This window comes from Tardiphaga sp. 37S4 (assembly GCF_021044645.1).
GTDB classification, from domain to species: domain Bacteria; phylum Pseudomonadota; class Alphaproteobacteria; order Rhizobiales; family Xanthobacteraceae; genus Tardiphaga; species Tardiphaga robiniae.
This window is the reverse complement of sequence record NZ_CP088008.1, coordinates 5,752,662-5,810,332: the sequence shown is the minus strand read 5'-3', so window position 1 is coordinate 5,810,332 and position 57,671 is coordinate 5,752,662. Positions and strand designations below refer to the sequence as shown.

At 60.2% G+C, this 57,671-nt stretch carries 55 protein-coding genes and 1 tRNA gene (2 of these 56 cut by a window edge); 16 read left to right on the top strand and 40 right to left on the bottom strand.

Features of this window, described 5'->3' with window-relative positions; all coding sequences use genetic code 11:
• Positions 1-479: the 5' portion of a hypothetical protein gene (locus LPB73_RS27605; RefSeq protein WP_210269244.1), read on the bottom strand. The gene continues 25 nt to the left of window position 1, outside the view; the window shows 479 of its 504 coding nt (coding positions 1-479); its start codon is at positions 477-479; its stop codon lies beyond the left edge, outside the window.
• Positions 480-1,518: 1,039 nt separating this feature from the next.
• Here LPB73_RS27605 and LPB73_RS27600 point away from each other — a divergent pair.
• Positions 1,519-1,716, top strand: a complete 198-nt coding sequence (locus tag LPB73_RS27600) for a hypothetical protein (protein ID WP_089263559.1) — start codon at positions 1,519-1,521, stop codon at positions 1,714-1,716.
• Between the two features lie 168 nt (positions 1,717-1,884).
• Positions 1,885-3,099, top strand: coding sequence for a serine hydrolase domain-containing protein (locus LPB73_RS27595; RefSeq protein WP_231081270.1), 1,215 nt, complete (start codon positions 1,885-1,887; stop codon positions 3,097-3,099).
• Between the two features lie 11 nt (positions 3,100-3,110).
• Here LPB73_RS27595 and LPB73_RS27590 read toward each other — a convergent pair whose 3' ends face one another.
• Positions 3,111-3,503: a nitrile hydratase accessory protein gene (locus LPB73_RS27590; RefSeq protein WP_231078847.1), complete on the bottom strand. Its 393-nt coding sequence runs from the start codon at positions 3,501-3,503 to the stop codon at positions 3,111-3,113.
• 244 nt (positions 3,504-3,747) lie between these two features.
• Between LPB73_RS27590 and LPB73_RS27585 the strand changes: the two genes are divergently transcribed.
• Complete coding sequence (locus tag LPB73_RS27585; RefSeq protein WP_231078846.1) at positions 3,748-5,394, top strand: amidohydrolase; 1,647 nt, start codon at positions 3,748-3,750, stop codon at positions 5,392-5,394.
• A 171-nt stretch (positions 5,395-5,565) separates the two neighbouring features.
• On the opposite strand, the gene LPB73_RS29260 is transcribed toward LPB73_RS27585, so the two are convergent.
• The gene (locus LPB73_RS29260) at positions 5,566-5,784 is read right to left on the bottom strand and encodes a DUF3551 domain-containing protein (protein ID WP_089263548.1); all 219 of its coding nucleotides are present in this window, start codon (positions 5,782-5,784) and stop codon (positions 5,566-5,568) included.
• A gap of 624 nt (positions 5,785-6,408) precedes the next feature.
• On the opposite strand from LPB73_RS29260, the gene LPB73_RS27580 reads away from it, so the two are divergent.
• Positions 6,409-6,612 (top strand): DUF6894 family protein, encoded by a 204-nt coding sequence (locus LPB73_RS27580; RefSeq protein ID WP_231078845.1) that lies wholly within the window; start codon positions 6,409-6,411, stop codon positions 6,610-6,612.
• Between the two features lie 207 nt (positions 6,613-6,819).
• Positions 6,820-8,262, top strand: coding sequence for an alpha/beta hydrolase (locus tag LPB73_RS27575; RefSeq protein ID WP_231078844.1), 1,443 nt, complete (start codon positions 6,820-6,822; stop codon positions 8,260-8,262).
• Between the two features lie 25 nt (positions 8,263-8,287).
• On the opposite strand, the gene LPB73_RS27570 is transcribed toward LPB73_RS27575, so the two are convergent.
• Positions 8,288-8,863, bottom strand: a complete 576-nt coding sequence (locus tag LPB73_RS27570; RefSeq protein WP_349768796.1) for a DUF992 domain-containing protein — start codon at positions 8,861-8,863, stop codon at positions 8,288-8,290.
• A gap of 244 nt (positions 8,864-9,107) precedes the next feature.
• Here LPB73_RS27570 and LPB73_RS27565 point away from each other — a divergent pair, with 244 nt between their 5' ends.
• Positions 9,108-9,641 (top strand): TerB family tellurite resistance protein, encoded by a 534-nt coding sequence (locus LPB73_RS27565; protein ID WP_231078843.1) that lies wholly within the window; start codon positions 9,108-9,110, stop codon positions 9,639-9,641.
• Positions 9,642-9,682: 41 nt separating this feature from the next.
• Here the strand turns inward: LPB73_RS27565 and LPB73_RS27560 are convergent, their stop codons facing one another.
• The 13 genes from LPB73_RS27560 to LPB73_RS27500 form a co-directional block, all read right to left on the bottom strand.
• Complete coding sequence (locus tag LPB73_RS27560) at positions 9,683-11,296, bottom strand: proton-conducting transporter membrane subunit (protein ID WP_231078842.1); 1,614 nt, start codon at positions 11,294-11,296, stop codon at positions 9,683-9,685.
• Positions 11,297-11,310: 14 nt separating this feature from the next.
• Positions 11,311-12,834, bottom strand: a complete 1,524-nt coding sequence (locus LPB73_RS27555; protein WP_231078841.1) for a complex I subunit 5 family protein — start codon at positions 12,832-12,834, stop codon at positions 11,311-11,313.
• A complete protein-coding gene (locus LPB73_RS27550) occupies positions 12,834-13,172 on the bottom strand; it encodes an NADH-quinone oxidoreductase subunit K (protein ID WP_231078840.1) in 339 nt (112 codons plus the stop codon). Before LPB73_RS27550 ends, LPB73_RS27555 begins: the two co-directional genes overlap by 1 nt.
• Positions 13,169-14,110 (bottom strand): MnhB domain-containing protein, encoded by a 942-nt coding sequence (locus LPB73_RS27545; protein WP_231078839.1) that lies wholly within the window; start codon positions 14,108-14,110, stop codon positions 13,169-13,171. The genes LPB73_RS27550 and LPB73_RS27545 overlap by 4 nt, the downstream gene beginning before the upstream one ends.
• Entirely contained in the window at positions 14,107-14,400 is a 294-nt protein-coding gene (locus LPB73_RS27540; protein WP_120287462.1) for a cation:proton antiporter, read from the bottom strand. Before LPB73_RS27540 ends, LPB73_RS27545 begins: the two co-directional genes overlap by 4 nt.
• 7 nt (positions 14,401-14,407) lie before the next feature.
• The gene (locus tag LPB73_RS27535; RefSeq protein WP_231078838.1) at positions 14,408-14,683 is read right to left on the bottom strand and encodes a monovalent cation/H+ antiporter complex subunit F; all 276 of its coding nucleotides are present in this window, start codon (positions 14,681-14,683) and stop codon (positions 14,408-14,410) included.
• Entirely contained in the window at positions 14,676-15,215 is a 540-nt protein-coding gene (locus tag LPB73_RS27530) for a Na+/H+ antiporter subunit E (protein ID WP_231078837.1), read from the bottom strand. The genes LPB73_RS27535 and LPB73_RS27530 overlap by 8 nt, the downstream gene beginning before the upstream one ends.
• Positions 15,216-15,225: 10 nt before the next feature.
• Positions 15,226-15,474 carry a hypothetical protein gene (locus LPB73_RS27525; protein ID WP_089263537.1) on the bottom strand — a complete coding sequence of 83 codons (249 nt, stop codon included), beginning with the start codon at positions 15,472-15,474 and terminating at the stop codon, positions 15,226-15,228.
• A gap of 23 nt (positions 15,475-15,497) precedes the next feature.
• Positions 15,498-16,310: an outer membrane beta-barrel protein gene (locus LPB73_RS27520; protein WP_120287465.1), complete on the bottom strand. Its 813-nt coding sequence runs from the start codon at positions 16,308-16,310 to the stop codon at positions 15,498-15,500.
• Between the two features lie 102 nt (positions 16,311-16,412).
• Complete coding sequence (gene arcA, locus LPB73_RS27515) at positions 16,413-17,666, bottom strand: arginine deiminase (RefSeq protein ID WP_068730411.1); 1,254 nt, start codon at positions 17,664-17,666, stop codon at positions 16,413-16,415.
• 20 nt (positions 17,667-17,686) lie between these two features.
• Entirely contained in the window at positions 17,687-19,117 is a 1,431-nt protein-coding gene (locus LPB73_RS27510; protein WP_231078836.1) for a basic amino acid/polyamine antiporter, read from the bottom strand.
• A gap of 362 nt (positions 19,118-19,479) precedes the next feature.
• Positions 19,480-22,545: an efflux RND transporter permease subunit gene (locus LPB73_RS27505; protein ID WP_231078835.1), complete on the bottom strand. Its 3,066-nt coding sequence runs from the start codon at positions 22,543-22,545 to the stop codon at positions 19,480-19,482.
• Positions 22,542-23,663, bottom strand: coding sequence for an efflux RND transporter periplasmic adaptor subunit (locus tag LPB73_RS27500; RefSeq protein ID WP_231078834.1), 1,122 nt, complete (start codon positions 23,661-23,663; stop codon positions 22,542-22,544). The genes LPB73_RS27505 and LPB73_RS27500 overlap by 4 nt, the downstream gene beginning before the upstream one ends.
• A 524-nt stretch (positions 23,664-24,187) precedes the next feature.
• On the opposite strand from LPB73_RS27500, the gene LPB73_RS27495 reads away from it, so the two are divergent.
• The 4 genes from LPB73_RS27495 (at position 24,188) to LPB73_RS27480 (ending at position 27,643) form a co-directional block, all read left to right on the top strand.
• A complete protein-coding gene (locus LPB73_RS27495; protein ID WP_231078833.1) occupies positions 24,188-24,985 on the top strand; it encodes a sensor histidine kinase in 798 nt (265 codons plus the stop codon).
• Between the two features lie 121 nt (positions 24,986-25,106).
• Positions 25,107-25,736, top strand: a complete 630-nt coding sequence (locus LPB73_RS27490; RefSeq protein ID WP_231078832.1) for a response regulator — start codon at positions 25,107-25,109, stop codon at positions 25,734-25,736.
• A gap of 131 nt (positions 25,737-25,867) precedes the next feature.
• Positions 25,868-26,503, top strand: a complete 636-nt coding sequence (locus LPB73_RS27485; RefSeq protein WP_231078831.1) for a response regulator transcription factor — start codon at positions 25,868-25,870, stop codon at positions 26,501-26,503.
• Between the two features lie 39 nt (positions 26,504-26,542).
• On the top strand, positions 26,543-27,643 hold the full coding sequence (locus LPB73_RS27480) for an AI-2E family transporter (RefSeq protein ID WP_231078830.1): 1,101 nt from the start codon (positions 26,543-26,545) through the stop codon (positions 27,641-27,643).
• A gap of 16 nt (positions 27,644-27,659) precedes the next feature.
• Here the strand turns inward: LPB73_RS27480 and LPB73_RS27475 are convergent, their stop codons facing one another.
• Both LPB73_RS27475 and LPB73_RS27470 read right to left on the bottom strand, forming a co-directional pair.
• Entirely contained in the window at positions 27,660-29,099 is a 1,440-nt protein-coding gene (locus LPB73_RS27475; RefSeq protein WP_231078829.1) for a basic amino acid/polyamine antiporter, read from the bottom strand.
• 107 nt (positions 29,100-29,206) lie between these two features.
• Positions 29,207-29,752: a hypothetical protein gene (locus LPB73_RS27470; protein WP_231078828.1), complete on the bottom strand. Its 546-nt coding sequence runs from the start codon at positions 29,750-29,752 to the stop codon at positions 29,207-29,209.
• Between the two features lie 412 nt (positions 29,753-30,164).
• Between LPB73_RS27470 and LPB73_RS27465 the strand changes: the two genes are divergently transcribed.
• On the top strand, positions 30,165-30,848 hold the full coding sequence (locus LPB73_RS27465) for a hypothetical protein (RefSeq protein WP_231078827.1): 684 nt from the start codon (positions 30,165-30,167) through the stop codon (positions 30,846-30,848).
• A 401-nt stretch (positions 30,849-31,249) separates the two neighbouring features.
• On the opposite strand, the gene LPB73_RS27460 is transcribed toward LPB73_RS27465, so the two are convergent.
• Both LPB73_RS27460 and LPB73_RS27455 read right to left on the bottom strand, forming a co-directional pair.
• On the bottom strand, positions 31,250-31,720 hold the full coding sequence (locus LPB73_RS27460) for a DUF992 domain-containing protein (RefSeq protein WP_231078826.1): 471 nt from the start codon (positions 31,718-31,720) through the stop codon (positions 31,250-31,252).
• Positions 31,721-31,895: 175 nt separating this feature from the next.
• Positions 31,896-33,722: a metallophosphoesterase family protein gene (locus tag LPB73_RS27455; protein WP_231078825.1), complete on the bottom strand. Its 1,827-nt coding sequence runs from the start codon at positions 33,720-33,722 to the stop codon at positions 31,896-31,898.
• A 1,022-nt stretch (positions 33,723-34,744) separates the two neighbouring features.
• Between LPB73_RS27455 and LPB73_RS27450 the strand changes: the two genes are divergently transcribed.
• Both LPB73_RS27450 and LPB73_RS27445 read left to right on the top strand, forming a co-directional pair.
• Positions 34,745-35,308, top strand: coding sequence for an HdeD family acid-resistance protein (locus tag LPB73_RS27450; RefSeq protein WP_231078824.1), 564 nt, complete (start codon positions 34,745-34,747; stop codon positions 35,306-35,308).
• A 70-nt stretch (positions 35,309-35,378) separates the two neighbouring features.
• Positions 35,379-35,930 (top strand): DUF1269 domain-containing protein, encoded by a 552-nt coding sequence (locus tag LPB73_RS27445; RefSeq protein WP_231078823.1) that lies wholly within the window; start codon positions 35,379-35,381, stop codon positions 35,928-35,930.
• 163 nt (positions 35,931-36,093) lie between these two features.
• Here LPB73_RS27445 and LPB73_RS27440 read toward each other — a convergent pair whose 3' ends face one another.
• Genes LPB73_RS27440 through LPB73_RS27415 form a run of 6 tightly spaced genes read right to left on the bottom strand, consistent with a single transcriptional unit; the run spans position 36,094 to position 41,071 of the window.
• On the bottom strand, positions 36,094-36,498 hold the full coding sequence (locus LPB73_RS27440) for a carboxymuconolactone decarboxylase family protein (protein WP_170849614.1): 405 nt from the start codon (positions 36,496-36,498) through the stop codon (positions 36,094-36,096).
• A gap of 59 nt (positions 36,499-36,557) precedes the next feature.
• Positions 36,558-37,280 (bottom strand): ABC transporter ATP-binding protein, encoded by a 723-nt coding sequence (locus LPB73_RS27435; RefSeq protein ID WP_231078822.1) that lies wholly within the window; start codon positions 37,278-37,280, stop codon positions 36,558-36,560.
• Positions 37,277-38,002: an ABC transporter ATP-binding protein gene (locus LPB73_RS27430; RefSeq protein ID WP_093757598.1), complete on the bottom strand. Its 726-nt coding sequence runs from the start codon at positions 38,000-38,002 to the stop codon at positions 37,277-37,279. Before LPB73_RS27430 ends, LPB73_RS27435 begins: the two co-directional genes overlap by 4 nt.
• Positions 37,999-38,970, bottom strand: a complete 972-nt coding sequence (locus LPB73_RS27425) for a branched-chain amino acid ABC transporter permease (RefSeq protein WP_231078821.1) — start codon at positions 38,968-38,970, stop codon at positions 37,999-38,001. The genes LPB73_RS27430 and LPB73_RS27425 overlap by 4 nt, the downstream gene beginning before the upstream one ends.
• Positions 38,967-39,827 carry a branched-chain amino acid ABC transporter permease gene (locus tag LPB73_RS27420; protein ID WP_089263519.1) on the bottom strand — a complete coding sequence of 287 codons (861 nt, stop codon included), beginning with the start codon at positions 39,825-39,827 and terminating at the stop codon, positions 38,967-38,969. Before LPB73_RS27420 ends, LPB73_RS27425 begins: the two co-directional genes overlap by 4 nt.
• 20 nt (positions 39,828-39,847) lie before the next feature.
• A complete protein-coding gene (locus LPB73_RS27415; protein ID WP_120287479.1) occupies positions 39,848-41,071 on the bottom strand; it encodes an ABC transporter substrate-binding protein in 1,224 nt (407 codons plus the stop codon).
• Positions 41,072-41,185: 114 nt separating this feature from the next.
• On the opposite strand from LPB73_RS27415, the gene LPB73_RS27410 reads away from it, so the two are divergent.
• The 3 genes from LPB73_RS27410 to LPB73_RS27400 all read left to right on the top strand — a co-directional run bounded on the left by LPB73_RS27410 (position 41,186) and on the right by LPB73_RS27400 (position 44,060).
• Positions 41,186-41,869 carry a GntR family transcriptional regulator gene (locus tag LPB73_RS27410; RefSeq protein ID WP_231078820.1) on the top strand — a complete coding sequence of 228 codons (684 nt, stop codon included), beginning with the start codon at positions 41,186-41,188 and terminating at the stop codon, positions 41,867-41,869.
• 61 nt (positions 41,870-41,930) lie between these two features.
• Positions 41,931-42,821: an NAD(P)-dependent oxidoreductase gene (locus tag LPB73_RS27405; RefSeq protein WP_231078819.1), complete on the top strand. Its 891-nt coding sequence runs from the start codon at positions 41,931-41,933 to the stop codon at positions 42,819-42,821.
• A gap of 12 nt (positions 42,822-42,833) precedes the next feature.
• Positions 42,834-44,060: an alpha/beta fold hydrolase gene (locus tag LPB73_RS27400; protein WP_231078818.1), complete on the top strand. Its 1,227-nt coding sequence runs from the start codon at positions 42,834-42,836 to the stop codon at positions 44,058-44,060.
• Between the two features lie 290 nt (positions 44,061-44,350).
• On the opposite strand, the gene LPB73_RS27395 is transcribed toward LPB73_RS27400, so the two are convergent.
• The 13 genes from LPB73_RS27395 to LPB73_RS27335 all read right to left on the bottom strand — a co-directional run.
• Positions 44,351-45,274, bottom strand: a complete 924-nt coding sequence (locus tag LPB73_RS27395) for a DUF2778 domain-containing protein (protein ID WP_231078817.1) — start codon at positions 45,272-45,274, stop codon at positions 44,351-44,353.
• A gap of 295 nt (positions 45,275-45,569) precedes the next feature.
• Positions 45,570-45,659: transfer RNA gene (locus tag LPB73_RS27390), tRNA-Ser, on the bottom strand.
• A gap of 221 nt (positions 45,660-45,880) precedes the next feature.
• Positions 45,881-47,353: a trehalose-6-phosphate synthase gene (locus LPB73_RS27385; protein WP_231078816.1), complete on the bottom strand. Its 1,473-nt coding sequence runs from the start codon at positions 47,351-47,353 to the stop codon at positions 45,881-45,883.
• Between the two features lie 142 nt (positions 47,354-47,495).
• Positions 47,496-48,311, bottom strand: a complete 816-nt coding sequence (otsB, locus tag LPB73_RS27380; RefSeq protein ID WP_093758174.1) for a trehalose-phosphatase — start codon at positions 48,309-48,311, stop codon at positions 47,496-47,498.
• Between the two features lie 10 nt (positions 48,312-48,321).
• Complete coding sequence (locus LPB73_RS27375) at positions 48,322-49,776, bottom strand: MFS transporter (protein WP_231081268.1); 1,455 nt, start codon at positions 49,774-49,776, stop codon at positions 48,322-48,324.
• 214 nt (positions 49,777-49,990) lie between these two features.
• The gene (locus LPB73_RS27370; RefSeq protein ID WP_414716919.1) at positions 49,991-50,716 is read right to left on the bottom strand and encodes a GntR family transcriptional regulator; all 726 of its coding nucleotides are present in this window, start codon (positions 50,714-50,716) and stop codon (positions 49,991-49,993) included.
• Between the two features lie 11 nt (positions 50,717-50,727).
• Entirely contained in the window at positions 50,728-51,126 is a 399-nt protein-coding gene (gene hpxZ, locus LPB73_RS27365; RefSeq protein ID WP_089263511.1) for an oxalurate catabolism protein HpxZ, read from the bottom strand.
• A gap of 1 nt (position 51,127) precedes the next feature.
• A complete protein-coding gene (locus tag LPB73_RS27360; RefSeq protein WP_231078814.1) occupies positions 51,128-52,543 on the bottom strand; it encodes an AtzE family amidohydrolase in 1,416 nt (471 codons plus the stop codon).
• Complete coding sequence (locus LPB73_RS27355) at positions 52,533-52,712, bottom strand: DUF4089 domain-containing protein (protein ID WP_231078813.1); 180 nt, start codon at positions 52,710-52,712, stop codon at positions 52,533-52,535. The genes LPB73_RS27360 and LPB73_RS27355 overlap by 11 nt, the downstream gene beginning before the upstream one ends.
• Positions 52,713-52,732: 20 nt before the next feature.
• Positions 52,733-54,547 carry a dipeptide ABC transporter ATP-binding protein gene (locus LPB73_RS27350; protein ID WP_231078812.1) on the bottom strand — a complete coding sequence of 605 codons (1,815 nt, stop codon included), beginning with the start codon at positions 54,545-54,547 and terminating at the stop codon, positions 52,733-52,735.
• 10 nt (positions 54,548-54,557) lie between these two features.
• Entirely contained in the window at positions 54,558-55,478 is a 921-nt protein-coding gene (locus tag LPB73_RS27345) for an ABC transporter permease (protein ID WP_120287487.1), read from the bottom strand.
• A 10-nt stretch (positions 55,479-55,488) separates the two neighbouring features.
• Positions 55,489-56,502 carry an ABC transporter permease gene (locus LPB73_RS27340; protein ID WP_120287488.1) on the bottom strand — a complete coding sequence of 338 codons (1,014 nt, stop codon included), beginning with the start codon at positions 56,500-56,502 and terminating at the stop codon, positions 55,489-55,491.
• Between the two features lie 6 nt (positions 56,503-56,508).
• Positions 56,509-57,671, bottom strand: the 3' portion of a protein-coding gene (locus LPB73_RS27335; protein WP_120287489.1) for an ABC transporter substrate-binding protein. It continues 457 nt past the right edge of the window; 1,163 of the gene's 1,620 nt are visible here — the last part of the coding sequence; the start codon falls outside the window, past its right edge; the stop codon is at positions 56,509-56,511.

Sequence of the window (57,671 nt, the reverse complement as noted above, 5' to 3'; positions counted from 1 at the left end):
GCCATTTTCACGGCACGGCCTAACTCTATTCGCGCGATGATACCGGCAGCGATCTGCATGGTGGCGCCGATTGCCCAGCTCAAACAGATGATGCCAGCCGTCCTGGGGCGCACGGTTTCACCCAGAATGATACTGGAGACTGACGTGATCGCCGTCACCGATGTGATGAAGGTACCGGCCGCAGTGAGCAGCTCCACCATATCCGCACTGTTGCCCAACCCGCGCCATAGCGGCAGATGCATGCGGTAATCGGCAGGAACCTGGGGCAGATCGATTCCGAGATAGAAGCCGGTAGCCCCGTAAATGATCATGGCGAACACGACTTCACCCGAGCCAATGACCTCGATGAAGCGGCCAACCTCGGCAACGAACAGCCCGCAGGCAGCCCCAACCAAAGCGAGTCCGGTCCGTTCGAGAATGTGCGCCAACCTGCTGAGGGTCGAGCGGGTGTGCCACGATGCGCTGGGCTTGATGATCATGTGATCCTCGTCTGCCCATGAGCCCTTCGAGGAGGAGTTTTGAAGGCCGCCCTCCGCAATAACAAGCAGGAGTGCTTACCTAAATCGAGTGGGGTGGCGGTAGCTGCTTCGGTGACGTGGAAACACACGCTCGCATTCTCGCGGCGCTTGCGCGTCCGAGTTTTGCGCATTCCTTCCCACCCTCAATCAAGAGGGCGTGCGGAACGCCGGGTGCCCGTTGCACCCTTGGGCCTGATGCGATGCGGTCTTCCGCAATTGAGAGTGCATCAGGACTTTCGGAGGCGTCAGGCAAGTGCCCGACGTTCCGCCTGCGGTGTTTTTTCGGTTGCTTGCACTTTGCCTCGACGAACGCTCCGATCGCGAATTAAAGTCCCAAGGCGATGGGAAGGGAGCCTCAAGCGACTAGGCCGAACACGTTTTGACTTGGTCGTCCGTCACACTGTCCAGGGAGTCTTTCCATCCCAAGATCGGCCGTCTCCTTGCCAGTGGCAGTGCTGGCGCAGATCCGTCCTGCCCGAAGACAGACGTCACCCATGAACCGCGTAACGCCGCATCTCCGGCGTCCACCGCATCCAGCCCCGCGAACGTGACGATCGCGCTCGCCCCTCTCATCGGGACCGGACGAAGGAGAATATAATCCAAGAAGGGATGTTGTCAATGGAAGATAGGAAAATATGTTTGGCGCTGTCTTGCCGCTCCAAACTGTCATTCCGGGCGGCTGCGCGCCTTCGCGCAGACGAACCCGGAATCTCGACCTGTTCAGCGCAAAACTCTCTGAGATTCCGGGTTCGCGTCCGGCAAGTGCCGGCCGCGCCCCGGAATGACGAGCGGGGGGTCGAGATTCCCCGGCATCGAACAATACGTATGACGCGATACCGCCAAAGGCGCCAAAACCGCTGCATTCGTAAGTATCCGGCTACGCGACGAAACAAATCTCCGCTTCCACGAAACAATTTTCTACACAGACGCCATCGGCTGGAAACCGGCCGGGACTACACCTCCATGCAACAAGTAGCCGCGTAGACGGCAGGAGGCCGCCATGAACCACTCGATCCACAGCGCAGACCGCAGCACGCATCTGAAGATCGTCGTTGTCGCCCTGGTTGCCGGCATCGCGGTTGCAGGTTTCGGCATCGCCGCCCGCACGGGCACCAGCGACGGCACCCAGACGGCCCGCGTCATCAAGGCCGGTCAGCCGACCGCGCTCACCAGTTCGAACACGACGGCGGTTCGCTGACTATCGCATCAGGACACCGGACCGGTTTGACATCAATCAGCGTAATGCGCCGGTGATGCCGGCGCACCGCGCATTTCAACATTGGCACCCTCGACAGTCCTTCTGCCCTGCCATAGTAAATCCTTGAGCGCATCGACGCGCCCGAAGATGCAGGACAGACCTTTGACTGTGACAGATGTGGCGCCGGGTGCAGGCGAAGCCAACAGCACCATTCGTCAGGCTTCCGCGACGAGCCCCAAGACCGCAAACCAGACCGCAACCGACGCGATCATCAATTCCTATGCCGGCCGATCGATGCCTATCGATCATCTGCGGACTTTCGTCACGCCCGAGATGAATTTCGCGACGCGCACCATCAAGGCGGGCGCACCGGTGCGGCCACTGATCTATAGCAAGCACACGCTGCCTGACTTTACGATCGTCTCCAATGGCGCGAGTTACGACATCTACGACTATGTTTCGCGCAACCGCGTCGCCGGAATTCTGGTGATGAAGGACGACGAGGTTCTGCTCGAACATTACGATCTCGGTATCGAGGCATCGACACGCTGGCTGTCGATGTCGATGGCGAAATCCTTCAGCACCACACTGATCGGCGCTGCCATCCAGGACGGGTATATCAAGAGCGTCGACGATCCGCTGGTGACTTATCTTCCCGAATTTTCCGGCACCGCCTTCGAGGGTGTCAGCGTGAAGACGCTGATGCAGATGACGTCAGGTGTGCGCTGGAGCGACGACCAGACCGACGCACAGTCCGAACGCCGCAAGCTGCTCGAATTGCAGGTGGCCCAGCAGCCCGGCGCCATCATGCGCTACATGGCGGAGCGTCCGCGCGCCGCGGCGCCCGGCACGCAATGGTGCTACTCGACCGGCGACACCCATGTGGTCGGCGCGCTGGTGAAGGCGGCCACCGGCAAATGGCTGAGCGATTATCTCTCGGAGAAGATCTGGTCGAAGCTCGGCATGGAAGCCGATGGATGCTGGTGGCTGGAAGCGCCGGGCGGACTGGAAGTCGCCGGCAGCGGGATGTTTGCCACCCTGCGCGACTATGCACGCTTCGGCCGTTTCATTCTCGATGACGGCGTGATTGATGGAGAGCGCGTGCTGCCGGAAGGCTGGATGCGTGCGGCCGGCGCCGCGCGTGAGATCAACGGCCAGCGTGTCGATTACGGCTATATGTGGTGGATCGTACCGGGCGCGGACGGCTCGCTCGATGACGGCGCTTTCACCGCACGCGGGATATTCGGGCAACTGATGTATATCAATCCCAAGCATCGCGTGATCTGCGCGGTGCTGAGCGCGCGGTCGAAGCCACCGACGATGGTGAACCCGGCGGTGGCGGACAATGCGTTCTTCAATGCGGTGGTGAAGGCGCTGAAGTAATCGCACGACCGCTAGTCGTGATGCGCAAAATCCGCCGGGGTCAGTTCGATCGGCTGGCCATGCGGCGTGCGATCGGCGGCGTGGTCCCAGGCATCGCGGTAGCGATGCAGCGCATCCGCCGTCGTCACACCCTTCTCGGCGATGAGGTTTTCCAGCGTCGCTAGCCAGTGCCGGTAATAGGTCTCGCCGGTGTCGGCATCGCCGCCCGCCTGGGCGCGCTTGATCTCGGCAGCCAGCGCCGCAGCCCATTCCATCCAGGTGAACACGCCGCGCTCATGCAGCGTCACGGCCATGGCAAAGGCCTGGGCCTCCCACGGCTCGCGAAACACCGGACCCTCGGCGTCACAGGGGATGCTCGGGATTTCGGCCGTCGCACGCGTTGCAGCTTGAGTATTGGTCGTCATCACACCGGCTCCAGACATCAGGCGAATCCTACACCGACGTGCGCCTCACGCAAATGTCGCTGCGTGACGCGCATGGCAGGTGTCTAATTCCTGACCTGCGAGAAAAACTCCAACATAAAGCGCGATATGCGGCGCATTGCCCCGTCTGCAGGCTCACACTGCACAATCTGCGATCTTGCTCCGCTGAATAATTTTGGCGTACCCGTCGCTGCACTCGATCCCGTGAATAAAAGGTAGACTTAAGATGGAAAAGCCAAGCCTCATCCTGACCGGAGGACGCGTGTTCTGTGGTCTCAACGAGGGCTTTGTCGAAGCCATCGCGATCGCATCGGGACGCGTGCTGGCGACCGGTTCGGCCGAGATAATCGCCGAGCTTGCCGGGCCGGATACGCGCATCATCGAACTCGCCGGCCGCACCGCCATCCCGGGCCTGAACGATGCGCATATGCATCTGCTGCCGCTCGGCCTGACCATGACCGAAATCAATCTGCGGCCGGAAACCGGCGCCAACTCGATCGGCGAAATCCTGCGCCGCGTCGCCGAGAAGGCCAAGACGGCCAAGCCCGGCGAATGGATCAATGGCCGCGGCTATGACCATTACGAGCTCGCGGAAAAGCGACACCCCACTGCCGAAGAGCTCGATCAGGTTGCGCCGAACAATCCGGTCTATCTCAAGCGGACCTGCGGCCATGTCGCCGTGATCAATACGCAGGCGATGCGCGCGGCCGGCATCGGCCACAACACGCCGCAGCCTGACGGCGGCATGATCGAGCGCCGCGACAACAAGCTCACAGGCCTGCTCGCCGAACGCGCGCTGCGCCTGATCGTCGACGCCGCGCCGAAGCCAAGCGCCGAGCGCCTGCGCGATGCGATTGACCGCGCCAGCCGGTTCATGCTCGAGCAAGGCTTCACCAGCGTGATGGATGCCGCGGTCGGCATGGCCGCGGGCATGGACGAGATCGACGCCTACGAGCATCTTGCGAAATCGAACACGCTGCCGATCCGCACCTGGGTCTGTATCTACGGCAACACCGACGGCATCGGCGATCAGGCCCATGCTGCCGGTTATCGCTTCGGCCGCGAGGTCGGCTTGCTGCGCTATGGCGCGATGAAAGTGTTCGGCGACGGCAGCGCGGGCGGACTCACCGCCGCGATGTCGGAGCCCTATCTCGTGGGCGATCCCGATAATCGCGGCATCTTCTGCTACACCGACAAGGAAATGCACGACTATCTCGCGCATTATCACAATCTCGGCTACCAGCTCGCCATCCACGCCATCGGCGACGCCGCCATCGAACAGGTGCTGTCAGGAATCGAGAAGGCCGGTACGGCGGACAATCCGATCCTTGGCCGCCGCCATCGCATCGAGCATTGCGGCTTCCTGAGCGACAGCCAGATCGCACGCATGGCAGCCTCGGGTATCGATCCGGTGCCGCAGCCGGTCTTCATGTATGAATTCGGCGATCTCTACATCACCAATCTCGGCCAGGCGCGCACCGATGTCGCCTATCCCATGCGCAAGTGGTTCGACGCCGGCCTGCATCCGGCCGCAAGCTCCGACGCGCCGGTGTCCACCACCGATCCCTTCAAGAACCTGTTCACGATGACGACGCGCATGTCCAACCGCCATACGGTGCTTGGCGAAGGACAGAAGCTGTCGATGGCGGAAGCGATCCACGCCTACACCTATTTCGGCGCCTATACGCAATTCGCCGAGGAGCGCGTCGGACGCCTGGTGCCGGGCCAGCTCGCGGATATCGCCGTGCTCAGCCACGACGTCTTCACCTGCGCGCCCGAGGAAGTCGAGAAAGACACCCGCTGCGATCTCACCATTCTCGGCGGCGATGTCGTCTTCGACAGGCTGGGTCAGGTCGCAGTCGCGGCGGAATAAAGAGAGCGCAAGACGCTGCGATATGCGGCCAATGCCCGCTGTTTAGTCGTATCGCAGCAAAGATCTGTTTGACGGAGGCCCTTGCCGTAAGGGCGCCGCTTCGTCTGTGCATAAAGGTACCGTCGCCAGATGACATGGCGACGGCTGCCGATTCAAAAACGACACTACGCCTTAACGGACGCGCTTGCGACAGGAGGCACCTGTTCCGCTGACCGCTGCACGGCATTGGTCGATCGTGTCATAACTACAATCGGTGCCCCGCGACTGTGATTTGGCGCACCACGCCCTCCCCTTGGCTTCGCTCTGCGTGGTGACGAATACCATGCTCGCGCTTGCCACGATCGTGGAAACAAGCAGGGATAATAAGAAACGCTTCTTCAGGTTCTGCATCGCATCCTCCTTTTCAATCGTCGGAATAATGGATGACGCGATTGCATCACGATATCGGGTGTTGACCTGATCCGAGCCGCGGAATCACCCTGCGATGACAGCGCAAGATCGTGATGCGCTGGAATGACGATCGCAGGCGAAACGGTGTAATCGTATCGCTCACCTGCAATAGCGATGCGATACCGGGTGGGATCTTCCGCTCGATGTGCGGACCCAGCAACGACCATGGCGCCAGTAATACCGGTTATGCCAATGCCGCCTGTGACTCCCCACGGCCGCTCCGGTGGCAGCACCAATAGCCGCACCGCGTCGGCCGCCGACGGCGCCGCCAATGATGGCACCGGACACAGCGCCGCGTCCTGCTGCGCTTTGGGCAAGCGCATCCGCCAGCGGAACCACTGCAGACAGCGCGAGTAGAACGAGCAAGGCTGAGATCCTTCGCATGCGTAACTCCCTGACAATTGATGCTGTGGCCCCCGCACGCGTTCCGATTTGAAATGCACATCCAGAACCATGGCTATCGGGGAAAACCCTTGGTCGGTGCACATGACGCGCCATCGCATGTGTCAGCGCCTTACTAATTATTCACTGGGACACGCGGCTCTTCCAAATTATTGGAGCGCGATGCGATACTTTTTCCATATCCTGGACGGGCCGAAAGTTGTTCCCGACGAGGTCGGAAGCCGCCTTTCAAATCCGAAGCTTGCGATCACGCAAGCGCGCGCCCTTGCTACGGAACTAGGCAAGGCCGGCGCGCTTTGCGGGTCCCATCTGGTGTTCGTTCTCGACGAGAACGGCAACCGGATCTTCGGCTGCCGGGCTAACTGACGGCTTTGCATATGACTGCCGTCGCATGCGCGGATCTAGACGTCGCCGAAGAAGTTACCGATTATCAGGGTAAAGCCCGATACCCGCTCAGGTGCTTTCCCTTATATCTCCTGTCGCGCTTCAAATTTTCCGGACTATCCTGCACCACGTCGTCATTTACGGGGTTCGGTCGTGCGGGCCAGAATCTTCAGATTTGCAAAGATCCTAATGGCGTTTTTCGGCATCGCGCTGATGACGATCTTCGCTGTCCGCATCTACGATTCGCAGCGCGGACTGCCACTCGAGACATGGCATACCTACGTTCCGCATGAGCTCCATGCGAGCAAGCTGGATACCGCCGACTGGGCGCAATACATGGCGGCTGAGGCGGAGCTTTTCGACGAAGTCCGGCGCGAGGTATCGCAGAAGCTCGATGCGACAGAACGTGTGCCACCCAATCGGTATTTCGAAGGCAGCCCAGTCTATCCCCCGCATTTCGTGCAGGACTTCAACCGATCCTTTGTGCTGGAGCCGAAGGGGAAGCCGATCGGAGCGGTCGTGCTGCTTCATGGCCTGACGGACTCTCCCTACAGCCAACGCCATATTGCGCGCTTCTACCGCGATCAAGGCTTCCTGGCGATCGTACCAAGGCTGCCGGCACATGGCACGGTTCCGGCCGCGCTGACCGACGTCGCGTGGGAAGACTGGTTGGCTGCAACGCGGCTCGCGGTGCGGGAAGTCAAGAAGCATATGGAGTCGCCTGTGCCGCTGCATCTGGTTGGATTTTCCAATGGCGGCGCGCTGGCCATCATGTATGCGCTGGATGCCATCGACGACGAAAAACTGTCACGACCCGACCGCCTGATACTGATCTCGCCGATGGTGGGTATCACGAGTTTTGCACGGTTTGCCGGCCTTGCAGGATTTCCGGCAATTCTGCCCGCCTTCGCCAAGGCCGCTTGGCTCGACGTCGTTCCGGAGTTCAATCCCTTCAAGTACAATTCATTTCCGGTGAATGGCGCGCGTCAATCGCATCTTCTGACCAGGGCTCTGCAACGGAGGCTCGCGCGCTACGCGAGCGAAGGCAGACTGAGCCGGTTTCCACCCATCCTGACATTCCAGTCGCTGATGGATTTCACCGTCAGCACGCGGGCCATCGTCTCCGATCTCTATGCCCATCTGCCGGCCAATGGGAGCGAACTCGTTCTGTTCGACGTCAACCGCACCGCCCGATTTGGCCCTCTGCTGCGCACCAGCACCGACACCGCGCTGGCGCGCATTGTACCCGCCGGCCCGCGGCGCTACCGCCTCGCCGTCATTACCAATTCCGGTGACAATAATGACGACGTGATCGAGCGTGTGACCGAGGCCGGCACCGTCGACGAGCATTCCCGCCCGCTCGGCCTGAACTATCCACGGGGCTTCTATTCGCTATCACACGTGGCGCTGCCATTTCCGGTCAGCGATTCTCTCTATGGGGCGGAGCCGGACAAGTCCGAGGATTTTGGCGAGAACCTCGGTACCCTGGCGCCGCGCGGCGAACGCAATGTACTGATCGCCAGCCTCGACTCGCTGATGCGGGCGTCATCAAACCCGTTCTTCCCCTATATGGTCGGCCGGATCGGTGAGAGCATTCTCACCCCCGCAAAGACCGCTCAACCTGCCCGATAAAGCGATGACCGATGATAAATGCCGACTATCGAAGAACGAGATTGGATATGCCCAGTGCCAGATTCAATCCGATCTGGCCCTCGACAGAGAGCGGCTGCAGCGTGATCGTACGGCGTGATCCGCCGACGAGGACATTGGCGCCAAGACCCAGGCCGATGGCAACATTTCCGCTTGCCCCGACATAGCTGCCTCTCAACGTACCGCGGCCGATATTACTGTTCCGCGCAAAGACGCCCCAGAACAGTGTCCCTCCTCGGGTTACGCCAACATCGAGGCCAACCCGCCTGATCGTGCCCCTGTAACTATATTGCCGCGCAGCCACAGTGGACAGGAAGACACATTGCATCTCCTGGCGTGAGCCTAGAACCAGCCCGACTCTCGGACCGGTGCTGCATGTCAGTCCGCCGACGCGGAAAAGCTGTTGCGCGTGAGCCGGTGCGGATAACATCTGCGGGATCAGGAAGGCGCATGCCACCGTCAATATGCGAATACTGAACATCTGCTTCCCTCTCGGAGCCGCGACAAAATAACCAGGCTTCTGCCGGACGAGGCTAGCCGTCAGCACGCAATAGTTAATCGGGAAAAACCCTGAAGAGGTCATGATGAGTACCCGGATTGCCGGGGAACATTGATCTGGATTCAGGTACGCGCAGCAACGCCTGTCCCCGCGGAAAATTCCAGGTCATGCGCAGAGGCCGGAGCGCCACAACTACGGCTGCTTTGCCTCGCTTTTGGCCGAATCCGGAAACTTTAAAATTCGGTAAGAAAGTGGCGGCGCCGATGGACAAACGCCATCTTCAGCTCAGGCGACCGCTCCTGAAACTTCCCAGATATCGCGGGCCCGGATGGCCGGCCGCAAGAGCGCCGTCGTCGTTGTCTCTGAAGAGAATGGTCGGGTGATGTTTGGATCAATCAAGGCGTTCATCTCGCGTGCGATGGAAGACGCCAATCAACGGAAAAACGTCGAGCAGAGAGAGCTTCTCATCGTGACCGCGGCATTGCTCATCCGCGTTGCCACCGTCGATAGCGAGCTATCGGATATCAGGCGCGTCAGATTGCATGCCATTTTCAGATCGCATTATGGGCTGGATGACGCGGCTACGGTTCAGCTTCTCGTTGATGCAGATGCAGTCGCTCGTAGCGCAGTCGATCTTTATCGCTTTACCCGGCAACTCAACGAGTTCCTCGATGACGATGGACGTCGACGGATCGTTCAACTGATGTGGGAGACCGTTTACGCGGATCAGCGGGTCAACGAATTTGAAGAGAATCTGATCTGGCGTGCGGCAGACCTTCTGGGTGTATCGTCCCGGCAGCGTGTCGAACTTCGACAGCACGTCGTCGCTCGCATAAAGAATTTGGCCGCGATGTCAGCCTGACGCGATCAGGTGCATCCTAGAGATGCCGATCTTCGGCATGATCACTGGGCCAACAGTGCCGCTCCGAGAGCCACTGTCAGTGCGAGCAGTGAAATTCCAGCCACATACCATTGGCGAAGCGTGCCTTCCGCTTGCTCGATGGTCCTGCCCCAGGCTGGAGCGATCTTCACACACCTGTCCAGAACGACGACGATATCCCCCTCGGGAATATGGGGCAGCCGTCGCACCCAGCGCCACAGCACTGCGGCCAGTATGGCCCCCAACAAAACTGGAAGCAGGGCTTTCCATAGCAGTTCGGGCGCCAAAGGATTGGGCAACATTCCTTCGGGGACCGCGAGGAATAGCGCCCATGGTACGATGAGCGACGCTACGGCGGTCGACAGCCATGGCCAGAACAAGCTCGGCGCCGCTGTCGCCTCGTATTCCGTTGATGCCGTCGTCACCAGGCCTCGCACGAACTGCAGCATGAGCAGCGTCGTGCCGACAGCAGACAGCGTTGCAACCGTGTTGGCGGCTCCGTCCCCGAGCGGTCCGTCGACCACGATTTTTGCCAGGGCACCGCCGGTCAGCGGGAGACCGCCAAGGCCGACGGCAATGATCGCCACAGGGAGAAGGATGGGCAACAGATATCGGCGACCGGTCGCGGCGATCACGCCGACGGAGAGAAACAGCGCGCCTTTGACCAGAACGTGGTTCGCAGAATAGAAGATCGCCGCCAGTGCAGCGCGGCCATCTCCGGCGATCGTGCCCATACCAATAACGGCCACGATGAATCCCATCTGGCTGACGCTGGAATAGGCCAGCACAACCTTGGGCCTGCGTTGCGTCATTCCAATGACCACCCCGTAGAGCGCCGCGAACAAGCCTGCAGCTGCGAGCAACGTCCCTGCATGGGGCAACGCCGTATCGAGGGGGAGAAAGCGGATCATTCCGAGGATGCTTGCCTTGACGGCTGCACCACTCAGAACAGCGGCAGCCGGCGCCGACGCTGCTGCATATGCCCGTGGCATCCAGACGTGAAATGGAACAAGGCCTGCCTTCATGCCAAAGCCTGCGATCAACAGGCCGATGATCAGGTCGCGGTGCGGCGACGTCGGGAGTGCGGCAGCGGCATCGCCGATCAGCAGCCCATCGCCGGGAATATTCATCGCGAGCAGCACGAAGGCGATGAGCAGCAATGTCTCCGCCAGCAATCCAAGGCCGATATAGAGTGCCCCGGCCCGCCACGCATCGGCCGTTTCATGCTGGATGATGAGGCCACAGGCGCCAAGCGTCAGCATCGCCAAAAACAAATAGAAACCTACCATGTCGGCAGCGAGAAAGACACCGATGCACCCCGTCAGTGCGGTGAGCCAGCACACGGCGAACCGCCCGCGGTTCGGCCTGCCCTGCAGATAGGGCGATGCGTAGGCCCCGGCCGTGATCCACAGCAGCGCAGCAACGCCGAGCAGCAGCGCCCCGGGGAGATCAAGAGCGAAAGTCAAATGCAGACGGGCGGGGCCGACGACAAGCGGGGAATCGTCGGAGACAAGGAGCACGGCCACAAATGCAGGAATCGGAGCAAACGCCAGATACGAAGGCATTCGCAGTATTGCCATTGGCCAGAGGCAAGCCAGCAGCATCCCGAGCGGAAAGAGCAAGGCGAAAGCCAGCAAGGGATATGCCTCTATCATCGCTGCCAAGCCATCGGCGCCTCCGGACGACCAACTTGCAATACATCGATCGGACCGAGCGCCACGAGCCCCAGCAGAACCGAGAGCAATGCCAGCCCCAGCGCCGCCACTTCCTGATACTTCGGCACCGCGGCGTGCAATGTCAGCGGCGCGCTTGGTGGGCCCATCGCCCGCGACAGCACGATGAAGATATATGCGCTCGTGAGCAGCCCGCCTGCGATGATCACGATTGCCCACCACCATTGTGCCGTTGCAATCGTCGCCTCCAGCAACAGCCACTTTGCCAGAAAGCCACCCGTTGGCGGCAAGCCGATGAGGCATAGGCCACCAAGGCCGAAGGCGAACATCGTCATGGGAAGCGCACGTGCGATCCCGCCAAGCTCCGAAATCTGGTCATGTCCAAGCGCGGCATAGACAAGTCCGGCAGCCATGAACATGGCTGCCTTGGCGGTGGCGTGCGAGATGGCCTGGAGCATGCCTCCCGTCAGGGCATCGCCATACTGGAGATGCAACGGGTCGGCAGCGAGCGGAAACATCAGGAACAGATAGCCGATCTGCGCGACCGTCGAATAGGCGATCAACAATTTGAGCCGCTTCTGTCGGAGCGCGACAATGTTGCCGCAGATAATCGCTGACGCCCCGAGCACCCCAATGAGTTGACCGGCAGCCACACTCAAGAGTCCCGGCACAGCGTCGAACCAGAGCCGCACAATGAGAAAGAACGATCCCTTCACCACGACGGCTGACAGAACCGCGCTTGCCGCCGCCGGTGCGCCGGCATGCGCCGGGGGAAGCCAGAGATGCAGTGGAAAGAGCGCGGTTTTGGCGAACAGCCCCACCGTCATCAGCGTCGCGGCAGCGAGCGTCGCCGGCTCAATCTGCACGCGTTGCGACATCAGGACGATGTCGAGGGTCCCGTAGCTGCCATACAGCAAGGCCGTTCCGACCAGATAGAGGATCGAGCCCTGCAGCGCGAAGAGCAGATAGCGCAATGCCGCCTGCAGGGTCTCTGCGCGGCCATCGAGACAGACCAGCGGCACCGCAGCGAAGGTCAGCAGCTCAAGCGCAACATATAGCGTGAACAGATCGCCGCCGAGAAAGATCATGTTCATCGCGCCCGAGATCGCCATGAGCATGACCCAGAATACCATCGGCGCGCGGGTTTCAGCGGACGCTGCGCGACTGTCGAAATTCGCATGCGCAAACACGCCGATGAGACAGATCACGATGGCCATGGCCACCATCATCGCGACTGAAAGTCCGTCGGCGCGCAGCGTGATGCCGAGCGGGGGCTTCCAATTACCCACAGCGTAGCTCAGCGACGTTTCGCTTTGCCATATTTTCAGGAAGACGATGCATGCCACGCAGAGGCCTGCGGGCAACAGGAACGCAGCAATCCTTTCGGCGTACCGTCCGCCAAGGACAAACGACAGCAAGATGCCAACAACCGGCAATACGATGGCCAGAACAAGAAGCGCACCGTCCGCAGTTGTCGCGTCGAGCACGGTTGTTGCCGGCATCAGGATTTTTCCTCGCCATCGCCGGTTCCAGATCTGTCGGAACTGATCGAGGCCCGGCCGGTCTCATCGCCAAGACGCTGCACCAGCGCGATGGCCATGGCCGTCGCCGCGAAGGCGACGACAATCGCGGTGATCACCATCGCCTGAGGGACCGGGTCACCGCCGAGCCCGGCCACTGCCCCCCGCCTGGCGATCACACCGAACAGCAGAAACACACCACTCCCAAGCAAATTGAATGCAAGGATCTTGCGTAGCGGTTCGGGATTCGTGATGAACCCGTACAGTCCGATGCCCACCAGTGTTGCGCCACACAAGCCGAACAGCGTTGCCGCGTTCATTGCTGTGGTGCCCGTACCGGCGGTCCTGCGGCCAGCATGCCAAGCGCCACAGCGATCGACAGCGTGAGAGCGGCTTCCACGGCGACAATCAGCGGTTTGGCGTAGCCCGCCGGGTAAGCCAGAAATGCGTCGGCAAATACCCATCCAGCAAGGCCAATGGCAAGGAACAGCACCGGTCCGGTGACGAGCAGACCACGTAGCCAGAGCCGACCGATCGCAGGGGCCCGCTGTAATCCCGCGACAATGACAAGGAGCCACATCGCGGCCAGCACCGTGCCGCCCTGAAAGGCGCCGCCAGGGTCCTTCGCTCCGACCCAGCACATATAGATTCCGAACACGATGCCCACCGGCGGCAAAAGCTGAGCCAGAAAGATCAGCGTGGGATCGGGCCGTGCGTAAACCTGCAAACCTGGCGTTCCACCCCAGGCATGATCTGGCGCCAGCGACCAGACCCCGAGCAAAGCGAGCAGCAGGACCACCTTTTCGAGCAGCGTGTCGAGTGCCCGGAACACGAACAGCACGCCGGCAACGGGGTTGCCGAGACCACTCGGCGGCAGGTTTTCCATCACCATCGGCGCGAGCGTCGGAACGGGCGCCGGCGGATTGAAGATGGCAACGGCAAGACCCGCCGCGACCAGCGCACACAATGCACCTGCGGCAAGGCGCAGCGGATAACCAACCCTTACACTGTCGACATTCACGGAGCGGGAACGCGCGACGGCGCCGAGCAGCAACAGGCCGGTCATGCCGCCGCCGATCGCTGCCTCTGTCAGCGCCACATCGACCGCGTGGAGCCGGACCCATGCCATGGACAGAAGCAGCCCATAGACGACGAACATGACAACTGCGGCGAATGCCGTGCGCACAAGGATGGCTGAAGCACCGATCGTCAGGATCAGCGCAACGAGAGCAACATCGAAGACGGAGGCGATGCTCATCCGTCCGCTCCGTGGTGGCGTACCGCACCGGCGATCAATTGGGTGACGACCGCCCCGGACAGCTGGACGAGCAGCCAGACGATCATCAATTTGACCGCGAACAGCAGGCTGCTCGTCTGCGGCAGCAAGCCCAGAACGATCAGGCCAAGACCGAGATTGTCAACCTTGGTCAGGGCGTGCAGACGCGTCAGCGTATCCGGGAAACGCAACAGACCCACCGTCCCCGCAAGGAAGAACAGCGCTCCTGCGGAGACCGCGCAAATGGTCAGGATATCCATGACGAGGCTCATGCGCCCCTCATTCCCCTTTGGCTTCGGATGACGCGCTGGACGCGTCTCTGACGAATGCGACGGCCGCAAACGCCGCGAACAGCGCGAGCATCACAGCAACATCCATGACAGGCGGCGTCTCGGTTGCGACCGCGAGCAGAAGCAGGATGACGACTCCTCCCGTGCCCAGCAGTTGGACGGCCATCAGGCGGTCCACATCGGCCGATCGCCGAAGAATGGCGAACAGGCCCAGCGCCACCGTCAGCAGCACAAAGACCGAAGCACCCAACAGCAGGCTAGGCATCGGATTTCGCGCTTCCGAGCGCCCCCATGCACAGGGTTTCCTCCATCGACAATTGTTCGACGACGGGCTGCGTCACATCGAGACAATGAATCGCCAGACTGCCGTCATTCGACGTTCCGCACGGAAGCGTACCCGGCATCAGGCTCATGATCGCGCAAAACGTATTTCGTTTCCTGCCCTGCGGCTGCTGCGCCCGGTAGGTGACGAAGCCTGGCTGCAGCGGCAGTCGTGGGTGAAGCGCCCGCAGCGCAACGTCCGCTCCCGCGACAATCGACTGACGAAGGAAGTGCAGGACGAATCCGGCAAACTTGATCGGGCGGAAGCCCCACTGTTCGGCAGGCAGCAGCTTGAGGCTTGCCCAGGTCGCTGCGGCAGCTGCAATCAGACCGGGCCCCACATCGCCGGGATCGCCGCGCGTCAGCATCAGCCAGAAGCAGAAAAAGCCGATAGCGCGGATCACAGCACTGCCCATGGCATCCGACCACCTCGCCGGACTCGCCTCACCCTTATTGCCGGTCCCGATCAAATCCATGGAAGCCACCCTAGCGACTGCTGTCCGTGCTCCGCTTTGATTTCTGCTTGCTCTTCGTGTTGTAAACGGGTTGCTGAGGCTCTTCGACCACGATGGGATGCTGCGGAATCTTCAGACGATCGATGCGCACGTCGTCCCGCAAGGCATCCCGGTCCATCCGGTCGCCGCGCTCGACGGAGTCGCGTGGCTCCGCACTGGCGGCGAACGCCGTACAGATGAAGAGAATAGCGGTACCTGCCGCCACAATCGAATTCCGCATGATCGCCTCTTGTGTCCTGATCGCTAAAACGCGAAATCGAGCCGTGGGCCGATCAGCCAGTCTCTATAGTGACGCAGCGCCACGTTTGAGTTTCGCGCCTCGTAGATGACGTTCGTGGTGAGCGATACGTTGCTGGCGATGTTGTATTTCAGGCCGAGAGACGCCGAATAGATCTGGTCCTGCCGGTCGCGGTTCAAGCCGTCTGTAAACCAGAACGCTTCGATGAAAGGCGTGCTGACGATCGACCATTTCGAATTCAGCTCGACCTCGATGCCAAGCAGCGCATCGGCACGCCAGCGCCTGGCCTCGGCGAGATCGGAAAAACGATAAGTGAGCTGGAGGAGCGGCGAGAGCGTGACATTGTCGAAGCTGAAATCGCGCGCGATAGCGCCGGTGACGTCGTGGGAAGTGAAGGCGAGATCGCGAAACACGCCGTCGTAGTCATATCTGTTTTCGTAGGTGGCGCTTATTCTCCAGCCATACAGATTCTTCGTCAGCCGCGCGCCCAGACGCGCAATGGCGGCATTGCCGTCGTGTTCTCTGGAAAATGCTTCGAACTGAGCACGTGCAAAAATACGGTAGGACAGGTCCGGCGCAAGTTTGCCGTCCAGCCGCAAGCTCACATCGGGCTCATAGTAGAAATCTCCCCGCCGGTCGTCGCGCGAAAACAGGGCATTGGCCGTGTAGGTGGGCGATAGGGATCCAACAACGCTCCATGTCGGGCTCATCGACGTGTACTCGACCTTTCTGAGCTCGGTCAGATCTATGTCGGCAGCCGATGCCCCGCTGGCATAAAGGAAGCTTGTTACTGCCAGGACAATTCTGGATCCACGCATTGCACACTCCCCAGACAATTACTCTCCGTCGGTCGATGGTGCTGGCTTCGATGGTAACAGTCCCATGATCTCACTCCCCCGAGCGAAGAATGACCGATAGCGCTAGTAGTCCACGGCATCGCGGATGATCGGACAGGTCATACAGTGACCGCCACCGCGGCCGCGACCGAGTTCGGCGCCGACGATCGTAATCACCTCGATGCCTTCCTTGCGCAGCAACGTGTTGGTGTAAGTGTTGCGGTCATAGGCATAGACAACACCCGGCGATGCACAGACGAGATTGGCACCGCTGTCCCACTGGGTCCGTTCCCGCTGGTAGTCACTGCCACCGGCTTCGACCACGCGGAGCTTCTTGAGGCCCAATGCTTCCTCGACAACGCCGACAAACGACTTCTTCTCAGCATGCAACTCGACACCGCTCGGATGATCGCTCGGACGATAGGAATAGGTACGTGTCTGGTTCATGAAGTCAGGCGCGAGCAGCACGCAGTCGCGGTCGGCGAATGTGAAAACAGTATCGAGATGCATGGCCGCGCGGATCTTGGGCATTGCCGCGACGATGACACGCTCCGCAGCCTTCTTTTTAAAGAGGGTTGCTGCAAGTTGGCTGATCGCCTGGCGTGAGGTGCGTTCGCTCATGCCAATCAGCACGACGCCCTTGCCGATGGGCATCACATCGCCCCCCTCCAGCGTCGCTAGTCCATGATCCTCTGTCGGGTCGCCCCACCAGACATTGACGTTGCCGGCAAAATCGGGATGAAATTTGTAGATCGCTGTGGTGAGGATCGTTTCCTCATGTCGCGCCGGCCAGTACAGCGCGTTGAGGGTGACACCGCCATAGATCCAGCAGGTCGTGTCGCGCGTATAGAGCGTGTTCGGCAGCGGCGGCAGAAGATATTCAGTCGCCCCCGCGGCCTCCTTGACCATCCTGAGTGCCGCGCCCCCATGTGCTTCGGGAAAGTCATGGGTCGACAGGCCACCGATCAGCGTTTCCGCGAGCTTTCGGTTTTCCAGCCCGGACAGGTAGCTTTTGAGCTCGTCGATGAAGCCAAGGCCAACCTGGTTCGGCACGACCTGATTGTCGAGGATCCAGGCCTTGCCCTCCGGGACTGCCAGCGTCTCGGCGAGCAGGTTATGCATCTCAACGACATCGACGCCGCGGTCCCGCATTTTGGTGACGAAATCGAAGTGGTCGCGCTTCGCATTATCGACCCAGAGCACATCGTCAAACAGCAACTGATCGCAGTTGGACGGGGTCAAGCGCGTATGCGCAAGGCCCGGGGCGCAGACCAGAACCTTGCGCAGCTGGCCAACTTCGGAGTGCACACCAAACGGGACTTTTTTTGCACTGGCCATCATGAACTCCCATCGATTTCCTAGATGCTGATGTAGCCGGTGGCGAGGCCATGGATGCCGACAATGCATCCGACGACGGCGACGCCGAACAGAACCCATTCTGCCGGAGTGAAGAGCTGCTTGTTGAGCTCCCTCCGTGTGATGAAATACAGGATTGTGCCGGGCGCGTAGATGATGAAACCAAGCAGCAGAAATTTCATACCGCCGGCGAACAGAAGGAAGATCGTGTAGGCAGTCGCCAGGACAGCGATGATCGTGTCCTTCCGAAGATCGCTTGGATCGGTCTCGTAAGTCTCCTTGCGGTAGACCAGCATCAACGCGAACGCCGCCGAGAGGAAATACGGGATCAGCGACAGGTGGCTGCACAGCGATAGAGCGAAGGTGAAGGCATCGTCGGAAAACAACGTCGCGATGAGAACAGCCTGAACCAGCAACGTGCTCATCAGGAGCGCCATTGACGGAACCTGATTTGCGTTTTCGCGCGCCAGGAAGGCTGGCATATCTTGCCTCTTCGCCGCAACCGACAGCACTTCGGCGGCCATCAGGGTCCAGGCAAGATAGGCCCCGAGCACCGAGATAATCACGCCGATGCCAATGAAGATGGCGCCCCAATGACCAACGGCGGCTTCGAGCACGCCGCCAACCGAAGGTTGACGCAGTTGCGCCAGTTCTTCGCGGGGGAGGATGCCGTATGCAAGAATGGACACCGACGCGAACAAGGCCAACACGGCCAAAAATCCCGTCACAGTCGCAATACCGACGTCCTCGCGCCGTTGCGCGAAGCGGGAGTAGTTGCTGGCGCCTTCGATGCCGAGAAACACGAAGACCGTTACCAGCATCGTCGCCTTGATCTGCGCGAAGAGATTTCCGTAGTCCCCGCTTGCACCGCCCCAGAGGTTTCCGACGAACACATCCGGCTTGAAGAAGAAGATCGACAGGACGACGAACAACAGCAGCGGAATGAGTTTGGCAATCGTCACGATCTTGTTGATCGCTGCCGCCTCCTTGACGCCGCGCAGCACAAGGAAATGGAACGCCCAGACACCTACCGACGATAGTGCGATGGCAGTGACCGTATTGCCCTGACCGAGCGCGGGGAATAACGCGCCGAGCGTCGACTTGATCAGAATCCAATAGGATACGTTGCCGACGCAGGCACTGGCCCAGTAGCCAAAGGCGGAGAAGAAGCCGACATAGGGCCCGAACCCCTCCCGCGCATAGGCATAGACGCCCGCATCGAGATCCGGCTTGCGGTTGGCCAATGTCTGAAACACAAATCCCAGCATCAGCATGCCGGCACCAGCGACGGCCCACGCTATCAGCGCACCATAGATGCCGGTGGCCTGCGCAAAGTTACGAGGTATCGAAAACACGCCGGCGCCGACCATGCCGCCAACCACCATGGCCGTGAGCGTCCAAAGCGGCAATTTCTGGTCACCTGCATTGCTCATGGCCAAAACACTCCCATGTGCAGAAGCGGTCGGCCTGCAGCAAATGGGACATGCAGGCGACCACCTGCGACCGGCGTCTGCGAGACGCGGCGACGGGATTGAGGAATGATTGACCGCGAAGAGCGTGCGCACCGATTGTGTTGCGCAGCCTCATACGGTGGCCGCAGGAGCCACGCCGGTGCGCGCAAGGCGCGGGCAGATGTAAACAACATCAGGTCCTGCACCGGCGTCCCCTTCCAACATCAACTACTGGAAAGAAGAGCACATTCGGGATGCACCACGATATCGGGTGATGCCCTAGGTTGAAGACGGGGAGTTACCCTAAGTGCCGAAGCGTCCGGCGTGAAACGGATACGATCTGACTATGCTTGCGCCGATCGGAGCGACTCCGACGCCCTCTCTTTTCCCCCGAACCATGCCACATACAATGTGGGCAGAAAGATCAGAGTGAGAACCGTCGCAACCAACAGCCCACCCATGATCGCAAAAGCCATCGGTCCCCAGAACACCGTTGGGGCGATCGGTATCATGCCGAGCACGGTCGACACGGCCGTCAGCATGATCGGGCGAAAACGAGAGCTTGAGGCATCCAGCGCGGCGTCCCACACGCTCTTCCCTTCATCGCGTTCGGCGTCGATCTGACCGATCAGGATCACCGCATTTTTTGTGATCATGCCGAGCAGCGCGAGAATGCCCAGAATCGCAACGAAACCGAGCGGTCGGCCCGACAGCAGAAGGGCGGCGACCACGCCGATGAGCCCAAGGGGCGCGACGCTCAGGACGAGAAACAGCCGCTGAAAACTCTGGAGCTGAATCATGAGGACCGTAAACATGATCAGCAGCATCACCGGCACAACGGCGATGACCGATGCCTGCGACTTCTGACTTTCTTCGACCGTGCCCCCAACCACGATCCTGTAGGATGCTGGAATGGTCTTCGACAACGCGGCAACGGCCGGCGTCAGCGAGTTGACGACGGATTCCGGAATTGCACCGGCAGTGATATCCGTCTGCACCGTCAGGGTCGGGACACGGTCGCGCCGCCAGATCAGGGGATATTCCTGCTCGTATTCGAAAGTTGCAAACTGGCTGAGCGAAACCGTCTGCCCGCCTGGCAGCGGAACTTGCAAATTGCGCAAGTTGGGCAACGAGACGCGCTGGTCATCGACCGCGCGCGCAACGACATCGATCAAATAGATATCATCGCGAACCTGGGTGACCGTGGTGCCTGATATGACCGTGTTCAGCACGCCTGCCAGGGTTTGAGAACTCAGCCCGAGCAACCGGGCCTTGTCCTGATTGACCCGAATACGCACCTGCCTTGCCGGCTCGATCCAGTCGAAATTGACGCCATTCGCCTTGGGATTGGCGGCGATGACTTGCGCAAGCTTGAACGCAATTTCGCGCACCGTGCCTGCGTCAGGACCACTGACGCGATATTGGACGGGCCAGCCGACCGGCGGCCCAAGCTCAAGAGGCGAGACCCGTGTAATCGCATTGGGAAAATCATTTGCCAGAAGCGTCTCCAGCTTTGCGCGGATACGTTCACGCGCTGCGACATCCTTTGCGACGACCACTGACTGGGTAAAGAAATCATTTGGCAGCTGAACATTGAGCGGAAGGTAGAACCGGATAGCACCGCGGCCCACATAAGTGCTCCAGCGCGCAACGTCCGGGTCGCCCTTCAGGGCAGCATCGAATCTCTGTGCCGCTGTCTGGCTGGCATAAATGGATGCGTTTTGCGGCAGACTGATATCGACGAGCAATTCCGGACGATCGGACGACGGGAAGAATTGCCGGGGGATGAACGGGAGAAGAAGAAACGAGCCGACGAAAAGCACCAGCGAGAGCGCGATGGTCAGCCATTTCGCGCGCATGGCGAATATCAGGAAGCTGCGATACCACCTGAAAACTCTGCCGCGAGCGTCTGTCTTACGGTCCTTCGGCGGCTTGAGGATGACAACGCCCATCAGCGGAGCGAAGATCACGGCAACGAACCATGAGACGATCAGCGCGATACTAACAACGGCAAAGAGGGAGAACGTGTATTCTCCCGCAGAACTCGCGGCAAAGCCGACGGGCACGAAGCCCGCGATGGTCACCAGTGTTCCTGCCAGCATGGCGAACGCGTAGGTGCGAAAGGCAAAGCTGGCAGCCTGGACCTTGTCGTCGCCTTCCGCCAGCCGGTTCAGGGTGGCATCCGTGGTGGTCATTGCATCATCGACGAGGAGCGCGAGCGCGATAATGAGCGCGCCGAGCGATATGCGCTGCATGTCGATTCCGGCAAGCTTCATGATCGGGAAGACGATGGCGAGTGTCAGCGGTATGGATAGTGCAATGATCAGGCCCGGGCGCACACCGAGGCTGATAAAACTCACCACGAGAATGATGGCAATTGCCTGCAGCAATGACATCATGAATTCGGAGATGGCGCTCTCGACCGTGACAGCCTGGTCGGCAATGAGCTTCGGTTCGATGCCAATCGGAAGATCCGCCGTGATCGCAGCCATCGCCCGCTTGAGACTCTTTCCGAGCGCGAGAATGTCTCCGCCGTCACGCATCGAGATGGCCAGGCCGATGGCTGGCTCGCCGTTGACGCGAAAGAGGGGCTGCGGCGGATCGGAATAGCCGCGCGTAATCCGGGCAATGTCGCTCAGGCGGATCATGCGCCCGCCAGCAACGAAATTGATGTCAGCGACATCCTGCTCGGACTGAAATGCACCCGATACCCGAAGCGATAGTGTCTCGTCGCCCGTTTGAATCGTGCCAGCTGGCCTTATGATATTTTGCGTCTGGAGAGCGGACAGCAGTGCGGTGCGGTCGATGCCAAGGCTTGCCAGTTCCTTCATCGAAAATTCAACAAAGATCCGCTCGTCCTGAGCTCCCAGCAACTCGATCTTCGATACGTCGGGGACTAGAAGAAGCTTCGAGCGGACGCCTTCCACATAGTCGCGAAGCGCGCGGTGCGTGAAACCGTCGCTCGTGAAGCCATAGATAATTCCGAACGTATCGCCGAAATCATCGTTAAACCCGGGTCCGACCACCCCTGCCGGCAGCGTATGGCGGATGTCACCAATGTTCTTGCGGACCTGATACCAGGTGTCGGCCACTTGCGCGGCGTTCGCGTTCCCCTGCAGGTTGACAAAGATTGTGGTGACGCCTGCCCGCGTGAAACTGCGCAGGAAGTCCAGATGCGGTGTTTCCTGCAGCTTGCGCTCGAGGCGCTCGGTGACCTGTTTGACGGTCTCCTCAACCGTTGCCCCGGGCCATGCCGCCTGAACGATCATCGTCTTGATGATGAATGACGGGTCCTCGCTGCGACCGAGGCGGAAATAGGACAGGACACCGAAGATAACGGCAACAATCATGACATAAACCACCAGGGAACGGTGCTTAAGTGCCCATTCCGAGAGGTTGAAGCCGGTCATTGCTCTGACCCAAGAAGACGTATTTTCTGGCCGGGGTGCAGCGCCTGCACGCCCGCGGTCACGATGATCTCCCCCGTGTCGAGTCCCTGAGACACCACGACCTGCGCTTGCTCGAAGCGCAAGACGTCCACGTTTCGGATCGAAATCGTGCGACTCGCGGGATCGACAATCCAGACTGCGGGCTGTTGATTGGCCCTCGTCAATGCCGATGCCGGGATCTCGATCATGGGGACGGCATCCATTTCCATGCGCCCCACGACGGTCGCGCCAAGCCGCATGGCCGGCGGCGGATCCGTCAGGCCAACCTTGATTTCAAAGGTGCGCGTGACGGGATCGGCCTGGGCGCCGACCTCACGGACACGACCGTGAGCCGTCACCGCGGGATCGTCCGTCAGGCTGACCGTTATTTGCGGATCGCTCGGTGCCGATCGAAAAAATTGAGCCGGTACGTCAAAAACTGCGTCGCGGCCATCTTGCCGCGCCAGCCTGAGAATCATTTGCCCGGCCTGGACAACTTCTCCAGCGCCAGGTCCGACAGCGGTTATGACGCCCGGTGCATCGACCTTCAGCTCGGTAAAGCTCACCAGATCATGTGCCGTCTTGAGCTGGGCCTCGGCGGCATCGACCTGCGATTGAGCGGTTTGTTGCGCCTGCGTTGCCTGGTCGTAGTTAACGCGGGTGGTCCAGCCCTGTGCAAGCAGTGTCTGCTGGCGATCGAAATGGTTGCGTGCCTGGGTCAGTTGCCCCTGCGCGGCCGCGACTGCCGCCTGGGCCTGGCGCAACGTGTTCAACTCATTCTGGGATTCAAGCCGCCCGATGACCTGACCGGGCTGCACCCGATCTCCGGTTTTCCCGTTATTCTCGATCAGCCGACCCGAGATACGAAATGCCAGCGCCACCTCGTCTTCCGCTTCGATACGGCCGGTGAATGAAAGCGGCGCGCCCGCAATGCTCTTCGCAACAGTGACCGTACGCACGGGCCGCACGACAGGAGCAGTCTCAGCAGACTCTCTGCCGCACGCCGCCAGCAGAAACGCCGGGACAATTGTTAGAATAATTATAATCGTTCGATATCGTGTAATTCGACATAGGTAGGCATGACGCGCATACGCAGGCATGAAGAAACCCTCGTTGAGCAAAATTGCACACCAGATTCGCGACCACCTCGCAAAAGCAGGTAGCTGGCTTCTGCCTGCGTGATCGCTTGCCCGCCAATTCTTCTATGACTCGAAGTATTCTGGAGTTGCGGATATCTACCCGGTATCGGGGAAACTACTGATCGCACCAACGATTCTCTGGCGCCGTGCTGACACTCTCAAACCGCAGCGGGATTCATGCGCCCTGTTGAAGACGACAAGGTTCCTTGTGCAAAGCAAACGCGGCAATTAACTGAAATTACTTCTATTGTTACTTCGTATATTTTGAGACTGAGTACAGTCAGTCGCACATCGGACGATCTGGCGACATCTTACTTGACGCCGATTCAATCAAGGGTATTTAGTAAGGATAACTTCGCGCAAGAGAACGATGGCATTTAACCTTAGTGGTTACTCGCCACTCGATCCAAGAAGCATCGGACTACATGATGGCCCACAAGGCTCACGTAGACGACTCGTGTCGAATTCACGTTCGGGAAAAGATCGTGGTTCACGACACTTTCAGCGGCACTGCTAGTGCACGAACAAAATTGAAACTTGGCAAATCAGGCCCTGGTAAGCAGCTCTTAGCGCTTCAGGAGGATATGCAGCAGCGGATTGCATCAGACCTTCACGATTCGACTTGCCAGCATCTGCTGGCCGCGAGTTTGAATATGATGCGAATGAGGTGCGCCGTTGCTGGCATCGGCAGCGCCATAAAAATTTGTGATGAGATCGACGTGTCGATCTGTGAGGCCCTTAGGGAAATCAGGGCTTTCACCTACCTCCTGCATCCCCAGAACTTGCTCGACGGCGGATTGAAGTCGGCGATCGAGGAGTTTGTGGTGGGGCTTTCATCGCGGACATCGCTGGAAACGCGTCTCAAGATCGATGCTGCGGTCGATGCATTGCCTAATGAAACGCAGCGCTCATTGCTGAGAGTTGTCCAGGAAGCGCTCGCGAACGTCTTCAGGCACGCGAAAGCGACGCAGGTAACTATCTCGATCAAGGCCACAGACACCAACGTCACGCTGCAGATCAGCGATAACGGCTGCGGAATGCCGATTTCTCAGGCGAGAGACCGCCATAAAGCAGTGCCGCTTGGTGTTGGAATTCCGGCCATGAGAGCGAGACTGGATCAGATGGGAGGCACATTTGAGATCCACTCGTCATCCACAGCGGCATGCAGCGGGACCACAGTGTACGCGACTATTCCACGAGCCATCTCGCGCAAAGGAAACAAACCAGCAGATATCCACCAGGGCGGCCGAGGATCGGCGAAGATCCGACCGTCGCATGGCTAAAGATCAGCTAACGGATTCAACAATCTGACGCTCAGCGAGGGCAACGAACTCCAAGGGCTGGATCTTCTCGATGAAAGTATTTTGCCGCCCGTAAGGAAATGACATCGGAGTACCGAGGACCATGAAGCAGATTATGATAGCCGATGATCATGACGCGGTGCGGGCTGGAATTCGTGCAGTTCTGGAACGACGTCCCGGATGGGAGGTCGTTGGCGAGGCCCGCGACGGTAAAGAAGCTGTCGCTTGCGCCATCGAGAAGCATCCGGATGTCGCTATCGTTGATTACTCGATGCCATTCATGACCGGCCTCGAAGTTGCGAGGCGGATGAAGGAGTACAAACTTCTAACAGAGGTGCTTATCTTCACGATGCACGACTCGATCGCACTCGAGCTACAGGCATCTCAAGTTGGCGTTCGCGCATTCCTGCGAAAATCCGATGCCAACAAAATGCTCCTGGCGGCCGTTGAATCACTGATGCATCACAGATCATTTCATGCCGGCGAGACTTTCGGCACAATGGTCGGATCATCCGACGGAAATATTGGCACAGGCCGATCGCTTTCGCCGCGCGAGAAGACAATCGTTAAACTGGTTGCCGAGGGTTACAGCAATAAGCGTGTAAGCGAGACCTTGAATTTGAGTATCAAGACGACCGAGACCCACCGAGCTGCCGCGATGCGCAAGCTCAACGTAAAATCAACTGCAGGTCTGGTTCGGTACGCCGTACGAAATAATCTAGTAGAAGCTTGATTGCGCAAACGTAATCGACGGCCTTCACGGAATTGGCAGTCGTGACGCATATCATTTCGAGGCGGTCGTTCTAGCGAGCTGCTTTCGTCAATTGGATATGGCCAGTGGTTCCAACGAATGGGAACGGCACTGTGAAGCAGATCTTGATTGCAGACGATCATGAAGTCGTGCGATCCGGATTGCGCGCGATCGTCGAAAGCCGTGCGGACTGGGCTGTGAGCGGAGAAGCGAGCGATGGCAGGGCTGCGGTCGCCATGATCAGGGAGTTGAAGCCCGATATAGCAATTGTCGACTATTCCATGCCCGTCCTGAATGGTCTGGAGGTGAGCCGTCAGATCAAGTTGCATTACCCCCGGACGGAGGTGCTCATTCTGACAATGCATGAAAGCAATGAAATCCTCACCGAATCCCTCCTGGCAGGGGTACGAGGCTTCTTGTTAAAGTCAGATGCGCGACATCATCTCATTGCAGCGATCGACGCATTACTCAATCACCGGCCTTACTTCACCGGTGTGGTCGTGGAAAAATTGCTTCACGACTACCTGGCCAACAAGAAGGACAAATCGAAAGTCCTGCTGTCGTTACGCGAGCAAAACGTTGTTCAGCTGATCGCCGAAGGACACACCAACAAGTCCGTCGGCACGGTACTGAATCTCAGCGTGAAAACTGTCGAAGCCCACCGCGCATCCGCCATGCGCAAACTTGGAGTTTCCTCCACTGCCGAACTGGTCCGGTATGCAATTCGCATGAAACTGATTGGACCCTAGCTGCCATAGGAAATGTGGGGGACCATGCCTGAGCCGAGAGTGGATCAAGCCATCCTAGCCAAGGACGTTCGAAGTCGAGATCTTCCGACGGAAAGCGCTAACGCCGGCCGGCGGCTGACCCTCGGGGGAGCACTCGTTATTCTGGGTGTTGCCAGCGGCATCTTCCTCGCCTGGCGCGCATCGTCCAGCCTTCTCATCATATTTGCGGCGATCCTGCTTGCATCACTTCTCGATGCCGGCGCTCGGTCGCTTGGTCGATACATTCCGATCGGGCGCGCGTGGCGGCTAACCATCGTGATCGTCATCCTGACAGCAGTGATCGTGCTGGGCACAATATGGGGGATTGGAAAAATCCCCGAGCAGGCCCGGATCCTGATGCGCGTCATGGACGCCCAACTGGATATCCTGCAACAACGCCTGCTGGCTTTTGGCGTGGATCTGTTCGGCCCGGACGGAGGGCGCGACTTCTCCCGCTGGTTTCCTGATCACGACAAGCTCTTTGGCCACGCGCAATCGGCCGTCGGGACCGCCTCGAGCTTTCTTGCCAATACGCTCGTCATCATATTTCTCGGCCTTCTCTTTTCGCTCGATCCGCAGGCCTATCGCGACGGCGTCGTATTGTTGGTCAAGCCCTCCTCGCGCGAGCGCATGCGTTCTGTTCTGGATGAAATGGGCGCCGTGCTGCGCTCATGGCTCATGGGGCAACTGATCCGGATCGTCCTGATGACCGCCTGCGTGTGGCTGGCGCTCTATTTGCTCGGCCTTCCAAGCGCCTTTCTGCTTGGCCTGCAGGCCGGTCTGTCGAATTTTGTGCCTTATCTCGGCCCGATATTGGCCAGTATCCCCGTGGGATTGGTGGCAATGCCGCTTGGTCCCTCGATGGTGATCTGGGCCATCGGAATCTACACCGTTATTCAATCCATCGAGGGCTATGTGATCGGCCCGCTCATTCAGCGGCGCGCGGTGGAGCTGCCGCCCGCATGGACGCTGGTCGCCATCGTCCTGCTCGGCTCTCTGTTCGGCGTCCTGGGAATTGCGCTTGCGATGCCGCTATTCGCGATCGGGCGCGTCGCCGTTCTTCGGCTCTATGTGGAGGACTGCCTGGGAGATAACCTGAACGACGGTCCTGACCTTAGGTAGAGGCGGGAAACTCCGACTAGATGGAAATATTGCCCATCGCCAGATTGTAGAGGCCAGCGGCAGCTGCCACGAGGATCGCTCCGAACAAGATTCCCTCGGCAGACGCAAAGACCGTTGCTTTCTGCTCCCGCCGCGCGATCACAAACAGGATCGTGACCGGCGCATAGAGAAGCGCCGAAAGCAGCAGGAAGGTGGGACCGCCTGCGTAAATCATCACAGCCGCGTAGATCGTGGCAAGCGCACCGCGCACCCAATCGATAGCGCGGCTACGCGGCTCTGTCTGATATGTTTCCCCGGTCCATGCGAGCTTAAGTCCGTATGCCGCGACAAACAGATAGGGAATGAGCGTCATTGAACTCGTCATCTTCAATGCCAGCGTAAAGGCATACTCGGCAAAATAAGTAACGAGCAGGAACAGCTGAATCAGGCAGTTGGTAAGCCACAGCGCCCCTGCGGGCACTTTATTGATGTTCTCGCGCGTGAGGAAGCGCGGCATCGTGCCGCTGACGGCTGCGGAATGGAGAACCTCGGCGGCGAGCAATGACCAGGATAGATAATTTCCAAGCACGGAGATCAGCAGGCCGATGCTGATGAATACCTTGCCCCAAGGCCCAACGATCGCTTCCAATACGCCCGCCATCGACGGCGTCGCGAGCGCGCTCAGCTCCGGGCGGAGCAGAATTCCATAGGACAGCATGGTGACCAGGACAAGCAAAGCGAGCACACCGAGAAAACCCAGAACCGTCGCGATCCCGACATCGTTGCGGTCCTTTGCGTAGCGCGAGTAGACGCTTGCTCCTTCGATCCCCACAAACACGAATACGGTGACGAGCATCGTGTTGCGAACCTGGCTCGACACACTGGCAAAGCTCGGCTCCTCACCGCCCCAGAAATTAAGTGCGAAGACATCGGCCTTGAACGCAAAAGCGGCAACGACGATGAAAAGGAGTATCGGTATCATCTTCGCGAATGTCGCAATCGTATTGAGCGCAGCAGCTTCCTTGATGCCCCGGAGGATAAGGATGTGAACGCTCCAGAGCAGCAACGAAGCGGCCACGATCGCAACGGGCGTGGTGCCGTCGCCAAACACCGGAAAGAACTGTCCCAATGTCGCCTTGATCAGCACAAGACACGCGACATCGGCAAGGCAGCATCCGATCCAGTAACCGGCCGCAGATGCAAAGCCGGCATAGTCGCCGAAGCCAGCTTCAGCATAGGCGAAAATGCCCGTATCGAGATCGGGCCGACGCCGGGACAGCGTTTGAAAGACGAAAGCGAGCATCAGCATCCCGGTGCCGGCGATGCACCAGGCAATCAGCGCTCCGAGACCGCCCGTGGCGCGACCGAATGCCGATGGCAATGCAAAGATCCCGGAGCCGACCATCGAGCCGACCACGAGCGCAATCAACGCGCCGCGCGAGAGCTTCTGATCGGATGAATTGGATGATGTTGCCATTTTTCTATTGAACCTGACGCTCGACGACGAGCGGTCGAATGAAGAAGGACCACTATTGGCGCGGCAATAGGAGGGCACCGTTTCCGGTCCCTCCGAGATCGTTCCGGCTATCCGTTTGCACCTTCTGCAGTCGACAACACGGTGTCGTCCTCATCGAGCAGAACAGCCGCCCTGGAAAGCCGGTCAAAGAGTTTTCTGCGAGCTGCAACGGGTGGCCAGGCGTAAAGAAAGATTTCCGAAGGCTTCCAGATCGCAACCCAGCCCAGAATAAGAAAGCTCTCTGACAGAACCCTTGAAAACGGCCCCTCCGTCATTCGCTGAGCGAAGACCCAGCCGAGCAAGAGGCAAATGAAAAGGATCACCATTCCGACGACGAGTGACAGCCGGCCGGTCTTGAATAACTCGCTCAGTTCACGCGAGACGGCCTGGCTTCGAAGGCCAAAGTAGTATCTGACGGCGGCAGCGATATCGGATACGTGCGTTTTCCGCAGTTCGTCAGGCGGCAGATAGATGACGATTTCAATTGGGACACGGTCGGAAAACTCCAGCGCGCGATCAACGATATAATCTTCAGCCTGTAGCGCGAGATCAGTCTCGCGGAACGGAGACGGATCGAGCGTATCGAAGAGCTGCGATACCTTGCGAAGCTTCATTTCTATTCGCCCGACTTGTGCCCCTTCGGTCGAACGGTTTCTCATAGCCTTTCTCGATCGTCTTCGAGCAACACAGCGTGCTGGCGCGGCCGTCGCAGGGAACGTCCGACGAGCCGAGAAATCTCAGCAGATCATTGACGCTACCACCAGTACAATCAGGTGTTTCCCCTAGGGCGAGACGCAGGATCCAGATTAGGGAACGTCGATTGCGCCCGCGTTTGTTGCGTCCAGCGACGCCTCACCCAGGCGGGAAACGAATTGGCACCTGCGAGCTCATCGGGAAATCCCCTAGGTCCCCTAAGGTGATCATCCGATATCGCATCGGCCTCACAGAAGCTTAGGCTAGCTTTTTGAAGGAGGCCGCGCCGTTTCGGAGTTCGCGACAGCGGACAGAATTACGACTGGATCGTCGATGAGTGAACTGGACCTGCCGCCGAGCCGGGATACTGAGGACATTCGCTTCAGAACGAGAAGCATCGTCCTCAGGCAGCTCCCCTTTCTCGCCATCCTCGCGCTTGCAATCGCGGGCGTGGCCTATACGAATTTTTCGGGCAAACCGCTCATTGGCTATTGGGAGTTCCTCGCCCTCGCAATTGGTGTTGTATGCGTCGTGACCGAATGGACCGAGCTCGACGACAGGCAGGCTCGGGTTCGACTGGTATGGACCCAAGCGCTTCACTGGATCGCTGTTCTTGTTACGATGAACATCATGCTGCTGGCAGGCGTTCAACAGCTTCTGCCTGCGCCTGCGACGAGTCTCGTGCTTTTGATGTTGCTGGCGCTTGGCACTTTTCTCGCCGGCCTGAACCTTATGTCGCTGCAAATGGGCTTTCTCGGCCTCTCGATGGCTCTGGCAGTTCCCGCGATCTCCTGGATCAAGCAATCGGCGCTCTTTCTGATTTTGGTTGTGGTCTTCGTGATCGGCCTTGCCATGGCTTTCTGGTCGCTCCGGACGGATACGCGTCGATCTGAGCGAACGAAGTCTTCACGGCCCGCCTCGCCAGGCGATCCGGTTGCTGATCACAAAGTCACATCGGACGAAGACACATCGGACATCGAGGCGGCTCGCCGGCGCCTTGGGCTAAGCGACGATTAGCGGATCTGACAAACCAGGAAGCTGCGTTAGGCCGCATGGAGATGCGCAGCTTTCTCATTTAAGAGTTTCCGTTCGGAGCGATCCTCAACAGGAGATATCATGAAGCGCTTTATTGCTGCGGCAGGTTCAGGGTTGATTTTCTTGTGCGCTGCGTTCTCCGCGACTGCAGACCCTCGCGACTCCGTCGAGCGTGGTCAAAGGCTGGATTCTGAAGCAATTCGGGACGATGTCCGCACCAACCGCCTGAAGACACCAGCGTCACCGCTCAACGTAGAACAACCGCGGCAACCTCAAGGACAGACACTGCACCGCAGAGGGCGACCACGTTTGCACGCCATGCCGCGACCTCCGAGCGAGCGACAAATGCGGCTGCGCCGGCAACAAAAATCAATTCAGTGACGCTAGCGTAACGTCAGCGTCGCTATTCCCGCAGCAAGGCTCACGCCAATCTGGCGCTCAAGCGACAGTGGCTGGAGCATCACGGTCCTGCGAGATCCCCCGATCAGAACATTCGCGCCCAGACCCGGGCCAAACGCAACGCTGCCACTCGCGCCGACGTAATTTCCACGGAGCGTACCGCGGCCGACCTGTGAGTTCCGGGCGAAGACCCGCCAGACCAGCGCGCTCGACGGAGTCACCCCGAGATCCAGGCCGATACGGCGCACCGTTCCCTCATAGATGTACTGCCGTGACGCATTTCGTACCCTGAACACGCATCGCAGCGTCTGACGTGAACCGATAATCAATCCAATCCGGGGGGTGCTCATACATGTCAGCGTTCCTGCCCTGAATGCCGCAGAGAAAGCCGGCAGCGATGAAACGCAGAGCAAAAGGGATGCGCCGAAAAGTCCAAGCAGGGCCTTCTTGATCATGGGAGCCTCCACTTTCTGCGCGAGAATATGGCAGTGGCTATTCAGCGCCGCAAGATCGCCACGTCAGGCACAACGCACAAGCTGACTCGATTTCGATTCGAATAGTTACGACGCGATGCGGCTCGGCGCGCTTTCCTGGTCGAGCCATTTCTGCCAACGATTGCGAGTGATAGCATTACGCGATCGATGATCTGGCAGTCGTATCCTCCGCCGCATCCGCTCGGTCACGCGCGCCCGCCAGCACATCGATCCGCTCCGGCTCAAGCAAGCAAAGCTGCTCACCCGGCCCGGCCGCAAGCCTGTGAATATAGAAGTGCGTGCAGGCCACATCAGCGGCGGCCATGACCGGTGACGGAGCCGAAATGACCTTCAACGAACCAAAGGTGCCGACCCAGTCGATATGGCGATGCCCGTGCATGACGACGGCCCGATCAGCAAAGGCCTTCAGCCGACGTACAAACCAGCTGCCGTTGATCACAGCCGTGCCGATGCGTTCAGCGAACGCGGTCACTGGCATCGGATACTCCATCAGATGATGGTGCAATGCGATTATCCAGCGCGCTTTCGGGAACTGAGCGATAAAAGCCTCCAGCCGACGGGTTTGCTCGATCGAGACGAGGCCAAGTGCATTGGTGAAGGAGAAATGTGTTTCGGCATTGGAATTGAGCAGCGCTATGCCGAGGCCATTCTCCGCCAGAGGAGGAACCACCATCGGATACAAATCATCGAAGACCCCACGCAACCGGGCTGCGCGCTGCAGGCCACCGAGGTCCGCGAAGTCGGCCATCTGACGGCGATACGGCGCCAACGCGTCGGTCAGTGTCGTTGTATGACCTTTCGCGTCTTTCACAACAAAAGTACGATCGCCCTGAATGGCAGCGATGGCCGAAAGCGTGCGGACCTGCCGCAACCGTTTGCCCGGACTGAACGGGAGATCCAGCCGTGCCGGATTCGCCCGGTCCACGATGTTGATGTCGTGATTTCCGGGCAGCACGAAGGTGCGCGCCACGAGATCCGGATAGTGCGACAGGACGTCCAGAAACTCCGCCCATTCGGTCGCCCGTCCGGCATCGGTCATGTCGCCGCTGATCAGTACATGGTCGAGAGGATCAACGGCGTGAATGGCGGCCAGCCGCGCCAGCACTTGCTCAAGACGCTCATTCCCCTGCGGCCCGGCGCGCCCGCTTTCAATGCGGAAACCGTATCGTTCGCCGACCACATGGAGATCCGACAAATGAGCCACGCGCCAGATCCTGGTGTGTGTCGGCGCTGCATCGAACGCGACAATATCCACCGCCTGCGCCATACGGGCATCGGCCAGGCCCCAGACAAGCGATGCGCCGGCAAGGTAGCCGCATATCAGGACTGCGGCATTTGCCAGTGTCGGAATGATCAAACGATGAGGAACACCAAGATCTTCCAGGCTTCCTGTCCAGCGCGAGGCTGGCCACGCCCACATCGCGACCGCCACAGCGCAGATGGAGATGGCGATTCCTGCCGCGGCCGAATTCACCGCGCGGAGCCGCGCCCTTCCATGCACGGTCAGATGTCTTCCCAGCACCTTCTCCGTCAGATGCTGTAGCCCTTCACGGCCGAAGACATATCCCGGCTGGATGGCAAGCGCGTTAAGAGACCAGAAGTTGACCTCGGCGAACCGAAACAGAGGCTTCCAGCCGATCCACCCCAGCGCGACAATCCCGATTGCCACCAGCAGCGCGCCGATCTCGGTCAGGACGAGCACCTTGTCCGACAGAGTTGAGAGCCAGGCAGAAGCAACCAATGCCGCGAGACCCAACGACACCGCCGGCAATAACAACGATACTGTCCAGGCAAACAGGAGCTTCGGCAGACTGACTTCAACAAGCAGGCTCCCGGCCATCGAGAGCAGGGTTCGCTGTTCAGGGCTGGCGGCATCGTCCTCGATATCGCCCCTACGCGGGTCGATCGTTTCCCTGTTCCGCTCCTTCGCTGGCTTATCTTCTCCCGCATCCCCTCTCTTCATGACATCGCCTCTTGTGAGCAGGCCCAATCCCGTCACGAGAGTAACGCTATCACGTCTTCGACGACATCCGCGCGCGTCAGGGTTTGACCCGATGCAACATCACCGCTCGTATGATGTAATTACCGAGGCATGGCGAGAGATGAGCGCGGCAAATAGAGACAGGTCACTGAAAATATCACTCAATTTCTCGAACATGTTGCGGCATGCAGATCTAATTAGGCGGTTCAAGACTTCTGAAAATTGAGACAGCGAGGCATACCCATATCGAGCGCATCTTCCCGTTCTGATTGACGGACTACGCCTTTGGTAATATCCATTCGCCCCGTGCGATATCAAAAATCAGGCTGATAAAAAGCCGGAACGGAGTCCCATGGACTCGCAATCGATCGCAACACAGGCTGAACGGCCTGATGTCCCGACTGGGCAATCGACCTGGTCGGAGACTGTTCAAGGGCTGGCGCCTGAAACCCATCGCCGCTTCACAACAGCTTTCAGGGGTGAACTATCATTCGCGGCCGCCATTTGCGGGCCCATGCACGTCCGCGCCTCACCGTTGATCTTGCGATGCCGTCGCCATTCGGAGTCGCATTATCGGCTCGGCCGTGCAGTTCCGGTGCCTCCTTATATCCCTGACGTTCCTTTTCTATTCTTGAAAGGAGAAGTTCTATGGAAGCGATGGATCGGCGAAACCTCTTGCAGGGCCTTCTGTTCAGCGCGGTCGCCACGGGCCTTGGCACGAGCGTCTTTCTGACGACTGCCAAGGCCGCGCCAATCCCGCTGCAGAAAGACCTTGCCAACAAGTTGAAGCCCCTCACCGAAAACGCCCAGGTGGTTGTGGCAGGCCGGCCGCCACGCAGGGTCCTTCACCACCCGCATCGATCGTGGCGACGTCGTCGCCGTGTGTGTTGGTGGCGCCATGGTCGCCGCGTCTGCGCTTGGCGCTGATGCTGTGAAGCGCATGCGCGGTGACACGGGCGGCCTCAAATCATAGCGCAAAAGCAGCGCAGGAGCGGGAGGACAAGATGACGACGTATGGCAATAGTTCCTCGGTAAGCGTCAGCGGCTTGTCTTCACCGCCGTTCTGGATATGCGTACTGCTTGGCATCGTTCTGATTTTGGCCGGGCTCCTGATCCTCGGCGACGTCGTTCTCGCCACTGTCATCAGCACGCTGTTCATCGGCTGGACGGCCATTGCCGCTGGCGTGTTCGAAATGATCCATGCGTTCTGGACCAAGGGATGGGGAGGATTTCTGTGGCAGATCCTGCTCGCCATTCTCTACGTCGCATTCGGCATCGTTCTGGTGCAGCAGCCCGTCGCCAGCGCGATCATCCTCACCTATGTCCTCGGTATATTGCTGCTGGTTTCCGGCGTCATTCGCGTGCTGCTTGGATTTAGTCGCTGGAGCAAAGGAGGCTGGATCATGCTGGCTTCAGGACTGTTCGGCGTTCTGGCAGGTCTGGTTATTCTGACAGGTTTTCCCAGGACGGGCCTGTGGGTCCTCGGCTCTCTGCTGGCCGTCGACATGATCTCCCACGGTCTGGCGTGGCTCGCTTACGCATGGCAACTGAGAACCAAGGCAGCATAGCGGCAGAAGGAACCATCAACGACGAAGGCCACGTGGCACCATAGAAATCTCTCAGTCAGGAGGAATAGAAATGTCAGATCTCGTTGCGATCATCTATCCATCCGAGGCAAAGGCCGAAGAGGTGCGGCAGCGTCTGTTCAAGCTGCAGAAGGAATATCTGATCACGATCAGCGATGCCGTTATCGCGGTGAAAACGGAAGCCGGTCCGGTCAAGCTGAACCAGTTGATGAACACCACGATGGCCGGTGCGGCCTCCGGCAGCTTCTGGGGATTATTGATCGGCGTACTGTTCCTGAATCCCCTTCTGGGCGTGGCACTGGGCGCCGCATCCGGTGCATTGGGCGGCGCATTGACGGATTACGGCATCAACGACGACTTCATGAAGGAGCTATCGGCAAGCCTTCAGCCGGGAAATGCGGCGCTGTTCGTTCTCATCAAGAGCATCACTGCAGACAAGGTGCTCAAGGAAATCCAGGACGCCGGCGGCACTGTGCTGAAGACGTCCCTGGACGACGCCAAGGAGCAGGCGCTCAGGAACGCGCTCGCCAAGGCCACAACCGAGCCCCAGGCTCAGGCAGCACCAGCGGCATCCACGTCCACGGCATCCAAGCCCGCTGCCTGAGTTTGCGGGACTGGCATGGGTACAACAGAAGCTTCCGGCGTAGATATCTGCGCCAACTGCTCTTGTGCGTATCATCGCCGCGAATAACGAAGTCCGCCTGATCTTGCGTAGATCAAGCGGACTGTTGAATTTGCGTTTGAGGTGTCGTTGTTAGGCCGGCGACCTACTCCACCTTGCCCATCTCTTTGAGTACTTCATTCGCGGCCTTGAACGCATCGAGACCAGCCGGGATACCGCAATAGACCGTGGCGTGCAGCAGCACTTCCTTGATCTCGTCAACCGTGACGCCATTGGTGATTGCGCCGCGCGTGTGCAGCTTGATTTCCGGCGCGCGGTTCAGGGCCGTCAGCATTGCGAGGTTCAGCATGCTGCGGGTCTTGCGATCGAGGCCCGGACGATTCCAGGCGTAGCCCCAGCACCATTCGGTGGTGATGTGCTGGAACGACATCATGAAGTCATTGGTCGACTGCATCGACTTGTCGACATAGGCGGCGCCCAGCACTTCGCGCCGTGCGGCAAGACCGATGTCGAACATTCCGCCGAGTGTGATGTTCTGATCGTAGCTCATATTGTAGTCCTTCCATTTGCGATTGCCAGGGGTCGACGTCGTTCGCCCGTCTGCCTCGATCATATGCCGAGATAGGCCGAGCGAACGGCAGGATTTTCATTCAATTCTGCAGATGTGCCCTGCAGTGCGATGCGACCGCTTTCCAGCACATAGCCGCGCGTCGCGACGTCGAGCGCCAGTCCGACATTCTGCTCGACCAGCAGGATCGACGTTCCACGACTGTGGATCTTGGTGAAGGCGTCGTGCATCTCCTCGACGACCTTCGGAGCCAGACCGTGGCTCGGCTCATCCAGCAGCAACAGCTTCGGCTGAAGCATAAGCGCGCGCCCGACAGCGACCATCTGCTGCTCACCGCCCGAGAGCGTGCCTGCCAACTGCCCGCGCCGTTCGCGCAGACGCGGGAACAGTTCGAAGATGCCTTCCATGCGCGACGACAGATCCTTGGCATGTCGTGCGGTGAAGGCACCGAGCATCAGGTTTTCTTCCACCATCATATCTGAAAACACATGACGCCCTTCCGGAACATGCGCGATGCCCAGCGTGGGGATGTCATGCGAGGCCCGGTTCGACAGATCATTGCCTGCAAACCGCAACGTGCCGGTGACATGCGGCACCAGGCGCGAGATCGCGCGCAGGATCGTGCTCTTGCCGGCGGTATTGGCGCCGATGATGCAGACGAACTCGCCTTCGAACATCTGCAGATCGATGCCGTGCAGGACTTCGATCTCGCCGTAACCGGCATTGAGACCCTTGATCTCGAGCAATGGTTGAGACGCACTCATTTGTGGGCCTCCATCGAACGGCCGAGATAGGCTTCCACCACCACCGGATCGTTCGCAACCTGCTCCGGCGTACCATCGGCTAGAAGGCGGCCGAAGTTCAGCACCAGGATGCGATCGCAGATCGTCATGATTGCGCGCATATGATGCTCGACAACCAGCAGCGTGATGCCGTCGTCGCGCAGCGAGCGGATCAGGTCCATGATCTCCTGCATCTCCACCGGATTGAGCGCGGCCATCACTTCGTCGAGCAGCAGCACTTTGGGGCCGGTACACAATGCGCGTGCCAGTTCGACGCGCGCGCGCTCGGGAAACGAGAGATTGCCCGCGAGCTTGTGGGCAACGGATTTGAGCCCGACGCGGTCGAGGCAGATCAATGCTTCCTTGCGCGCGGTCTCGACATCGTGGCGCAACAGGCCGGCGGTGAGCACGTTGTCGAGCACCGAACTTTCGGCAAACAGCGCCACGTTCTGGAACGTCTTGGTCATGCCAAGCGCCGCGACCTTGTGCGGCTTCTGGCCGACCACGCTGGTGCCGTCGAGCTGGATCGAGCCGCTGTCCGGGCGAATGAGGCCGACCAGCGTGCTGAAGAACGTCGTCTTGCCGGCGCCATTCGGGCCGATCAGGCCGACGATCTGTCCTTTCGGCACCGAAAACGTCACGTCGGACAGCGCCTGAAGCCCGCCGAAGCGGCGCGAGATACCACGCACATCGAGAATGGTCATGAGCGTGCCTTGTTCGAGAAGCGTGCCATCAGTGAGTCGAACACGGTAATGAAGCCGCGTGGACGCCATAGAATGACAGCGATCAGAATGACGCCGAAGATCAGTTGCGACAGGCCCGCCGCGCCCGACGAGAACAGATCGTTCATCAGCTCCTCGACCGGAATGATAAACAGCGCCCCGAGGATCGGACCAATCGCCGTTCCGACGCCGCCGAGAATGGCGATCAATGCCACGCGAATGGAGATGGACGCGGCGCTAAACACGGTATCCGGATCGAAGAACACGGCGACCTGCGCATAGAGCGTGCCCAGCATGGCCATCAGCACGCCGGAGATCACGGCGGTCTGCAGCTTCACCTTTGTGGTGTCGATGCCGATCACTTCCGCGGCAGCCGGGTTTTCCTTGATGGCGCGCAGCCGATAGCCCATGGCACTGCGCCGAATCCATTCAAAAATGACCGTTACAATGATCAAGGCGATCAGCGCGATATAGGCATGCGGCAATAGCTGCTTGAACGAATAGGCAGCAATGCTGGGCGGTACGAACGGCACCGAGAGGCCGACCGGTCCGCCGGTGAGCGATGTCCAGACATTGGCAATGACGCGCATCACTTCGCCGAACGCCAGTGTGGCCAAAGCAAAGTAATGCCCCTGCAGTCGCATGGTCGGAACGGCAATGATCAGCGCGGCGATGCCACCGAGGAAGCCGCCGGCGAACATGCCGATCCACGGGCTGATGCCGAATTTCAGCACCAGGATGGTGGATGTATAGGCCCCTATGCCGAAGAAGGCGGCGTGACCAAGCGATGTCTGATTGGCCAGACCGCCGATGATATTCCAGACCTGCGCCATCGCGGCGAATAGCAGCGTGAAGGTGAGCACGCGGATCCAGTATCCGGTCGGGCTGAGCAGCAGCGGCAACACAGCCGCAATGGCGATCACAGCCAGAATTGCGATCCAGCGTTTCATCGGGATGCTCCTACGAGACCTTGCGGCCTCACCGCGAGCACGAAAATAAAGACGATGAACAAAATGAGGTTCTGCAACTGGATCGGAAAGAACAGCGAGGACAATGCCTGAATGACGCCCACCGCGAGCCCACCGACGACGGCACCCGCAACGCTGCCGAGACCGCCGAGCACAACGACGGTGAACATCAGCACGACGAACTGGCCACCGACCCCGGGGAATACAGTGACATAAGGCAGGATCACCGCGCCGCCGAAGGCCGTGAGGCCGACGCCGAGCGCGAATGCGATCTTGTACATCAATGCTGTATCGATCCCCATCAGCTGCGCGGCCATCGGGTTCTGCGCCGTCGCGCGCATGGCCCGGCCGAACCAGCTCGTGCGCATGAACCACCACAGGGCCAGGCCACAGGCCAGCGACATGCCGAAGGCAATCAGATACGGCACGCTGATGAACAGCGCACCGAGCGACAGCGACATGGTTTGGTAGGATGTCGTCACCGAACGAAACTGCGAGCCGAACAGCAGCAGCGATCCGTTTTCGATGACGATCAACAGACCAACGGTGAGGAATATCTGCGCCACCGAGGGCGCTTTCAACACGCGCGCGATCAGCTGCCCCTGCACCAGCCAGCCGATGCCGAACGCCACCGCGAAGGACAGCGGCGCGGCCAGCACCGGGTCAAGGCCGAGATAAGCCCAGGCAAACCACGACACGAACATGCCGATCATCAGGAATTCCGCCTGCGCGAAATTCACGATGCCCATGACGCCATAGACCAACGTCAGGCCGATGGAGATGACGGCGTAGACGCCACCGACCAACAGCCCATCGATTATTGCTTGTAGAAATGACACTGCGATCTTTCTTCAGTTCGTCAGGATTTCCAGACCGCAGTGCCCTTGGCGACGTCCTTCGGCCACACCGTGACGAGCTCCTTGTTGCGCCATTGCGCCATGACGGGAACCGACAGGATATTGAGGCCAGTGCTGTCGAATTCGACGGCGCCGCCGGTCATCGCCTTGGTCCAGCCGCCGGTGAACTTCGCGCCGCGCAGCGCCATGGTGACGTCCTCGGCCTTGGCCGACTTCGCCTTCTCGATCGCCTGCACCAGCACGTCGAGCGCGACGGCGTGTTCCAGCGCCTCATGCACCATGAAGTAGCCGAAGCGCTTGCGGAAACGCTCGGTGAGATCCGGCGCGAGATCGTAATTGGCCGGCGCGATCGAGAGCACATTCTCCGCGAATTCGCCGAGGCCTTTCTCGAAATCCGGAATAACATAGCCGGCCGCGCCACCGATGGCCGGGATCGTGATGCGCTGCTGGCGCATGGTGCGGATCAGCAGCAGGCTGTCGTTGAGATAGGACACCGGGAAGACGGCCTGGGCACCGGACGCACGCAGTTTGTTGATCAACGGCGTGGTGTCGGTGATCCCCAGCGGATAGGCATCGTCCATCGCTATGTCGATATTGGCTGCCTTGGCAGCGGCACGAAGGCCGGCCGCCTGCGCAGTGCCATAGGCAGTGTCTTCATACATGATCGCGATCTTGTCGATCTTGGCGCCGGATGCCTGCGCAATCGCCAGCGTGTAGTCGAGCTGCGCCTTGCCGAGCGCAGATGCCTTGGCGACGATCTGGAAGATGTTCTTGAAGCCGCGACCGGTGATCTGGTCGGCGAAGGACATGGTGAGCAGCGGAATGTCGCGACGCTCCGTGACTTCCGAAATAGCAATGGTCAGCGATGACGCGAATGCGCCGAGGATCGCGGTCACTTCGTTCTGGGTGATGAGGCGCTGCGCGACGGTGCCCGCGGTGGTCGGCGTCGAGGTCGCGTCCGCCACGATCAGATTGATCTTGGCACCGCCGAGCGCCTTGATGCCGCCGGCTGCGTTGATCTCATCGGCGACCAGCTCGATGCCGTTGCGCGAATTGATGCCGAACTGCGCATTGGCGCCCGACAGCGGCATGATCACGCCGATATTGACCGGCTTCGCCTGCGCGCGTGCCGACGAAACAATCATCGGGCTGGCCAGCAGAGACGCGGTTCCGGCGAGCAGCGAACGTCGGCTCAGGCCACCACGATGGGAGGTTGTCTTGGACATGGGCGTTTTCTCCGAATGCAGAACGGCCTTTGCGGCTTCATCGCCAATTCGACATAAAACAGACGAGCGGTCAAGCTGCTTGACAGATTGTCTGATAGGCGGTCAACTTGACGCATGGCAAAGATCGAATCGGACCTGAATGTCTCGCGGGAATCGACCAGCCTGCGACTGCTGGTTGAAAACAGACTGCGCTCTGCAATCGGTAGCGGGCTGTTCAAGCCCGGCCAGCGGCTGATCGAGCGTGAGCTGTGCGAGCAGGTCGGCGTCGGCCGCACCTCGATCCGCGAGGCGCTCCGGCAACTGGAGGCAGAGGGCCTTGTCACTACGATCCCGCATCGCGGCCCCATCGTCAGCACCATCAGCGTCGAGGAAGCCGAGCAGCTCTACGATCTGCGCGCGCTGCTGGAGGGTTATGCCGGCCGTGAATGTGCGCGGCTGCGCGATCCGGAAATCATTGGACGATTGCGTAAACAGTTCGTCCAGATGGGCGCCGTTGCCGGTCAGGAAGACCGCAGCGACCTGTTGGCCGCCAAGACTGAATTCTATGCTGCGCTGCTCGAAGGCTGCGGCAATGTTTTCGTCGAACGCTTTCTGAAGATGCTGCTGAACCGCGTCACGGTGCTGCGCATGACGTCGATGACCCAGTCCAATCGCATCGGCCGCAGTCTTGCCGAAATCGAGACCATCCTTGTCGCGATCGAGGCCGGCGACCAAGATGGCGCCGAGCAGGCTTGCGTCCAGCACATCAAGAATGCCGCCGCGATAGCGCTGGAAGCGTTACGGCGTGATAATCCCTGACCAGCGCGATCACCTGCCGCGCCAGATATCGCATAAAATAAGAACTTGAAGAGGAACGCCCGTGTCGAATTCAGCTGCCATCAATCCGCCCGCCAAGATCGCCGTCATCGGCCTCGGCAATATGGGACGCCCCATGGCCGCATGCATTGCGCGCGCAGGCTATCAGGTGGTTGGCTTCGATACATTCGCCGAAGCGCGCGCCAAATATGCCGAGGCTGGTGGGACCTCGGCGGCGACCGTCGATGAAGCCGTCAAGGACGCAGCCGCCGTCATCACGCTATTGCCCGACGGCAAGATCGTTCGCGCCGCCGTGGAAGGCTTCAAGGCCAAGCTCGTACCGGGCACGGTGGTGATCGATATGAGCTCCTCCGCTCCGATGGGCACGCGCGCCCTCGGCGAAGAATTGATTGCAGCGGGTCTCGCTTTCATCGACGCTCCGGTGTCGGGCGGCGTGAAACGCGCCATCGACGGCACGCTGGCGATCATGGCCGGCGGCGACGGCAAGACCATCGATCGCGCCGATCCCGTGCTGAATGCCATGGGCAAGTCGGTGTTCCGCACCGGTCCGCTCGGCTCCGGTCACGCCGCCAAGGCATTGAACAACTACGTCTCGGCAGCAGGCCTCGCCGCTGCCGCCGAAGCCGTTGCCATCGGTGGAAAGTTCGGCATCGATCCGAATGTCCTTGTCGACGTGTTGAATGCCTCCACCGGGCGCAACAATTCGACCGAAAACAAGCTCAAGCAGTTCATCATTCCCGAGAAATACACATCGGGATTTGGGCTGGCCTTGATGGCGAAAGATATCCGCACCGCCGACGAGCTCGCACACCAGATCGGCGTCAGCGCGCCGCTGGCAGACGAAGTCGCTGCATTGTGGGATGCTGCACTGGAGAAACTCGGACCGTCGGCCGACCATGTCGAGATTGGCCGCTATCTCACTGCCAGGAAGTAGGTAACGTTGGGCATGGGCCTGATCGACGAGCTTCGCAATCGACTTGCGGTCGCGATTGCCGCGCCGGAGGTGCAGTCTTTTGCGCGCGGACTGGATCTTGAAATTCAGTTTGGGATCGATGAGGCCGCCGTCGCGATCGCTTGTCGCAACAACCAGCCGGTTGTCAGTATACCCAGCAATGCGCCGGATATCGCGCTATCTGGACCAGCCACAGCATGGCTGAAGGTGCTGGCGCCCTGCCCCCCGCCGACCTATCATTCATTTTCATCGATCCAGCTGCGCAACACCAGCTTCACCGTGAGCGGCGATGCGCTGGTCATTGCGCAGGCCCGCGCATTTCTAGAAGCCGTGTTTGCGAATCTGACGGTGCCGGCCGCGCATGCGGTCGAAGTCGATCTCACGCGCCTTGAGGGCCGCTATCACCGCGTGCACAGCGCCGGCGGGCAGATTGCCGAAATCTATTCAGAAGGCACGGGCACCGGCAGGCCAGTGCTGTGCCTCCACACAGCCGGAGCGGATACGCGGCAGTTTCACGGCGTGATGTGCGATCCCGAACTCGGGCACGACTGGCGTCTGATCGGCTTCGACATGCCGCATCATGGCCGCTCCATGCCACCTATCGGTTGGAACGGCAGCATCTATCAGCTCGATCAGCCAACCTATCTGGACTGGTGCGCGAGCTTCATCGAACAGGCGATCGGCGAACCCGTTGTGGTGATGGGCTGCTCGATGGGCGCCGGCATCGCCATGGCGCTCGCCGCAGAGCGACCTGATCTCGTGAAAGCCGTGATCGCGCTCGAAGCGCCCTTGCGCCCACGCGGCCGTCGTAACGACTATCTCACGCATGCAGGCGTCAATGGCGGCTGGCATTCGGCAGCCTATGTGCGCGGATTGATGAGCCCGTCCAGCCCCACTGAGGATCGCCGACGCGCTGCATGGATCTATTCGCAGGGTGCGCCGGGCGTCTATGACGGCGATCTGGCTTTCTATTCAGACGAGTTCGACGGCGAGCAGACCGCCAAGCTCATCGATGGCCACAAGATCCCGGTGCATCTCCTGATCGGGCACTACGACTTCTCCGCCACCGTGAGCGATGCCTACGCGCTTGCCGAATGGATCGAGGGTGCCGTGGTGACCGAGATGCCGGAGCTCGGGCATTTTCCGATGACGGAGAACCCGCCAAAGATGCTGGACTATCTGCGTCCCGTCTTCCAGGCACTGCGTCGTTTGCCGCTTTGAATGCGCAAGATTCAATCCGGAGGTTGCAGCCCCGGTGATGCCACCCAATTTTCGACCTTCGCGTAAAAACGGAACTGCTGTGCTTTCTTAAGCAACTCGTCTCTCTTCGGGCCGGGCTCCAAGGCGTCAGCTCGCTCGGCGCAATTTTTCGCCATTCGCGCGTAGTCACTGGGTGTCATATGCGAATCCCCCGATTCGGCGTTGGCATACTACCAATCTAAATCTGGGCGAAAATTAGTTCTGAAGATCAATCTCAAGCCGGTGCGATATCTGAGTATTCACAGACACGGCTACATCGAGTTTTTTTGTGCCACCATAACGGTCGGATCGGCCAGGCTCGGTACGACGATCAATCGCTTCACGGCGCCTGCTTTGTAAGCCTGCAAGAACGTTGCGTAGTCCTTGAACGATACGCAACCGTTCGAATCTCCCTTTGGTCCCATCAGGTAGCTGTGCGTAAGCAATCCGGCGCGGCCAAACAGATCACCTTGACCCACCGGCTTCATTCGCAATGCTTCAACGCCGTGAAACGGCTTCTCTCGCTTGCTCAGTTCATATATCTGCGGCGGCGTCGCACCTCGATCATGGACGTGGACTTGCGTTGGATCGTCCATCAGTTCGCCAAGTCCGGAGTGAGCCTCGAGCCTCGTTCCGTCGGGCATGTAAACGGTGCGCGCGGAAATGTCGTAAAGTGCCGTCCGCGTTTCCGCCAACGTTGGAGGTGCACTGTCCTTTCCGTCACCGGAGATTCCACCCTCGGGTGACGCAGATGCCAAAACAGTTTCAGACGGCTGCAGCATCGCGAAGACTTTTTTAAGTGCTGCGCTCACGTTGGACAAAGGATCAGACGGTGTTGACGCTTGATCGGGCAGAGACACAGCAATCAAATTGGCCGCCGACGGTCGGACTCTCGGTAGCGGCACTTTTCCATTCACCGCCGAGATTCCGAGCGAGCTGTCGGCGGGAAGTACTGGCTGCGATCGCATTGCTTGCGCGAGCTGCGACTTAGCCCGCTGAACTTCTAATTCGACATTAGAAGCCGACACTTCAAAATCAAATGCTTGCGGAAAACGCTGAACGAACGAGACGTCGCCGAGCTGGGGACTACTTGGATTTTTGGCCTTAAAGAAGCTCAGTACATTCTGAGGCTCTCGAACATACGCGCATAGCATCAAAGCCGCAGCGAGGGCTCCGACAGACGCAGCAGCGATCACAATTCGAGATCTACGCAATTGATGCCCCGGACACGACGCAAAAAGGCTACCCAATAATTCAAGCTCAAATCAAGCCAACGAGCCTGACGTATTAAGCCATTTGGCCTCGCCAGACTTTGCGCCACTCCGGAAGGTCCGTCTCCCAGAGCGAGAGATTCCGTTTCCAGTCCAGCCTGCCTAAACAGGCTCGCTAAAAACCCAGCCATCGACGCAGACGTCATCCTGTTACCGCGTGCGGGGAGCGGAAGGACGACGGCCGGCTCGCAAATAGATCAGCTGGTTAGGAGGGGGGTGCTGGCGGAGAGAGTGGGATTCGAACCCACGGTACGGTTTCCCGCACACACGCTTTCCAAGCGTGCGCCTTAAGCCACTCGGCCATCTCTCCGGCGCGCCTTCTCATGACGGGCCGGAGCGAGATTTGCAAGGGACCGCCGGCCCGGCCCGGCGGTTTTTCTCAAATTATTGAAGGATATAGGGAATTCGGGGGCGCCTTGGCGCCACCCGCTGGACCTGGCGAGCGGCGAATCGGCTTGCGATGCGTCGGCACAGCCCCCACGCCAGCGCGCCGCGGGGGACCTCCCCATTTCGCCTGGGCGGCGCCGCGGCTCAGTGGAACCGGCTACCGACCCCAGCGCCCAGCGATTGGACCGGCCAGAGTACGGCCGGCTCAGCCGGCAGCGTTTCCAGCGGCGTCTTGTCATTGGCGACATGGGCCTGCTGAAGCGCCTCGACGAAATCGGCGAACCAGTCCTGGATGGTGCCGGCGCGCAGCTTCGCCATCATGGCTTCCCAGCGCATGCGGCGCTCCAGCAACGGCATCGAAAATGCGGTCGCGATGGTGCGCGCCATGCCGTCCACATCATGCGGATTGACCAGCAGGGCCGTATCGAGCTCGTTGGCGGCACCGGCATATTTCGACAGCACCAGCACACCGGGATCGACCGGATTCTGCGCAGCGACATATTCCTTGGCGACCAGATTCATGCCGTCGTGCAGCGGCGTCACCAGACCGACCTGCGCGGTGCGATAGAGGCCAGCGAGCACCGTCTGGCTGAAGCCCTTGTTGAGATAGCGGATCGGCGTCCAGTCAACTTCGCCGTGACGCCCGTTAATATCGCTCACCAGCTTCGCAAGCTGGTTCTGCAGATCACCATAAGCCTCGATCGTGCCGCGTGACAGCGTCGCGATCTGCAACAGCGAGACCGAGCGCTTGAGCTGCGGCTGCCGCGTTAGCATGCGATCGAACGCATCGAGACGATTGACGAGGCCCTTGGAGTAATCGACGCGATCGACGCCGATGGCGAGTTTCTCGCCGTTCAGGCTGCGGCGCAGCCGCGACACATCTGGATGCGACGCCGCCTTGGCGGCATGCGCAGCAAACTTCGCGGGATCGATGCCGATCGGAAATACCGCACAGCGCGACACGCCGTACCGCGACATCACCACACCACCCGTCGTGTCCAGGCCGAGCTCGCCATCGACATAAGACAGGAAGTTGTCGCGATCACCTTCGGTCTGGAAGCCGATCAGATCGTAAGCGAGCATTGCCTCGACCAGCTCGCGATGATGCGGCACGCCGCCAAAAATATCGCGTGCCGGCCACGGTGTATGCAGGAAAAAGCCGAGCGGATGCGTCACGCCAAGCGCGCGCAATTCTGCGCCGAGCGCAAGGAAATGGTAATCCTGAATCCAGAATGCGGTATCGGGCTTGCGGAACCGCAGCAGCGCGCGCGCGAAGAACGAATTCACTTCGCGATACGACTGATAATCATCGTGCGACGTGCAGATCAGGTCGGTACGGGAGTGCAGCGCAGGCCAAAGCGCCGAATTGGCAAAGCCTTCGTAATAGCCACCGTAATGCGCGGCAGGCAGATCGAGCATTGCCAGCGCACCGGCGCCAAGCGCCTCGATTTCGGCAAACGGTTCCTTTTGCGCGCCGTCGCGCACGCGGCCGCTGGAACCCACCCAAATCGCGCCAGATTTCTCCACCACGGGCAGCAAGGCTGCTGCCAGACCGCCGGTCATCGGCTCATTCGCCGAAGCGCGCGATACTCGGTTTGAGACTACGACGAGATTCACAGGGTCCCCTCCTGATTGCACACATTGATAAACGTCCGTTCATCAATATGGTTCCTCGTCACCATTCGACCCAATTGAAACCAAATTCGGGCACGCGACGATGGAACTCACCTTTCAGTGAGTTCCATCTGCATCGGATGAATCACTTCGATTTCGCCGCATCGTCGATCAGCAAGCGCGCGAGCCATGCGCGCACATCGCGCGGCTCGTCGAAGTGACCCGATACGCCTTGCGCACGGCGACCGACGGAGAATGCGAGACCATTCATGCCGGGCATGATCGCAAATACCGATTCATCGGTGACATCATCGCCGATGAAGATCGGACGGCGCCCGCTGAACGGCTCATGCGTCATCAATTCGATCACGCCCGTCGCCTTGGTCACACCAGCCGGCTTGATCTCGCAGACAGCCTTGCCGGGCAGCACTTCGATCGGCGCATTCGGCAGATCGGCACGGATCGCGGAGACCGCATCATAGATCGCCTTCTCCGCATGCGGCGCGAGGCGATAATGCAGCGCGAGCGCATAGCCCTTGTCCTCGAGCAGAATGCCCGGGCTCAACTTCGCAATGGCAGCAAGGCGACGCTTTAATTCCTTGTCCATCGGCGGCGCGCCTGACGCTACCGATTCATTGTCGCCTGACAATCGCATTTCGGCGCCATGACCGCCGACGGCAGGAAACTGCATCGGCGCAAAGATCAGATCGATATCGTTGATCGAGCGGCCCGAAACGAGCGCCATAGCGCCATTCGTGCGCTGCAGCAGCTTGCCCATGGACGTCGCCAGATCCGGCGGCACCCATACTTCACGCGGCGTCGGCGCCAGATCGAGCAGCGTACCGTCGATATCGAGCAGCAGCGCACATTCGCTAAGCCGCGGCAATTCCGCACCCGGATACAGTACCTCTTCGGAGTGCGGCGCATCGTCGACATGAATTTCGATAATTTTCTGAGACATGTTCATCAAGTTACTCCACCACGGCCAGCGGCCGTGCAACTGATTCAAGCGGCTGGCGTTCCGCCGCGACGGCATAGCGCCAGCCGACAATCGCAGCCACGATCATCAGAACAGCGCCAAACAGGTAGCCGGCAAACACGCTATTGCGCGACCCGGTATCGATCAGCACGCCAAACAGCGCCGGGCCGGCAACGCCGCCGATCCCGGTGCCGATCGCGTAGAAGACAGCGATCGCCAATGCGCGCACCTCGATCGGGAACGTCTCACTGACGGTGAGATAGGCCGCACTCGCCGCCGGCGACGCAAAGAAGAAGATGATCATCCAGGCGATGGTCTGGGTCTGTGCACTCAACACATCGATCGAGAACAGATAGCCGGAGATCGCAAGCAAGATGCCCGACATGCCGTAGGTCACCGCAATCATGACGCGACGCCCGAGCGTATCGAACAGCCGGCCGAGCAGCAGCGGTCCAAGAAAATTGCCTGCGGCAAACGGCAGGATATACCAGCCGACATGGTTGGACGGGATACCGAAGAAATCCGTCAGTACCAGCGCATAGGTGAAGAAGATCGCGTTGTAGAAAAACGCCTGCGACGCCATCAGCACGAGTCCGACCAGCGACCGCTGCCGATACAGCACGAACAGTGTCTGCGCGACCTCCTTCAGCGGCGTATGATCGCGCATCGTCAGCCTGATCTTCGGCAGCGCGGCCAGAACCGACGGCTTGGCCTTCTGATGCGCGGAGATTTCGATCTCAGCCACGATCTCTTCGGCGCGCTGCGGCTGACCATGGATCATCAGCCAGCGCGGGCTTTCCGGAATCCACATCCGCATGAACAGCACGATGAGACCCAGAATAGCACCGGTGAAATAGGCCAGCCGCCAGCCATAGGCTTGCGAAATCACTGCGGGGTCCAGCAGGACAATGGCGCAAACGGCGCCCATTGCAGCGCCTAACCAGAAGCTGCCGTTGATCACCAAATCGGTCCAGCCGCGATAACGCGCCGGGACGAGCTCCTGAATCGTTGAATTGATCGCGGTATATTCCCCGCCAATGCCGGCGCCCGTCAGGAATCGAAACACGGCATAGCTGGCAAGATTCCATGACATCGCCGTCGCGGCAGTCGCGGTGAGATAAAGCGCAAGCGTAATGAAGAACAGCTTCTTCCGGCCGATGCGGTCCGTCAGCCAACCGAAGCCCAGCGCGCCGATCACAGCGCCTGCAAGATAGGCGCTGTTGGCGAAGCCGACATCGAGATTCGAGAACCGCAGCGCCGGATCTTCCTTCAGCGCGCCGGACAGCGCCCCCGCCAGGGTCACCTCAAGGCCATCGAGAATCCATGTAATACCGAGCGCCAGGACAACCCGTGTGTGAAAGCCGCTCCAGCGCAGCGCATCCAGGCGCGCAGGAATGTCAGTTTCGATGATACGATCCGAGTCAGAAGCTGGCGTCTGGCCCGGCATCGGGGAAGCCGCGATATCCGCGCTGCTCAGATAAGCCATGCCGCCTTGCTCCTGAGCATTTGCTCGCTACCCCCATGGACAAGCGGAAATCGACATCAACGCGAAAAGCCCGAAACCTTGCGGTGACGGGTGATTCAGCGCCAAAGGGTCACATTCTACGTGGACCAATCCACGAAGAACGCGTTGGTTCCCATTTTATGCGGGGAATTGGGACCTAGAGCGAAACGGCGTAATGCTCGTATTCGCCGCGCACCAGTTCGATATGGGCGCGCATCGCCGCGGCGGCGCCGTTGCGATCGCCGCGCATGATGGCGACGACGACGCGGTCATGCTCAGCCTGCGACTTGGCAAGACGGCCGAGATTGCGGAACTGCGCGCGCCGGAACGGCTGCACCCGCACCCGGGTCGCCAGCGTGATCTCGGCGATATATTCGTTCTGCGAACCCGCATAGATCGCGTTGTGAAAACGCTCGTTCACTTCGTGGAAACGATCCGGATTGCCGTCATAGCTCAGCACCCGCAGCTCTTCGTGAATGGCCTCCAACCCGTGACGTTGCACGGCCGGCATCCGTTCTGCGGCGAGGCCGGCACATATCGCTTCGAGCTCCGCCATCGCCTCGAACATCCCGGTGAGGCGATCGATCGACGGCTGCGCCACCACGGCGCCACGATGCGCGCGCGAGTCGACAAGGCCGCTGGCCGTGAGCTGGCGCAACGCTTCACGAACGGGCGTGCGCGAAACATTGAAACGTTGTGCCAGATCGGTTTCGTCGAGCGGTGTGCCCGGCGCCAGCACGCCGCGCACGATCTCGTCGGCCAGTTGCAGGCGGAGTTCTTCGGCGCGCGTCATCTTGCCGGTGATAGTCCCGGCACGGTCAACCCGGCTGACCGGCCCGGCGATGCCCGCCTTGCGGCGCGGCTTCCCCGGCTGGATCAGCATGTCGTCGAAACTCATCCCTTGGCGCCCTGCGGTTCGTCGATCAGGCTGACAGACGCCGCCACGATTCGCCAGCCTTCCGGAAAGCGGATCCACGTCTGCATCTGTCGACCGACCTTACCCGGAGCCGTGTCGCGATAAAATAGCGTCGAGGCGACCGCAGTGTCGCGGCCATAGGCGGAAATCACCGTGCGCGCAGTGCGGCGCATCAATCCGACCGGCGAGCGTGCACCGCGAAAGGCTTGGATCTCGTCATAACCGTAGAGGTTTTCGCCCATGCCGTAACGGAGCGTCCGCGGATCGTTGCGAAACAACTCGCCGAGCACCGCCGTGTCGTTGGTCGTCAACGCCTTCTCATAGCGTGCGAAAGCGGCGCCCACTTCGGCGATGACGTCCGGCAGATCAATGTCCATGTCAGAACCCTTTTGCTGATGGAGCAGCAACGATGCCGGCCCGCTCCAAAGCATAAGCGACGCGCAGCGCGATGTCTTCCCGCCACGGCGCCGCAATGATCTGCACACCGATCGGCATCGGATCGAGCGGCACGGGGACGGCGACCACGGGCAGACCGATGAACGAAATCGGCTGGGTGTGGATGCCGATATTGGCCCGCACCGGCAGCTCGATGCCGTCGAGCACGAAAGTCGCCTGCCCCAGTTTCGGCGCGATGCAAGGCGTCGCCGGCGCGATGATCACGTCGACGTCCTTGAACAATTCGAGCACCTTCGCGCGGTACCAGCGACGGAATTTCTGCGCGCGATCAACCAGCGGCGCCGGCACCATGGCGCCGGCCAGCAACCGGTCTCGCACCGCCGGGTCGAAGTCATTGGGCCGTGTCCGCAGACGGTCCAGATGCAGCGAGGCGCCTTCAACGGTCGAGATGACGTAGGCCGCCGAACGCGCGCGGGCGACCTCGGGCAGCTCGATGTCGCGTGTGACGCCGAGCGCCTTCGTGACACGCGCAACCGCCTCCTGGGCCTCCGGAAACAGGTTCTTGCGGAAGTATCCGCCGGCCGCAGCGATGCGGAGAGAGCCGATATCCTGTCCGAGCAGCGCCGTCACCGACTCGATGGCGCGGGTTGAACACGCCGCATCCTCGGCATCGGGTCCCTGCATGGCATCGTAGGACAGCGCGAGGTCCTCGACCGATCGTGCGAACGGGCCGAGATGATCGAAGCTCGCGACAAACGGAAACGAGCGCGCCCGCGACAGCCGGCCGTAAGTCGGCTTCAGGCCGAAGATACCGCAAAACGACGACGGCACGCGGATTGAACCGTTGGTGTCCGACCCCAAGGCAATCGGCACGAGACTGCCGCCGACTACGCCGCCGGAACCGCCCGATGAGCCGCCGGTCATCCGGGTCACGTCATGCGGATTCCGCGACGGGCCGTCATGAATGTTCTCGCCGGTGAAGTCATAGGCGTATTCACCCATATTGAGCGCGCCGACCAAGACGGCGCCCGCGGCTTCCATGCGCTCGACCAGCGTCGCATCACGGGTCGAAGCCGGACGATCGCGATTGATCCTGGAACCGGCGCGGGTCGGCAGACCGGTGACATCGAACAGATTCTTCACCGCAAACGGCACGCCTGCAAGCGGGCCGACGCTTTGACCGGCGGCAATCGCGGCATCCAGCGCCTTCGCCGTGGCGCGCGCGCGATCGGCGGTGACATCGGTGAATGCGTTCAGGACCGGATTGTGCTGCGCGATCCGCGCGAGCGCAGCTTCGGTGACAGCGAGCGCCGAGATCTTCTTCGCGGCAACCGCCTGGGCGATTTCGGAAGCCGGGCGCCAGTCGCCTTCGGGGGTGATGACCGGATCAAGCTGCATAGATGCTCGCCGGCTCGGTTTCATCTGGCAGCGCAAATTCGTCGACCATTTTGGCCATTTTCAGCGTCACTGCTAGATTGGCACGGACGGATGGCTTCCACGCATCCTCGATCGGCAGCGCCAACGCCCCGGCGACGGCGTCGATATAGTCATCAAGCGGTTCGGCCACGGTCCCTCTCTCGATCTGTCTCAATGAACCGGCAGCGGCGGATGCGGGATCGCCGACAGCAGCTCCTTCGTGTAGTTGTCCTGCGGCGCGTCCAGCACGGCCTCGGTCAGGCCCTGCTCGACGATCCGCCCCGTGCGCATCACGATGACACGATCGCACAACAAACGCACCACATTCAAATCGTGCGATACGAACAAATAGCTCATCCCCATCGACTGTTTCAGGTCCTGCAACAGGTTCAGCACCACCGCCTGGACGGAGACGTCGAGCGCAGCGGTCGGCTCATCCAGGATGATCAGCTTCGGCTGCAGCGCGATGGCGCGGGCAATGCCGACGCGCGCCTTCTGGCCGCCGGACATCTGGTGCGGAAAGCGATCGAGTAATTCGAGCGGCAGCCCCACCTGTCGCGCGAGATCCTCGCATTTTGCACGCAGCGCGTCAGAGCCCTTGATATCGCCAAGCTGCATGATCGGATCGGCGATGGCACGCGCCGCCGTGAAGCGCGGATTGAGACTGTCGGTGGGATCTTGGAACACCATCTGGATGCTCTTGCGCAGCGGCAGCCGCGCAAAAGAGTTCGGCGCAATCTCGCCGATCTCGTCGCCATCGAACGAGATGCGGCCCGAGGTCTTGTCGATCAGTCGCATCACCATCATCGACGTCGTCGACTTGCCGCAGCCGGATTCGCCGACAAGGCCGACGCTCTCGCCATGGCCGACCGTAAAGCTGATACCATCGACAGCACGAAACTTGTCCGGCTCTGTCGGCGGCTTGCGCGAGAACAGTTTGGCGAGTGAGGCCGTCGCGCCCTGGCGGGCATATTCCTTGACCAGATTTTCGACGGTGAGAAGGGGCTTCTGCTCCCTCTCCCCGCTTGCGGGGAGAGGGTCGGGGTGAGGGGGAATCAGAGATTCACTCGCCGGCTCCCCCTCACCCGACGCGCTACGCGCGTCGACCTCTCCCCGCAAGCGGGGAGAGGTAAGAAGAGCCTGCACCGGCATTGCCGCGCGTTCTTCGGCCGGCAGCAGATCGCGCAGCGAGACACCGAGCCGCGGCGTCGCCTGCATCAGCTTCTTCGTATAGGCGTGCTTCGGATTGGCGAAGATATCGGCCGACAGCGCCGTCTCGACCACCCTGCCCTTTTCCATCACCACGACACGGTCACAATACGCGGCCGCGAGGCCGAGATCATGGGTGATCAGGATCGTCGACATGCCGCGGCTCTTGGTGAGCTCGACGACCAGATCCATCACCGCCTTCTGCGTCGTGACATCCAGACCTGTCGTCGGCTCGTCAGCGATCAGGAGCTGCGGATTACAGGCCAGCGCCAATGCGATGACCACGCGCTGGCACATGCCCCCCGAAAGTTCGAAAGGATAGGCGTGATAGCGCTCGCGCGGGCGTGCGATCTTGACCTGCTCCAGCGCCTCGATGGCTTTCTCCGCACGGTCTGCGCTGCCAGCCTGCGCATGCTGGCGCAGCACGTCCTCGATCTGGTCACCGACCTTGCGGATCGGATTGAGCGCCGCCCGCGGGTTCTGGAAAATCATCGAGATTTCGCGGCCGCGCAGGTCGCGCATCTGGTTCTCGGTTGCACCTTTGATATCGACGCCGGAGAACATCACCGAACCTTCGGCGATCTTGCCGGCGCGGTCGAGAATGCGCATCACCGCATAGGAGGTGACGGATTTTCCCGAGCCGGACTCGCCGACGATGCCCAGAGTTTCGCCCTTGGCGACGGAGATATTGACGTGCTGCACCGCCTTGACGATGCCGCGTCGTGTGGCGAATTCGACAGTGAGATCGCTGACATCGAGAAGCGGTTGAGCGGTCATGTCCGGGCCCTCAGGTGCGTCGCTGCGGATCGACGATGTCGCGCAGACCGTCGCCCAGCAGGTTGAAGCAGAATACCGCGATCATCAGCGCCAGACCGGGGAACAATGCGATCCACCATTCGCCGGACACCATGAAGGACGCGCCTTCGGCGACCATGATTCCCCATTCCGCAGTTGGCGGACGGACACCGAGGCCGATGAAGGAGAGGCCCGCGGCATTGAGGATCGCATAGCCCATGGTGAGCGACATCTGCACGATCATGATCGGCATGATGTTGGGCAGGATATGCACCAGCAGGATGCGCATCTCGCTATTGCCCGACAATCGGGCCGCCTGCACAAAGCCGGCCTCGCGGCGGACATTGGCCTCTGCGCGAGCGACACGCGCATAAAGCGGGAAGTTCACGATGGCGGTGGCGATGATGATGTTCTGCACGGTGTTGCCCAGCGCAGCGACGATACCCATGGCCAGCACGAACAGCGGAAAGGCCATGATCGTATCGGCAATGCGGCCGACGATACGATCGGTCCAGCCGCCGAAATAGCCCGAGGCGATGCCGGCGAGGCCGCCCATGGCGAACACCAGGATGACCGAGGCGATAGCGATGAAGAAATCGAGCCGGGTCGCGACAATGACGCGGCTGAAAATGTCACGCCCGAGCTGATCGGTCCCGAACCAGTGCGCCGCGGACGGCGCCTTCAGCGCCTGCGCCGTGTCGCTGGCGAGCGGATCGTAAGGCACGATATAGGGACCGAACAGCGCTGCAAACACGATCAGCACCAGCAAGCCGAAAGCAAAGGCCGTGACGCGGTTCTCGCCCAGGATGTAGCGGGTGTGCGACAGCGTCGCGGCAAAGCCGGACGTACGCTTTGCGGGCTCAGGTTTCGGCGCGGGAACGGCTTCGGAATCGACAGGCGTGACAGCGTTCATGGTTTACACCTCACCCTTCCAGCCGCACGCGCGGATCGATCACGCCGTAAAGAATGTCGATGATCAGATTGATCAGCACATACATGACGGCCATCGTCAGCACGAAGCCCTGCACCGGCGCGAAATCCGACGAGATCAGCGCTTCGACGGCGTAGGAGCCGATGCCCGGCCAGGCGAAGACCTTCTCGACCAGCACATTGGCGCCGAGCAGAAAAGAGAAGGTCATCGACAGCGTTGTGATCACCGGCAGCATGGCGTTGCGGAAGGCGTAAGTGACGATCACGGCGCGTGGCGACAGACCGCTTGCGCGGGCCGTTCGCACGAAGTCCGATGACAGGATCGCCAGCATCGACGCGCGCGTCATGCGCGCGATCGGCGCCAGCGAGAAGATCGCCAGCGTCGCCGTCGGCAGGATCAATTGGTTGAAGGCGGACCTGAAGGCTTCCCAGTCACGGGCGATGAGACTGTCGATCAGATAGAAGCCGGTCACGTTGGGCGGCGTCGATGCGAAAACATCCAGTCGTCCGAGCGGCGCCGGCGACCAGCCCAGCCTGAAATAGAAGACATAGACCAGCACCAGGCCGGTGAAGAACACCGGCAGCGACACGCCGGCCGTCGTCGTCACCCGGCAGAGATGATCGATCCATGAACCCGGCCGGGTGGCGGCGAGAATGCCAAGCGGAATGGCGATCATGATCGAAACGAGCAGACCGAGCAGCGTCAGTTCGGCTGACGCCGGCAAGCGATTGCGAAGCTCCGTCGCCACCGGCTGGCCGGTCGTCAGCGAGTTGCCGAAATCGCCTTTGGCCAGATCGGCGGTGTAGCGAAAGAATTGCTCGATCAGCGGCTTGTCGAGACCGAGCTTCTTGCGGATTTCCTCAATGGCCTGCTTGTCCGCTGACGGTCCTGCGAAATAGGCCGCGGGATCGCCGGGCAGCGCGCGCGTCAACAGGAATGTGACGATGACGACCCCGATCAAGCTCGGGATCGCGAACATCAATCGTTTGCCGATCAGGCTGAGCATGACACATCACGCCTTCACGAGCGCGCGATAGTCGAGTCGACGGTGGAACCAGTACTGGTAGCCGGAAATGTTCTTCTGCATCGCCACGTTGACATAGGGCTGATACAGCGGGATTCGCGGCACATCAGTGAAAGCGAGATCGACGAAGCCTTTCACGTCCGCATCATAGGCTGCCTTGTCGCCGGTTGCGGCGGCGGTGCGTGCACCGTTGATGCGCTTATCCATCTCGGGCGACTTGTAGCTCATGGTGTTAAACACCGAATTGTCCCCGTGATAGCACCAGTAGAAGAAGTATTCGGGGTAATCGAGCCAACCGGAGAACACGTTGGTATAGAGCGGCATCTCCTTCTTGTTGAGCTCAGTGCGCCAATTGGCGCCAGGGATTTTGTTGATGGTCGTCTTGATGCCGATCTGGCCGAGGCTCTCCTGCACCAGCACACACAGCGGCTCGTTGACGACGGCGAAGCCGAGATCGAATGAGATCGTGGTCTCGAAGCCGTTGGGATAGCCGGCCTCGGCCAGCAGCGCCTTCGCCTTGGCCATGTCGGTATTGTATTTATGCGGTTGCGGCCACGCGACTTCGGTCGGCTTGTCGGCTGATGCGCCGTACATCGGATTGGCGAGACCGAACAATACGGCATCGACGATCTTCTGATAGGGCAGCGCATAGGCCACGGCCTGACGCACCTTCGGATTGTCGAAGGGCGGCTTGGTGACATTCATGCCGATATACTGGATGCCGTTGCTGAACGGCAGCGACACCACGTCGAGCTTGCCGTTGGCCTTGATCTCCTGGAAATCCTTGTAAGGCAGTTCATAGGACATATCGGCATCGCCGCGCTCGAGCAGCGCACGCCGGTTGCCGGCCTGCGGCACCATGCGCCAGATCACGCGCTTGATCTTCGGCATCGGGCCGGAGACCCAATCATCATTGCGCTCGAGGATGACGTCCGTGCCCGCGGTCCACTTGGTCACCTTGTAGGCGCCGCCGCCGGCGGTCTGCATCTTGGTATATTCGAGACCCCACGGATCCTTCTCGGTGGCGTTCTTCTTCACCAGTTCGGAATTGATCACGCAGGGCACGATCACCGCGAGATCCGGAATCGTCAGGCGATCCTTGGTGGCGAAATCGACGCGCACGGTGTGATCGTCGACAATGACGAACTGCT

Coding starts and splice junctions, on each gene's coding strand:
- LPB73_RS27370 (WP_414716919.1), bottom strand. CDS start 50,716: ATGCTGATCCAGCCGGGGAAGCCGCGCCGCAAGGCGGGCATCGCCGGG.
- hpxZ (WP_089263511.1), bottom strand. CDS start 51,126: ATGGACATTGATCTGCCGGACGTCATCGCCGAAGTGGGCGCCGCTTTC.
- LPB73_RS27505 (WP_231078835.1), bottom strand. CDS start 22,545: ATGACCGGCTTCAACCTCTCGGAATGGGCACTTAAGCACCGTTCCCTG.
- LPB73_RS27540 (WP_120287462.1), bottom strand. CDS start 14,400: ATGAGCCTCGTCATGGATATCCTGACCATTTGCGCGGTCTCCGCAGGA.
- LPB73_RS27575 (WP_231078844.1), top strand. CDS start 6,820: ATGGCGTTTTTCGGCATCGCGCTGATGACGATCTTCGCTGTCCGCATC.
- LPB73_RS27525 (WP_089263537.1), bottom strand. CDS start 15,474: ATGCGGAATTCGATTGTGGCGGCAGGTACCGCTATTCTCTTCATCTGT.
- LPB73_RS27465 (WP_231078827.1), top strand. CDS start 30,165: ATGAGTGAACTGGACCTGCCGCCGAGCCGGGATACTGAGGACATTCGC.
- LPB73_RS27500 (WP_231078834.1), bottom strand. CDS start 23,663: ATGCCTGCGTATGCGCGTCATGCCTACCTATGTCGAATTACACGATAT.
- LPB73_RS27450 (WP_231078824.1), top strand. CDS start 34,745: ATGACGACGTATGGCAATAGTTCCTCGGTAAGCGTCAGCGGCTTGTCT.
- LPB73_RS27400 (WP_231078818.1), top strand. CDS start 42,834: ATGGGCCTGATCGACGAGCTTCGCAATCGACTTGCGGTCGCGATTGCC.
- LPB73_RS27460 (WP_231078826.1), bottom strand. CDS start 31,720: ATGATCAAGAAGGCCCTGCTTGGACTTTTCGGCGCATCCCTTTTGCTC.
- LPB73_RS27550 (WP_231078840.1), bottom strand. CDS start 13,172: ATGAACGCGGCAACGCTGTTCGGCTTGTGTGGCGCAACACTGGTGGGC.
- LPB73_RS27360 (WP_231078814.1), bottom strand. CDS start 52,543: ATGCAGCTTGATCCGGTCATCACCCCCGAAGGCGACTGGCGCCCGGCT.
- otsB (WP_093758174.1), bottom strand. CDS start 48,311: ATGTCTCAGAAAATTATCGAAATTCATGTCGACGATGCGCCGCACTCC.
- LPB73_RS27470 (WP_231078828.1), bottom strand. CDS start 29,752: ATGAAGCTTCGCAAGGTATCGCAGCTCTTCGATACGCTCGATCCGTCT.
- LPB73_RS27350 (WP_231078812.1), bottom strand. CDS start 54,547: ATGACCGCTCAACCGCTTCTCGATGTCAGCGATCTCACTGTCGAATTC.
- LPB73_RS27425 (WP_231078821.1), bottom strand. CDS start 38,970: ATGAAACGCTGGATCGCAATTCTGGCTGTGATCGCCATTGCGGCTGTG.
- LPB73_RS27435 (WP_231078822.1), bottom strand. CDS start 37,280: ATGAGTGCGTCTCAACCATTGCTCGAGATCAAGGGTCTCAATGCCGGT.
- LPB73_RS27510 (WP_231078836.1), bottom strand. CDS start 19,117: ATGAGCAATGCAGGTGACCAGAAATTGCCGCTTTGGACGCTCACGGCC.
- LPB73_RS27410 (WP_231078820.1), top strand. CDS start 41,186: ATGGCAAAGATCGAATCGGACCTGAATGTCTCGCGGGAATCGACCAGC.
- LPB73_RS27545 (WP_231078839.1), bottom strand. CDS start 14,110: ATGAGCATCGCCTCCGTCTTCGATGTTGCTCTCGTTGCGCTGATCCTG.
- LPB73_RS29260 (WP_089263548.1), bottom strand. CDS start 5,784: ATGCAGAACCTGAAGAAGCGTTTCTTATTATCCCTGCTTGTTTCCACG.
- LPB73_RS27490 (WP_231078832.1), top strand. CDS start 25,107: ATGAAGCAGATTATGATAGCCGATGATCATGACGCGGTGCGGGCTGGA.
- LPB73_RS27600 (WP_089263559.1), top strand. CDS start 1,519: ATGAACCACTCGATCCACAGCGCAGACCGCAGCACGCATCTGAAGATC.
- LPB73_RS27375 (WP_231081268.1), bottom strand. CDS start 49,776: ATGCCGGGCCAGACGCCAGCTTCTGACTCGGATCGTATCATCGAAACT.
- LPB73_RS27535 (WP_231078838.1), bottom strand. CDS start 14,683: ATGCCTAGCCTGCTGTTGGGTGCTTCGGTCTTTGTGCTGCTGACGGTG.
- LPB73_RS27530 (WP_231078837.1), bottom strand. CDS start 15,215: ATGGATTTGATCGGGACCGGCAATAAGGGTGAGGCGAGTCCGGCGAGG.
- LPB73_RS27565 (WP_231078843.1), top strand. CDS start 9,108: ATGGCCGGCCGCAAGAGCGCCGTCGTCGTTGTCTCTGAAGAGAATGGT.
- LPB73_RS27520 (WP_120287465.1), bottom strand. CDS start 16,310: ATGCGTGGATCCAGAATTGTCCTGGCAGTAACAAGCTTCCTTTATGCC.
- LPB73_RS27570 (WP_349768796.1), bottom strand. CDS start 8,863: ATGACCTCTTCAGGGTTTTTCCCGATTAACTATTGCGTGCTGACGGCT.
- LPB73_RS27440 (WP_170849614.1), bottom strand. CDS start 36,498: ATGAGCTACGATCAGAACATCACACTCGGCGGAATGTTCGACATCGGT.
- arcA (WP_068730411.1), bottom strand. CDS start 17,666: ATGGCCAGTGCAAAAAAAGTCCCGTTTGGTGTGCACTCCGAAGTTGGC.
- LPB73_RS27445 (WP_231078823.1), top strand. CDS start 35,379: ATGTCAGATCTCGTTGCGATCATCTATCCATCCGAGGCAAAGGCCGAA.
- LPB73_RS27345 (WP_120287487.1), bottom strand. CDS start 55,478: ATGAACGCTGTCACGCCTGTCGATTCCGAAGCCGTTCCCGCGCCGAAA.
- LPB73_RS27340 (WP_120287488.1), bottom strand. CDS start 56,502: ATGCTCAGCCTGATCGGCAAACGATTGATGTTCGCGATCCCGAGCTTG.
- LPB73_RS27590 (WP_231078847.1), bottom strand. CDS start 3,503: ATGACGACCAATACTCAAGCTGCAACGCGTGCGACGGCCGAAATCCCG.
- LPB73_RS27555 (WP_231078841.1), bottom strand. CDS start 12,834: ATGCCGGCAACAACCGTGCTCGACGCGACAACTGCGGACGGTGCGCTT.
- LPB73_RS27415 (WP_120287479.1), bottom strand. CDS start 41,071: ATGTCCAAGACAACCTCCCATCGTGGTGGCCTGAGCCGACGTTCGCTG.
- LPB73_RS27475 (WP_231078829.1), bottom strand. CDS start 29,099: ATGGCAACATCATCCAATTCATCCGATCAGAAGCTCTCGCGCGGCGCG.
- LPB73_RS27455 (WP_231078825.1), bottom strand. CDS start 33,722: ATGAAGAGAGGGGATGCGGGAGAAGATAAGCCAGCGAAGGAGCGGAAC.
- LPB73_RS27585 (WP_231078846.1), top strand. CDS start 3,748: ATGGAAAAGCCAAGCCTCATCCTGACCGGAGGACGCGTGTTCTGTGGT.
- LPB73_RS27580 (WP_231078845.1), top strand. CDS start 6,409: ATGCGATACTTTTTCCATATCCTGGACGGGCCGAAAGTTGTTCCCGAC.
- LPB73_RS27430 (WP_093757598.1), bottom strand. CDS start 38,002: ATGACCATTCTCGATGTGCGTGGTATCTCGCGCCGCTTCGGCGGGCTT.